49 protein-coding genes, 1 tRNA gene and 2 pseudogenes (1 of these 52 running past the window's edge) are annotated in these 57671 nt (G+C 49.0%); 36 read left to right on the forward strand and 16 right to left on the reverse strand.

Annotation, left to right across the window (positions count from 1 at the left end):
* Positions 1–103: 103 nt before the first annotated feature.
* A tRNA-Met gene (locus DFR47_RS18880) sits at positions 104–180 on the forward strand.
* Here the strand turns inward: DFR47_RS18880 and DFR47_RS18885 are convergent.
* The 4 genes from DFR47_RS18885 to DFR47_RS18900 all read right to left on the reverse strand — a co-directional run bounded on the left by DFR47_RS18885 (position 137) and on the right by DFR47_RS18900 (position 5493).
* Positions 137–1834, reverse strand: a complete 1698-nt coding sequence (locus tag DFR47_RS18885) for a recombinase family protein (protein ID WP_113946137.1) — start codon at positions 1832–1834, stop codon at positions 137–139. The two genes, DFR47_RS18880 and DFR47_RS18885, sit on opposite strands and share 44 nt — an antisense overlap.
* A 417-nt stretch (positions 1835–2251) precedes the next feature.
* On the reverse strand, positions 2252–3913 hold the full coding sequence (locus tag DFR47_RS18890) for a recombinase family protein (RefSeq protein ID WP_113946070.1): 1662 nt from the start codon (positions 3911–3913) through the stop codon (positions 2252–2254).
* 5 nt (positions 3914–3918) lie between these two features.
* On the reverse strand, positions 3919–4260 hold the full coding sequence (locus tag DFR47_RS18895; RefSeq protein ID WP_113946071.1) for a hypothetical protein: 342 nt from the start codon (positions 4258–4260) through the stop codon (positions 3919–3921).
* Between the two features lie 240 nt (positions 4261–4500).
* Positions 4501–5493 (reverse strand): hypothetical protein, encoded by a 993-nt coding sequence (locus DFR47_RS18900; protein WP_113946072.1) that lies wholly within the window; start codon positions 5491–5493, stop codon positions 4501–4503.
* 1200 nt (positions 5494–6693) lie between these two features.
* On the opposite strand from DFR47_RS18900, the gene DFR47_RS18905 reads away from it, so the two are divergent.
* From DFR47_RS18905 to DFR47_RS18935, 6 genes and pseudogenes are all read left to right on the forward strand, one after another.
* The gene (locus DFR47_RS18905; protein WP_147245632.1) at positions 6694–7086 is read left to right on the forward strand and encodes a hypothetical protein; all 393 of its coding nucleotides are present in this window, start codon (positions 6694–6696) and stop codon (positions 7084–7086) included.
* Positions 7073–7717 carry a hypothetical protein gene (locus DFR47_RS18910; RefSeq protein WP_113946074.1) on the forward strand — a complete coding sequence of 215 codons (645 nt, stop codon included), beginning with the start codon at positions 7073–7075 and terminating at the stop codon, positions 7715–7717. Before DFR47_RS18905 ends, DFR47_RS18910 begins: the two co-directional genes overlap by 14 nt.
* Positions 7718–8212: 495 nt before the next feature.
* Positions 8213–8422 (forward strand): annotated as a pseudogene (locus tag DFR47_RS22380) (integrase core domain-containing protein); the annotation flags it as partial.
* A 32-nt stretch (positions 8423–8454) separates the two neighbouring features.
* Positions 8455–8777 (forward strand): annotated as a pseudogene (locus DFR47_RS18925) (transposase); the annotation flags it as partial.
* A gap of 257 nt (positions 8778–9034) precedes the next feature.
* Complete coding sequence (locus DFR47_RS18930) at positions 9035–10309, forward strand: DUF4427 domain-containing protein (protein WP_113946075.1); 1275 nt, start codon at positions 9035–9037, stop codon at positions 10307–10309.
* Positions 10310–10426: 117 nt separating this feature from the next.
* On the forward strand, positions 10427–12724 hold the full coding sequence (locus tag DFR47_RS18935) for an nSTAND3 domain-containing NTPase (RefSeq protein WP_170137563.1): 2298 nt from the start codon (positions 10427–10429) through the stop codon (positions 12722–12724).
* A gap of 33 nt (positions 12725–12757) precedes the next feature.
* Here the strand turns inward: DFR47_RS18935 and DFR47_RS22385 are convergent, their stop codons facing one another.
* A complete protein-coding gene (locus DFR47_RS22385) occupies positions 12758–13045 on the reverse strand; it encodes an MvaI/BcnI family restriction endonuclease (protein WP_113946077.1) in 288 nt (95 codons plus the stop codon).
* On the opposite strand from DFR47_RS22385, the gene DFR47_RS18945 reads away from it, so the two are divergent.
* From DFR47_RS18945 to DFR47_RS18970, 6 genes are all read left to right on the forward strand, one after another.
* Positions 13044–13586, forward strand: coding sequence for a hypothetical protein (locus DFR47_RS18945; protein ID WP_113946078.1), 543 nt, complete (start codon positions 13044–13046; stop codon positions 13584–13586). The two genes, DFR47_RS22385 and DFR47_RS18945, sit on opposite strands and share 2 nt — an antisense overlap.
* A 595-nt stretch (positions 13587–14181) precedes the next feature.
* Positions 14182–15285 (forward strand): AAA family ATPase, encoded by a 1104-nt coding sequence (locus DFR47_RS18950; RefSeq protein WP_170137564.1) that lies wholly within the window; start codon positions 14182–14184, stop codon positions 15283–15285.
* The gene (locus DFR47_RS18955) at positions 15282–15968 is read left to right on the forward strand and encodes an HNH endonuclease family protein (protein ID WP_113946080.1); all 687 of its coding nucleotides are present in this window, start codon (positions 15282–15284) and stop codon (positions 15966–15968) included. The genes DFR47_RS18950 and DFR47_RS18955 overlap by 4 nt, the downstream gene beginning before the upstream one ends.
* 297 nt (positions 15969–16265) lie before the next feature.
* The gene (locus DFR47_RS18960) at positions 16266–16607 is read left to right on the forward strand and encodes a hypothetical protein (RefSeq protein ID WP_113946081.1); all 342 of its coding nucleotides are present in this window, start codon (positions 16266–16268) and stop codon (positions 16605–16607) included.
* A gap of 536 nt (positions 16608–17143) precedes the next feature.
* Positions 17144–19408 carry an AAA family ATPase gene (locus DFR47_RS18965; protein WP_113946082.1) on the forward strand — a complete coding sequence of 755 codons (2265 nt, stop codon included), beginning with the start codon at positions 17144–17146 and terminating at the stop codon, positions 19406–19408.
* Between the two features lie 266 nt (positions 19409–19674).
* Positions 19675–20547, forward strand: coding sequence for a hypothetical protein (locus DFR47_RS18970; protein ID WP_113946083.1), 873 nt, complete (start codon positions 19675–19677; stop codon positions 20545–20547).
* Between the two features lie 1142 nt (positions 20548–21689).
* Here the strand turns inward: DFR47_RS18970 and DFR47_RS18985 are convergent.
* Both DFR47_RS18985 and DFR47_RS18990 read right to left on the reverse strand, forming a co-directional pair.
* Positions 21690–22094: a RidA family protein gene (locus DFR47_RS18985; RefSeq protein WP_113946086.1), complete on the reverse strand. Its 405-nt coding sequence runs from the start codon at positions 22092–22094 to the stop codon at positions 21690–21692.
* Positions 22095–22223: 129 nt separating this feature from the next.
* Entirely contained in the window at positions 22224–23069 is an 846-nt protein-coding gene (locus tag DFR47_RS18990; RefSeq protein ID WP_113946087.1) for an alpha/beta fold hydrolase, read from the reverse strand.
* A gap of 96 nt (positions 23070–23165) precedes the next feature.
* On the opposite strand from DFR47_RS18990, the gene DFR47_RS18995 reads away from it, so the two are divergent.
* The 7 genes from DFR47_RS18995 to DFR47_RS19025 all read left to right on the forward strand — a co-directional run bounded on the left by DFR47_RS18995 (position 23166) and on the right by DFR47_RS19025 (position 30318).
* Positions 23166–24086 (forward strand): LysR family transcriptional regulator, encoded by a 921-nt coding sequence (locus tag DFR47_RS18995; protein ID WP_113946088.1) that lies wholly within the window; start codon positions 23166–23168, stop codon positions 24084–24086.
* A 143-nt stretch (positions 24087–24229) separates the two neighbouring features.
* On the forward strand, positions 24230–24532 hold the full coding sequence (locus tag DFR47_RS19000) for an ArsR/SmtB family transcription factor (RefSeq protein WP_113946089.1): 303 nt from the start codon (positions 24230–24232) through the stop codon (positions 24530–24532).
* Positions 24533–24593: 61 nt separating this feature from the next.
* Positions 24594–25583 (forward strand): zinc-dependent alcohol dehydrogenase family protein, encoded by a 990-nt coding sequence (locus DFR47_RS19005; RefSeq protein WP_113946090.1) that lies wholly within the window; start codon positions 24594–24596, stop codon positions 25581–25583.
* Between the two features lie 27 nt (positions 25584–25610).
* The gene (locus DFR47_RS19010; RefSeq protein WP_113946091.1) at positions 25611–25940 is read left to right on the forward strand and encodes an antibiotic biosynthesis monooxygenase family protein; all 330 of its coding nucleotides are present in this window, start codon (positions 25611–25613) and stop codon (positions 25938–25940) included.
* 127 nt (positions 25941–26067) lie between these two features.
* Positions 26068–27654 carry a Re/Si-specific NAD(P)(+) transhydrogenase subunit alpha gene (locus DFR47_RS19015; RefSeq protein WP_113946092.1) on the forward strand — a complete coding sequence of 529 codons (1587 nt, stop codon included), beginning with the start codon at positions 26068–26070 and terminating at the stop codon, positions 27652–27654.
* 19 nt (positions 27655–27673) lie between these two features.
* Complete coding sequence (locus DFR47_RS19020; RefSeq protein WP_113946093.1) at positions 27674–29107, forward strand: NAD(P)(+) transhydrogenase (Re/Si-specific) subunit beta; 1434 nt, start codon at positions 27674–27676, stop codon at positions 29105–29107.
* Positions 29108–29442: 335 nt separating this feature from the next.
* Positions 29443–30318, forward strand: coding sequence for a DMT family transporter (locus tag DFR47_RS19025; RefSeq protein WP_245416649.1), 876 nt, complete (start codon positions 29443–29445; stop codon positions 30316–30318).
* A 120-nt stretch (positions 30319–30438) separates the two neighbouring features.
* Here the strand turns inward: DFR47_RS19025 and DFR47_RS19030 are convergent, their stop codons facing one another.
* On the reverse strand, positions 30439–31323 hold the full coding sequence (locus tag DFR47_RS19030; RefSeq protein ID WP_113946095.1) for an SDR family oxidoreductase: 885 nt from the start codon (positions 31321–31323) through the stop codon (positions 30439–30441).
* A gap of 100 nt (positions 31324–31423) precedes the next feature.
* Here DFR47_RS19030 and DFR47_RS19035 point away from each other — a divergent pair, with 100 nt between their 5' ends.
* A complete protein-coding gene (locus tag DFR47_RS19035) occupies positions 31424–32254 on the forward strand; it encodes a helix-turn-helix transcriptional regulator (protein ID WP_113946096.1) in 831 nt (276 codons plus the stop codon).
* A gap of 723 nt (positions 32255–32977) precedes the next feature.
* Here the strand turns inward: DFR47_RS19035 and DFR47_RS19040 are convergent.
* Positions 32978–34456, reverse strand: coding sequence for an FAD-dependent monooxygenase (locus tag DFR47_RS19040; RefSeq protein WP_113946097.1), 1479 nt, complete (start codon positions 34454–34456; stop codon positions 32978–32980).
* 68 nt (positions 34457–34524) lie between these two features.
* Between DFR47_RS19040 and DFR47_RS19045 the strand changes: the two genes are divergently transcribed.
* Positions 34525–35094: a TetR/AcrR family transcriptional regulator C-terminal domain-containing protein gene (locus DFR47_RS19045; protein WP_113946098.1), complete on the forward strand. Its 570-nt coding sequence runs from the start codon at positions 34525–34527 to the stop codon at positions 35092–35094.
* A 35-nt stretch (positions 35095–35129) separates the two neighbouring features.
* On the forward strand, positions 35130–36296 hold the full coding sequence (locus DFR47_RS19050; protein ID WP_113946099.1) for an SGNH/GDSL hydrolase family protein: 1167 nt from the start codon (positions 35130–35132) through the stop codon (positions 36294–36296).
* Between the two features lie 134 nt (positions 36297–36430).
* Here DFR47_RS19050 and DFR47_RS19055 read toward each other — a convergent pair whose 3' ends face one another.
* Positions 36431–37576, reverse strand: a complete 1146-nt coding sequence (locus tag DFR47_RS19055) for a YbfB/YjiJ family MFS transporter (protein ID WP_113946100.1) — start codon at positions 37574–37576, stop codon at positions 36431–36433.
* Complete coding sequence (locus DFR47_RS19060) at positions 37566–38462, reverse strand: LysR family transcriptional regulator (RefSeq protein WP_113946101.1); 897 nt, start codon at positions 38460–38462, stop codon at positions 37566–37568. Before DFR47_RS19060 ends, DFR47_RS19055 begins: the two co-directional genes overlap by 11 nt.
* 211 nt (positions 38463–38673) lie before the next feature.
* On the opposite strand from DFR47_RS19060, the gene DFR47_RS19065 reads away from it, so the two are divergent.
* Entirely contained in the window at positions 38674–39738 is a 1065-nt protein-coding gene (locus tag DFR47_RS19065) for an NAD(P)H-dependent flavin oxidoreductase (protein ID WP_113946102.1), read from the forward strand.
* A 64-nt stretch (positions 39739–39802) separates the two neighbouring features.
* Here the strand turns inward: DFR47_RS19065 and DFR47_RS19070 are convergent, their stop codons facing one another.
* Entirely contained in the window at positions 39803–40450 is a 648-nt protein-coding gene (locus tag DFR47_RS19070) for a TetR/AcrR family transcriptional regulator (protein WP_113946138.1), read from the reverse strand.
* A gap of 227 nt (positions 40451–40677) precedes the next feature.
* Here DFR47_RS19070 and DFR47_RS19075 point away from each other — a divergent pair, with 227 nt between their 5' ends.
* From DFR47_RS19075 to DFR47_RS19120, 10 genes are all read left to right on the forward strand, one after another.
* Positions 40678–41541 carry an SDR family oxidoreductase gene (locus tag DFR47_RS19075; RefSeq protein WP_113946103.1) on the forward strand — a complete coding sequence of 288 codons (864 nt, stop codon included), beginning with the start codon at positions 40678–40680 and terminating at the stop codon, positions 41539–41541.
* Positions 41542–41584: 43 nt separating this feature from the next.
* A complete protein-coding gene (locus tag DFR47_RS19080) occupies positions 41585–42526 on the forward strand; it encodes an alpha/beta hydrolase family protein (protein ID WP_113946104.1) in 942 nt (313 codons plus the stop codon).
* Positions 42527–42624: 98 nt separating this feature from the next.
* Entirely contained in the window at positions 42625–43374 is a 750-nt protein-coding gene (locus DFR47_RS19085) for an SDR family oxidoreductase (RefSeq protein WP_113946105.1), read from the forward strand.
* Between the two features lie 109 nt (positions 43375–43483).
* Positions 43484–43948, forward strand: coding sequence for a LysR family transcriptional regulator (locus tag DFR47_RS19090; RefSeq protein ID WP_113946106.1), 465 nt, complete (start codon positions 43484–43486; stop codon positions 43946–43948).
* 157 nt (positions 43949–44105) lie between these two features.
* Positions 44106–44570 (forward strand): Rrf2 family transcriptional regulator, encoded by a 465-nt coding sequence (locus DFR47_RS19095; protein WP_113946107.1) that lies wholly within the window; start codon positions 44106–44108, stop codon positions 44568–44570.
* Positions 44560–45468 carry an NAD(P)/FAD-dependent oxidoreductase gene (locus DFR47_RS19100; protein WP_113946108.1) on the forward strand — a complete coding sequence of 303 codons (909 nt, stop codon included), beginning with the start codon at positions 44560–44562 and terminating at the stop codon, positions 45466–45468. Before DFR47_RS19095 ends, DFR47_RS19100 begins: the two co-directional genes overlap by 11 nt.
* A 228-nt stretch (positions 45469–45696) precedes the next feature.
* Positions 45697–47754 (forward strand): LysR family transcriptional regulator, encoded by a 2058-nt coding sequence (locus DFR47_RS19105; RefSeq protein WP_113946109.1) that lies wholly within the window; start codon positions 45697–45699, stop codon positions 47752–47754.
* A 142-nt stretch (positions 47755–47896) separates the two neighbouring features.
* Positions 47897–49666 carry an ABC transporter permease gene (locus tag DFR47_RS19110; RefSeq protein WP_113946110.1) on the forward strand — a complete coding sequence of 590 codons (1770 nt, stop codon included), beginning with the start codon at positions 47897–47899 and terminating at the stop codon, positions 49664–49666.
* Between the two features lie 4 nt (positions 49667–49670).
* Entirely contained in the window at positions 49671–50735 is a 1065-nt protein-coding gene (locus tag DFR47_RS19115) for an ABC transporter ATP-binding protein (RefSeq protein WP_113946111.1), read from the forward strand.
* A gap of 48 nt (positions 50736–50783) precedes the next feature.
* Complete coding sequence (locus tag DFR47_RS19120; protein WP_170137566.1) at positions 50784–51530, forward strand: NUDIX domain-containing protein; 747 nt, start codon at positions 50784–50786, stop codon at positions 51528–51530.
* Positions 51531–51551: 21 nt separating this feature from the next.
* On the opposite strand, the gene DFR47_RS22390 is transcribed toward DFR47_RS19120, so the two are convergent.
* The 3 genes from DFR47_RS22390 to DFR47_RS19135 form a co-directional block, all read right to left on the reverse strand.
* Entirely contained in the window at positions 51552–51803 is a 252-nt protein-coding gene (locus DFR47_RS22390) for an FAD-dependent oxidoreductase (protein WP_113946113.1), read from the reverse strand.
* Between the two features lie 149 nt (positions 51804–51952).
* Positions 51953–53112, reverse strand: a protein-coding gene (locus DFR47_RS19130; protein ID WP_113946114.1) for an IS3 family transposase whose coding sequence is annotated in 2 segments (ribosomal slippage) — positions 51953–52848 and positions 52848–53112 — 1161 coding nt in all. Because the reading frame shifts where the segments join, the coding sequence is not laid out codon by codon here.
* 275 nt (positions 53113–53387) lie between these two features.
* Complete coding sequence (locus DFR47_RS19135; RefSeq protein WP_113946115.1) at positions 53388–54530, reverse strand: FAD-dependent oxidoreductase; 1143 nt, start codon at positions 54528–54530, stop codon at positions 53388–53390.
* A gap of 531 nt (positions 54531–55061) precedes the next feature.
* Between DFR47_RS19135 and DFR47_RS19140 the strand changes: the two genes are divergently transcribed.
* Together DFR47_RS19140 and DFR47_RS19145 are read left to right on the forward strand one after the other, a co-directional pair.
* Complete coding sequence (locus DFR47_RS19140) at positions 55062–55814, forward strand: alpha/beta fold hydrolase (protein ID WP_170137567.1); 753 nt, start codon at positions 55062–55064, stop codon at positions 55812–55814.
* A 38-nt stretch (positions 55815–55852) separates the two neighbouring features.
* Complete coding sequence (locus DFR47_RS19145; protein WP_113946117.1) at positions 55853–56140, forward strand: muconolactone Delta-isomerase family protein; 288 nt, start codon at positions 55853–55855, stop codon at positions 56138–56140.
* 777 nt (positions 56141–56917) lie between these two features.
* Here the strand turns inward: DFR47_RS19145 and DFR47_RS19155 are convergent.
* Positions 56918–57671: the 3' portion of an NmrA/HSCARG family protein gene (locus DFR47_RS19155; protein ID WP_113946119.1), read on the reverse strand. The gene runs 134 nt beyond the window's last position; the window shows 754 of its 888 coding nt (coding positions 135–888); its start codon lies off the right edge, out of view — the gene reads right to left on this strand; its stop codon occupies positions 56918–56920.

A 57671-nucleotide genomic window follows, 5' to 3' on the forward strand; every position in this document is an offset into this window, starting at 1 on the left:
CCCGTTCGGCCTGAAATCGATAATCAATCGATTTCTATACGGCCTCACCTCATCAGGCTACGCCTGACTTCGCTCCCGGGCAGCAAGGCTCGACACTACTTGACGCGGGGTGGAGCAGCCCGGTAGCTCGTCAGGCTCATAACCTGAAGGCCGCAGGTTCAAATCCTGCCCCCGCAACCACCGATACTAACACACCCGTCGCACTAGCGGCGGGATTTTTTGTTTTTGCAGTGTTTCCAATAACTTGGCGCTCGATCCAGTTCAGAATTGTGCCCAGTTCGCTCGTCAAAGTCGCATGTACTTTGCCACGCTCAGTAGCGGGCATGAGTTCAATCCCCTCAATTAGTGTTCGTAATTGTTCTTTAGCCAATTGGTTTTGATCATCTCGCTGTAGCATGGCTATAGAGCGGCTGATATACTCATGATAGAGCGTGATAGCGTCAGGCCGGATCTTAGTTAGTGATGCATTCTGATCCGATAGGTGAGCACTGAGTGTTGCTTTTTGAGATTCTAACTCGGTCAGTTTCTCTTTCATAGATTGGTGATACATACCCTCGGTAATAGCATGGACGAGCTGAGCTATTTGACGCACTACATCTGTTAGTTCTTCTGCCCAGACTAGGTTTTTGGTTTGATAGTCCGCTTTCTGGTGTTGGATATCTCTTTCATATGCTTGCAAGGCTGCTTCAACATTCTCTGGAGCCATAAGTTTAAGCTGAAGTCCATTCAAGGCACGCAGTTCCAAGCTATTGCGGGAAACAGTTCTGCTGTTCAAGCATGTGGCTTTACTAATGTGATTAGAACATACAAAACGGTCAGCGCCACGCAGGGAGTAGGGGCCTTTGCATAATCCACAGTAAACCTTACCGGATAAGAGCGATCTTGGCCGTCTTGTGGGGTTTAGTTTGTTTTGGCTATGATAGTTTTGTATTGCAGTAGTCACGTTGCAATATTTTGCAGCGATTTCGGCTTGTTTTACACGCACAGAGCGCCACAGTTCATCATCTATGATACGCAAGTCAGGAACATGGGTGATTACCCATTCGGTTTCCGGGTTTGGGCGGGAGATGCGTTTGCCACTCACTGGATCTTTAATATACTGCTGTCGGTTCCAGACGAGACGACCGATATAGAGCTCATTATTTAATATTCCTGTGCCACGTTTAACATGACCACGGATTGTTGTGTCATTCCATTGTTGACCACCAGGACCAAGGACATTCTCTTCGTTTAACTGGCGGGCAATGTTGAGTGGGCTGGCGCCATTCGCAAAAGCTTGAAATATACGTCTGATTATAATGGCTTCATCTTCGATGATCTCACGATCACCGCGTGATAGTGTACCCTGCTGATTGATAATTTGTACGGCTTTATAACCATAACATAAACCACCGCCAGATTTACCTTGTTCAACACGACCTCGCAAACCACGATGTGTTTTTTGGGCTAGGTCCTTGAGCATTAATGCATTCATTGTGCCTTTTAGCCCAACATGGAGTTCAGAGATCTCTCCTTCAGCGAGCGTAAATATTTTTATGCCCAGAAATTGTAGTTGTTTATAGAGGGTGGCAACATCAGCTTGATCTCGGCTGATACGATCAAGAGCTTCAGCCATGACAAGGTTGAAATGGCCTGTCTGAGCATCTTTCATTAAGGCTTGTATTCCTGGTCGCTGAGCGATTGATGAGCCAGATATCGCAGCGTCGTGGTAGGTTTGCACAATTGACCAGTGTTCTTGTTTGGCCCGTGTTCTACAGATACGAAATTGATCCTCAATGGATGTTTCTCGCTGATTATCTGATGAATAGCGTGCATATAGAGCAACCCGTTGCATAGGTTTTCCTTTGTTTAAAATTAAAATTGATGTGTGGTGATATTGTTGTTGCAAACTGAATAATCAAAGTGCAGCGAGATAGCTTTGGTTGTCATATGGTGCTGCAATGAAAAAGCTACTGCAGTAAGCATCAGGCCTTATGCAGATGTTATAATTTGTAGAAGATGCATGGAGTTGATGAGCGCCTGGTATATTGTCGGCCCATCATAAGTGGCAGTCGATCAACAAGCGCCAATTGTCTGGTATTCATACGCTCGTTGTTGTGTGAATTTATGTGAAGATGATTTTGGGATAATATTTTAATAAAACCAAAGCCAAAGTTTTAGCTTTTTCACACCGAAAAGCCGACCATGTAATGATGGATCGGCTTTTGCGAAATAAAAATAATTATTTAAAAAATATAATGAGAAAAAATATCTATTTTGATGGCAGTTTAGTTTTATATTCTGCCACGTTTAAAAGACTGCAGATTGGTCCAAAAATTTGGATTTCTACATGGCCGCGAGCTTTTTGGGGATGAACTACAATCTTATCAATAAGTGACCTTAGGATCTCACCTGCAACATGGATTGTGTCCGGATGGTTGAAGCATTGTACAAGTTGTCCAAGTTTAGAGAAATACAGCTTCTCGAACTCATCTAAACTAATATTTTTTTCAATAATCTGATTGTCCAAATGCTGAGATAGTAGATTTTTCTCAATTTCGAGGTGATCAAGTTCTGTACTCACACTTGGCTGAAATAGACCGCCTTTAATAGCTGTCACAAGTGCCTTAATCTCATTACATATCCGTGCAAACTCTGTTTTTAAAGCGGTCTGGCTCGTTACGACATCAGTTTGGAGCTGCTCAACGCTCCTTGCAAAGGCTTCCTGTGCGGTTTCAATCATTTCATTATTCTCTAATAGAGATTTTAGACCGTCTAGAAAGAGCTTCTCCAAATTAGGACGTAAAATTGTTCGTTTATTGCTGCAACTGTCTTTACTGGTATAGTGATTAGAGCAACCAAAGCGGCCTGCTGATCGTATTGAGTAAAGACCCCCGCATTCTGCACAGTTAAGTTTTCCCGATAAGAGTGATACCGGGCGTCGTCGACCGTTAAGTAGGTTTTCCTTATGATATGATTGTATTGCTGCGGTTACATGCATATTCGCTTGCAATATGTTTTCTTGTCTTTTTTTAGCATCATTCCATGTTTCATCATTAATGATACGTAGTTCCGGAACCTCCTTTATGACCCAGCTATCATTCGGGTTCAATCTTGAGATACGCTTACCAGTATCAATATGTTTTTGGTACCGAAGTCGGTTCCAAATGAGCCGTCCCTTATATAGTTCATTATTAATGATGCCTGTGCCACGTGTCTTGTGCCCTCTGATTGTCGTTTCAGTCCAGAGCCTTCCTCTAGGCCCTCTGATCTGTGCTCTATTTAGCCTATTCGCAATGCTGCGTGGCGAGTGCCCCGATGCAAATTCTTTAAATATGCGTCGTATAATGACAGCCTCTGTGTGATTGATTTCACGCAACCCACGTTTGGGTGTTCCATCGTTGTTTCGTTTATATACAATGCGGTATCCGTAAGATAAACTGCCTGCGGAGCGGCCCTGTTCAATACAGCTTTGTAAGCCGCGTTTAGTTTTTGCTTTTAAATCTTTCAAGTATAACGCATTCATAGTGCCATTGAAGGCAATATGAAGCTCGGTAATATCACCCTCTGTTAGGGTAACGATTTTAATGTCGTAATACTGCATAATCTTGTAAAATATAGTTATGTCAGCTTGATCGCGGCTTAAACGATCTAAAGATTCTACAACAATTGTATCGAATTTTTTCTGTTTGGCGTCACTTATTAGTTTTTTGATGCCAGGGCGTGAGATCATGTCTGCGCCAGAAATAGCTGCGTCTTGATACTCGTTGGTAATTCTCCAATCAGGTTGTTGCTTTACATGATGTTTAATCATGCGAATTTGATCTTCAGTTGAGGATTTGTTTTGAAGCGTTGATGAATATCGTGAATAGATGGCTATGTACCGCATATGTTCTCCTGCACATTTGTGGAGTTGGTTTGTGAAATTTGTCATGATATTTAATCTCCTAATTTGATCGGTTTGGTATTTGAGTTGAAAGATTGGGGCTGGCTAATATCATGAGCTATTTGACACCCAATAAGTTCTGCAAGCTGTAGGCCTGCCTGACTGACATGCGAACTTGTAGCTGCATGATCTGAACTAGTATCCAGAATAATCTGTATTCGTTTATGCGTATGTTTGTTGTTTTGAAGTAATGCTCTCGTATAAACACTCATCTGCTTTCGATTAGTAGACTTTTGGATGTTGTTATTTGGGTTGTGGTTTATGGCTCTGTTTTTTTCTAAAAACTCTCTTTGATGGGTTTTAAGAAAATCTTTTTCTAAAGATGGTTTCTTCATTTTTTCTTTCCGTTTGTTATTAATAAACATACGAAAAGCGAAAAGGAGAAAGATGTAAATAGTAAAAATTTTGGTGGTTGTTGACAATTTGAAGTAAATATGATATCGACATTTATAGTCTAGTTATTCGTTGTTAATTTAATGTCGGAATTTTTTTAAAATTTTAATTGTTACAAATTATCACGAAAATGTGATCGAAATTATAAATGGCGACAGTGTTTAAGCTGCCGCCAATGTGGATCAAATGAGACCAAGTTGATCCAAAATGATGTTTTCAATAACGGCGATGAGTCGTTTGCAGTCCTCTTCAACTTCATTGCGAATGCAATAGAGCTCAGTTGCTTGAGTTATATCTGTATTTTCACCTGCACCATAATCAGTATAGCGATCAATGACGTCTTGATTGATGTTTCTACGCGCAAAATGTGCGAGCGCATCTTCAGTTTTGCGCCACTCTAGCCAACTGCAAGAAGCCAGTCGCTTTTGAAAAGCACGACTGAACTGCTGTCTGGTCATGCCCTCGGGCAGAGTGACTGTTAAACCACGACTTGAGGCTTTGACCGGGCTCATTTTATGGTGATTTACAGGTAAATAAATTTGAAGTGCTGAATAGTCATCAAACCCTTCATCTTGTACAGGCCAGTCACCATTGATCTTATAGTATGATCCATACTGGTCTTTGCTCTGTTGTTTAATCCGCTCTGCAATGCGACCTTCGCCACAATCCCCAATCTTAAAGATTGGAATGCTGAGTTGTTTCTTCAGATCCTTCAAGCCAGGACAACCGGCAATATAAATATCTCGCTTAATACCTGGCTGGTACTTTTTTCGGAAAGTCTCAGATTTTAGAATATCTGATGTGTCCATGAGAAGATCATTGCCGCCGACGACTGGCCACTGGGTTTGATATTTCGAGACAGTTTTCTGTGGGCTTGCGGGCGGTAGAAGGAGTTGTGGCATGCATGCTTCGCTTTGCGCTTCCTCGGTGTCTTGGGTTTCTTTGTGTGATGTTTGAGATGAAGTGCTTGCATAGTATTCTTCCTGCATAGCTACGGATTGATTAGGGATCGATAGACTAAGATTAAGTGGAGCATTTCCTGTGAAGGTCAGCCCATCAGGAAGGGGCATTAATAAATCTGCATCACCGAGCTGAATGCGCATATGCGGTGCCGCGTTTTTATCTGCGTTAGCAAAGGAAATTGCGAGTTCTGTATTGGAGAATGTATTTGTCATGCGTATTGCTACTTTCTGTTTTGATGTTGTGTTTGTTGGATGGTGACAAAGCGCGCGTCTGCATGCTGGAAATGATAAAAATCCAGTAATAAGGTGTGTGGTGCGCGATCTGTCGTTTTGGAGATGGTAGGCGAACTGCATCCAGCCTGTTCGAGGCGGTACAAAATATTGCTTGACCTGGGTCTGCTGATAAGAGGATTAAACGTAGTTTTTACATGGCGAGCTTAGGGAAGTTTTTGAATTCTAAGCTGAAGGTTCAATGCAAAACTGCTGCTTATTGCAGATTGGAAATAGGACTGGCTGCTCGATGTGTGGTCAATTTAGACTGTTTTTGATCATAAAATTAATTACTTATTCTGGTTTATCTTCTCCTTTCTTTTTTTGGGAAATTTAATAATAACCCTTCTAGTATTGTATTGGATTTATAAAATGTGTGGTGTCATCCGGCAGAAATGTAACGAACGAACACAGATAAATAAGATAAATACAAACACTTGGATGTGTCATTAAAGCTTAAAACCTGAACATATCTTGTCTTAAACTCGTATGTTCTAATTATTTTTAGGGAAATAAAAAATAAAAATCTAACTGTAGTAATCTCAATAAGTCTGCATGCTAATATGCTCTGTTTCACGCCAATGCATAAAATTTTGACAGGTAATTATTACAGCAGTACTCAAAAAATGCTTTTGGATAAAACGGTCATAGTTAGAAACATCCATAGGGTTGAAATATCAAATTGCTTTGTGAGCGACCGCTTTGCGCCTCATGTCGGACGTTCGACTGACACTTATGATTTCCAGAAAGCGGACATTGCTTTTGGCACTGCGAGCGCTCGCCAATTACTTCGACATAAATGTTTGTATCTCTATTGCGACGCCAAACATCGCCGATTGCCGCATTTCACTGGAGGGATAGCAATGTATTGTGAACGCATTAATGGCTACTTTCTGTCTGAATGGCCCTCATTCGCAAGCCAAATTCAAGCTATCAAATCTTGCCTTTCGCTGATGGTCGAGCCCATAGTATTCTAACCAAGTGAGAACTGCGTAATCGACAATTTGGAGATGGCAAAAAATTGGCGATCAGCTCACTTGGGCAAAGAATTTTCTATTAATAAACATTATCTCATTAACTTGCCTTGTGAATTTCAATTTCGGGGATACTGACAGACTCAAAGTGAAGTTAGGGGACTGATTAGTGATGGAAGAAGACTTAAAATGGCTAAAGGCACTCTTGATCGAACATGGTGGAGCTGAACTCGTTATCGCGATCGAATGGGCAGCGCGTGAAGAAATGCCGCCACTTGACGCACGTGGTGAGCTGAAACTCTTATTCGACGAGCTTGACACGGTATTAGTACAAGGGTGCAGGACCGTCGCCTTCACAATGCAAATGCTCAAAGCGAAAACGCTCAGTATGCACGAAGATCTGGCAGCTTTTGATGTCGATAGCGGCACCTCCACTCAATCTTTGCGAAAAGATGCCGGAGGCATTGTCTTCTCGCAAGATGGATTGGGCGAGTGGAATCGGCTTGCTAATGAAGCTGATGTAATCCTAAAAAAGATGAGGAGGCACTATGACTTCGCTTGATGCTGCGCTTAAAAATAAGCTGAACGCTATCCTTGGTGCATCCGCGCAATTCTGGCCGGGCAAGAAGCCTAAACTAGACGATTATTATGAAGCCTATCTCTGGGCAGAGACACTCTTTGTTGCGGATGAACAGAAATGGCAAATTAAGTACATCAACGCTGGCCCCTCAAACGACGCGTTCACCTTCCGCATGGGGCCCGGCCTGATCACCAGCGGTGGTTATACCTATGCCGAGATCAGCAAAGGCAGCCGTGGTGGTGAACTGCATATTGGCGTTCGCGTTCATGGTAGATCGGGTACGCTGCACGAGTTCGATGTTCTCGGGCTCGATCAAAGCTATCGTACCCGCAGCGGGGCCGGCCAACCGAGGCAGAGTGAGGTTAAGCTCCATATCGAAGCAAAGTTTCATAAGAGCGATCTCTCTCTTGGCATCGGCCGCGCGATTGTCGGACTAGGCGCGGATTGCCCGGATATTGAACCGTTTCTCGTTGCAAAGAACAGAGCGTCAGGCACGGTTCGCCCCTTGATCAAATATTTTGGAGGCCACTTCGTAGAGCAGGTGTTTCCCGGCGAATCCGGTGTTGATCCCTATTTCCGCAATTGTGTGCGTGCGGCACTTCAGCGTTGGTAACCTGCTCTATCAAGTACGTCAATGGGAATACTTTCCGCTTGAACCTGGTCGGAAACGGTCATTGATGCAGTCTCGATTTACGGTAGCTATTTTCCATCTGCGCCATAAAAAACGAACCGACAGCTTGTGGAACACCAGCTTCAACCGACGCTGCCGCACCACCAGTTACTGTTTCCGGGGGGCCACCCTTACGACACTCGGCGGGTGCGAACAGCCTCCAGCGCCCAGACCAATCGATAGATGAATGCGTCCTCCACGACGCGCATATTCTGCGCTCCGATCGCGGTAACTTCCTCGCCGGCCGCCCAATTGCGCAGAATTGCTGTCCATTTCGCCGGGAGCGCATTCGCCTTGCTCGGAATGGATGGTCGCATGAACAGCAGGCGCTCACCAGGGCCACTTAGTGAATCAACGAGCGCGTCGATATTGCCTGATAGCGCGGCCTTGTCGGCTCGGTCGCCCGATACAACGTCGGCACGAGTAGCACGGCGGCGTTTAGGTTGCGCACGATCAGCACTATTAAACTGGCGTAGCGATTACAATAATCATCGACCGCATTCCGGTCTCGATTGGATGACACTTGCCGAGTTCGCTCTGACTATCAATCCGAGACGTGACGCGGGGCTGCGTAGTCGAAATAGCTCCGTACCGCAAACCGCCACCATCAACCTAACAATAGAAACAAAAAATGACGTGCCCCATTAAATTAGGCCATTCAGAACTGGAGTTTTCCATTTATGATCCCTTGTCGGGGAGAAGGAGAGTTCGATGAAGGCATCCAAATTTCAGAGGCACAGATCGCGTTTGTTTTGAAGCAAGCAGAAGGTGGCACGCCGATTGGAGAGGTCTGCCGTAAAGCGGGTATTTCAGATGCCACGTTTTATAATTGGTGAAAGAAATATGCTGATTTGGTGCCATCTGAGATGAAGCGGTTACGACAACTCGAGGAGGAGAATGCCAAGCTGAAGCGGATTGTTGCCGACTTATCCTTAGACAAGGCTATGCTTCAGGATGTTTTATCAAAAAAGCTCTGAAGCCTGCGCGCAAGCGTGCGCTTGTCGACACGATTAAGGCTAAAAAGTCGGGTCGCATCCCGACGGCTCATTCTGCCAATCATTACAGCATGGCGTACGCGTGTATAAAGCCCCACTTGCTTCATCCTCGCGCTCTGCAAAGCGCAGCGGGCTAAACCACTGACGGCATAAAAAACGATCGCCTTCGGTCAAACAATAAGGCCGATTGTGTTTCGGCAGTTTCGGAGCCCGAGGACCTGGACCATGCGTGAGGCTATGGCAATTTAATACATGCCAGAATCCGATGTTCGCTGTTCCCTTTACTGATGCCGAAGTCTATATTCAAAGCATGCAAAACAACGACCGCTACGACCTATCCGATCGTCTCATCCATTTCTTCCGCCCACTTGATCTGGAAACGACAAATGCACCTGTCTGGCCGGAATGCACTGGATATGCTTCCGTGACCGAGACATCCTTGCTGCGGCCACAGTTTCTGTTGCGACACGCAATTAGAATGGGCAGGCTGTATGCGACTTGGTCTATCCGAAACAATAGGCGCACCGTGCACGGAATGCGCCCCGCTGTATGCTTCACTGAAATGCCTATTCCCGCTTTCATTCAAGCAGCGCTCACACGAGCCGCCGTAGGTGAAGCCATTAGTCCTTACGCGATTGTCTTTCCCAAGGAAGCTGTGTTCTCTGCGGGTGCTCGTCCGGTGATCTACGGCCTGAGTAGCAGTGCGTCGGCAAGTGGCGGCACAAACGATACGCCCCGGTTGTTCGACAAAGTTGCACTGCCTCTTGCCGAACAGTATCGCTACGTGGCCTACAATCCAACCACCGGAAAGCTGGACTGGTCTCATGAAAGGGAATGGCGGTGGCCCCTTGACGTCGAACCTTTGACAGATCTCGACGGAGTGCCTCCCGATCACTCGGACAGCATTCCGGGCCTGGAGCTTGATTCTCCTTCTATGGCTGGACTGGGTGTTGTTGTGGCGACAGCGGCTGAGGCCAAGCAGATCGTGTATGATGTCTTGACCAAAGTGGACCGGGGAGCCATCGGGCAGCGGCATTACCAGTTCGTGCTGGCGCATGAGACGATTACCAACTGGACCGGCCTGCGAGATCGTGACCAGCTTAACAGCGAGATTCAGAACAATCTTATCGACCTGCAAACCTATTTCTCTCCGACGGATGCTGATTCAGCTTCGCTGGTTGCCCAGTTTGACTCTATTGTCTCGAAGGTAGCTTCCAAGCGGGAATCGCCAAAATCAGGAGAACCCGGCGGGTGTTGGTTGTGGCTTCTGGAGAACACGCATCCCATGGTTCGCGCGCTGATTGCGAAAGGCAGAATTACGCTTAACAAAGACGGAAAATACTTGGTGCCGATCAACGCGACATATGGCCATAACCTTCAGCAGCGCGAGCAGTTCGCAATAGATATTGGGGTTGAGCTAAAGAAGCATAACGGCATGCGGGCAACTTATTTTTCCGTTCTAGGGAAATTCGATCCGGACGAGGTCCCTTTCTACAATGGTGATCAGCTTGACGACCATCTCTTCTATAACTGGAACTAAAGTGTCGCTATTTCCATATCCATAAAATATTGAGGACGTTGCGCCGCCTGTTATATGGCATTATGGATCAGATTTACAGGCACTGTTACTGAGCAGGCAGATTCAGCGCGGACATTCATGAGCGATTACGATTTCCATCAGCTTTCACCTTATGATTTTGAAATTATAACAAGAGACCTCCTTCAGGCGCGTGACGGCTTTGTACTTGAAAGTTTCAAGACGGGAAGGGACGGCGGGATTGACTTCCGACATGCTTCCGCTGCCAGAGGGAAAATCATTGTCCAGTGCAAACATTATCAGGCCACCGGCATAGATGGTCTACTTACTTCGCTTCGCAAAGAAGTGCCAAAGGTCTTCGCGCTTAACCCCGATCGCTACATTGTAGTCACATCACTCGGATTGACGCCCGGGAATAAGAAGGACATCGAAAATCTTTTCGGGACGTTCATAAAGTCAACGCACGACATTGTAGGGCGTGATGACCTCAACAACTATCTCGGGCTCTACAAACATATCGAGACAGCCCACTATAAACTCTGGCTTGCAAGCACTAATGTGCTTCAGGCGGTTCTGCACAATGCGGAGAAAACGCGGAGCGACTTCGAAGTTCAGCGCATCCACAAAAATCTGAAAAAGTATGTGCAGAGCGGCGCTTACAAGACTGCGCGCGATATTCTCGACGAGCACAATGTCCTCATCATCTCCGGACAGCCAGGCGTCGGTAAAACAACCCTTGCTGAAATGCTCATGTATGAGCGACTGGAACAAGGTGCTCAGCCGATCGTTGTGAACTCGGATATCGATGAGGCCAGGAAACAGTTCAATATCGAAGTCCCGCAGGTTTTTTACTACGACGACTTCCTCGGCGCATCTTTCCTCGGTCAGCAGAGTGCTTTCGTGGGTAAGAACCACGATCGTGATCTTATCAGGTTTATTGAGATGGTCTCGGCTTCAAAAACATCACGCCTCATCCTGACGACACGAGAACATATACTCCAGCAGGCCATGGTTATGTCAGAACGCGTATCAGGTGCAGGGCTTATTGACCGCCGCTGCGTGCTCGACATCCGCGATTACAGTCTGCCGCAGAAGGCAAGAATTCTCTACAATCACATCTATTTCAGCGACCTGCCACGTGAGTACCGTGATCAGCTTCTTGCGGATGGCTTTTACAGAAAGATCATCAACCACGGCAAATTCAACCCGCGTCTTGTCGAATGGCTATCATCCTATAGCCGCGTCAAAAGCGTCGCGCCGGATAAGTATCAGGCATTTGTATTATCCCTCTTAGATAATCCGGCCCAGATCTGGCTTCACGCCTACAATGAACAGCTCTCTGACGCGTCGCGTTCGATGCTGCTGGCGCTACATTCCATGGGCGGCACGGGCACAAACGACGCAGTCCTTAGAAGTTTTCATAGCCTGAACGAGCGCAGATCACAAAAATACAACTATAGCCGCCGAGCTGATGATCAGCTACGTTCGATGAGGGAATTGACCGACGCGTTTGTCGGATCAACGGGCACTTCCATGCATTACATAAATCCTTCAGTCGGAGACTTGATGAACCATGTCATCCGCGAACAGCCGGAAAATGGCATCGACATCGTAGCGTCGGCTATCCGCTTCAGAGAGTTGAAGACCGTCATCGATCTTGCGCAGGGTACTGAAGGGAAAAGTCTGTGCGACTCTCTTATCGTCAATCTTGACCGGCTGATTGACAACATTGCCGCTGTTGCAGTGGGAGACGTCTATGGAGGATCGCCAGATAATCTCATACGCGTAGATATCGATCATGATGATCGACTTTCCTGCCTTGCCAGATTTGCAGATCAGTCCAGAAACGCGAGACTTCTGCCAATCATTGATCAGCTCATCGATAATGTGGTCGGCCGCGTTTCCCGTGGGTATAACAGCATAGAGGAGGCTGCGGATCTTGTGGACCTTTTCAACGATCTTCGCTGGGATGAGCTTAAAGATCGCGGCGGTATTTCTGACCAGCTGCGTGAGGCGATGTACTCAGCAGCAGAGGATGGTGCATCAGCTTCAGGTCTCAGGCGCTTGGTAGAACACGTGACCGATGGAAATCTTACGCTCAATGATAGCCAGAACGCACGTCTGAAGGCTGCTCGTGATAGATTTTTCAAGGACAACTTCTCGACAGAGATATCGGAATGTACAAGTTCGACCGCGTACAGCGAGCTTGAAGATGCCGTTCGCACAATAGGGTCTTATTTCGACGAAGACGTTTCGTGGGAGGTTCAAAAACTGAATGAAGCGTCCGCCGAATTTGAAGCTAATGAAGAGAGATGGGCCGATTCTATGGAAGATGACTGGAAAGAAAGACACTATGCCGAACGCAATGCTAATGAGCAAATTTCAGAAATGTTCGCTTCGCTTTCTTCTGACGAGTAGGGGGGCAATGTCCACTCAAGCAATGAATGTCAGTCAGAGGTGCACCGTTTCGCTACGATGGTACATTTGAGTAATGTCAGCATGCTTGATGCGAAACTGGCTGCTACACTGGATGTTATGAGCTGCAGTCAAGGCATTTTCCATCTTTACGGACGGATCGTAGTAGACGACGCCGGTCACGAAACCTCGCAGGAGAAGCAAAAAGTCTGTCTGCTCGCATAGATGAACACGGTGCCCATAACAATATTCCGGCGGCGGTGTCCGAAACAGGGATGGAGCATAAGCTGCCTGGGCATGCTTCCGGTTCCAGTCTGCTATCATGCCTTTTAAAGATCAACTGGCCGCAATGTCATCATCGCTGTTGATAAGTGCAATGCTGCCGTCGATGTTGGTAATGGTCCCGCTGTCGCAAAAAGGCACGGTTCATGACAGTGTGGACAGGTCAATCACCGCAATGGCGAAAGCTTCTGAGAAAACGGGGAGCACAATCCGTTTGCGGAAAACGACAACCACGGCGACAGGGACTGAGACTATTGATGTTGAGGTCACGTCGCATCAAGCTAAGCAAGCACGTACACGCGCGAAAAACAGGCCAAAACCAGCCCAAATTGTATCACCACCCGCCCTGAAAGTCTTTGCCCACCATGATGAGCTGGTCAGCAGGATGCGAGCGCTTCCTCAGGCGAGTGGGGATCTCGAAGCCGGCATCCGGGTGATGGTACAGGCAACCGTCGTTAATGGCGGTAGATACCTGCTTGAACAGGTGGCTAGAACCTTGCAGAGTGAGGGGCGAGGGGATATCGCGACCATTATCAGGCAGGAGCTTAAAGGCGGACAGACGTTTGTTCAAGTCGATAAATGAGGCTAGCAATTCACTTGCTTCAACATCATGCTAAACACTCAGGTCAACCACAGTGTCCATCCTGTTGCACTTTGTTGAAGATATGTTTACTAAGCGGCTAAGCGCGTAATGTAGGTCATTAAACTGACCGTCTGGCAAACCTAAAACCGAACTCTAGGCGGTAGTCGAACTGAGCGCCGTGAATAGACTGCCTGCTTCGGAGCAGTGGGCGTGGGTATTTACCGTTCAATTACGGCCGACCCATCCGAATGTACACCCCAAGCCGATGTTCGAAATTCTCATGCTAGGTCATCTTACTTCGCCGCGGGAGAACAATGTAGGTCTGGAAGAGCGCTGTTTGCCCCACTAATAATTGCTAGTATGACGACCCCTTTTCACGATTTAAACGCATTAGCTCCGATGGATCGTTCGTTTGGCTGGAGCATGTGCAAAGTGACGGAAGGTGCTATTGCGGGCTGGCCTTTGCCAGATTGCTTTACGTAGCTATAGTAGAATAATGTTCCAGCGGCTTCTGATTATACCGAATCACAAAATGTATGTCAGATCTGCTCGAAAATTTTTTTCGCATTATTTTCCGATATGTGGAGTGTTCCTAATGCACACCTCGAAATTCACAGATCCCCCGCATTCAGGTGCTTGGAATGTGCTAACGGGGCCGAATGGTAGTGGAAAAAGCCGATATTTGGGTCAGTTGGCCGAAGATATCCTTAACCAGTTGTATGTCTCCCAAAATGACAAGTATTCAAAACTTGTATGCCTTTCGGGAACTGTGTTCGAGCGTTTCCCCAGAGCTGCATATGAGATTGGTGCCAGTGAAGAGTTGATATATCTTGGTCATAAAACCAACAATAACATGTTCTCCGCGATCTCGCCGTTTCGACGTCTCGTCCCGGAAATACTACGATCGCACGACCGCCTACAGGAACGTTGTAAGGCTGCTTGCGATCTACTAGAAGGGCTTGGGTTAGAAGGAAGGATGAGGGTTCGGTTTAGGCAAGGAAGAAATGCGAAGGATACACGGAAAACGTCAAGCCTTAATGATGTCGATATTAAATTCGTTCAACACACTTCTACAGATGTCGTGTCGTGGGCGGGTATTGTTGACGATTTGGCAGGCGGCGTGACACATGTCTCCGACATACAATTTTTCAAAGGTGCGGACAAGTTGTCTCTTGCCAATTTGAGTTCGGGTGAGCGCGGGTATATCCTTGCGGGTCTAGCTTTTTGCTTCTGTACGGTCAACAACTCCGTCGTTCTGTTTGACGAGCCCGAGAACTCGTTGCATCCGGAGTGGCAAGGTCGAATTATCAATGATCTGGATCAGGTTTTGAGGAGCATAGGAATCGCAACTACTGTTGTAGTGGCTACCCACTCTCCGTTGATCGCGGCGAGTGTGCCGAACAAGAGTGGCTACATATGCGACCTAGAAACCGACCAAGCGTGGAGGAGGTTGGCTATATTCGGTATGAATGCCGACAACGTCCTTTCCGAACAGTTTGGTCTTCGATCCGCGCGGTCGGCACAGGCGGTAGATGTCATCCAAAGGTGCTTAACCTTGATCGCGAACACACAAGAGGACGGCGAAGAGTTCTTGTCCGCTGGCAACGAGTTCATCAAATTGGACCTGCAACTGACAGAGAATGATCCGCTTTTCAAGACAGCCCAGACCATCAAAACCATCATCGAGGCAGAAAATTGACTCTGGGGCCCGGGAAGCTTTGTCCGACTCACCGAAATATCCTACGTCGGAAAAGTCATAGAATTCTGCGGAAAAAATATAACATTGGCAAAATCGAGTGGGCCGACAAAATTCTGTCAACGCTAAAAAACGAGATCCGAACCGCGCTTCGTAAACAACAAGGAGGGCGTTGTTACTTCTGTCGTCGAACGGTCCTTGTTGAGCGAAAAAATGCCTACGAGTCGATCGAGCACTATCTGGACAAATCGAAGCCGCATTATAGGAAATGGGCGTTCTCGCCAGTCAATTTGACGATTTCCTGTCACGCTTGCAATTTCCAAAAATCCACGGCAGATTTAGGAGACAATGCCATCAGAGCGAGCGTTGCGCTGCGCTCCAACGCTGGGTCGTTCAAGTGGTTACATCCTTACTTCGATGACTATCATGAGAACATCGAAGTACTTCCGGGGTGGGTTTACAAAGCGATAGGCGGCGCGCCGAAAGAGGCAGCAGCGAAGGCACTTATCGTGGATTGCCAACTGGATAAAGTTGAAACCATCGAGGCCCATCGCCATGCAGCGAGTAATTATAGAGTGCGCCTAATTGAACTTGCGACGAGAGCGATAAACGCAGGAAACAAAGAGAGGGCGAAAAAATTGCTTTCATATGCCAAGCAGATTGAGGAAGATAGTTGGAAGGTTTGACGGACAACTCGGCTTTACCCTCGGAATGTTTTGGAAACCCTGAAATGGAAAGTAGAAACGAATGGCTGGCAGTGTTCATCCAACAGTCAGGTTTGTTGAGGCGATGATTGATGCCTGCTCGTGGAGATTACTAATGAGAAGGAACAGGAGTTAACCACATTACGTTCCGATTAGCATCCTGATCGGATACAGTAGATAAGCTTGCTGGTTGCCTACTTCTCCATTCCGTGGAATGCAGGGACACAAAAGTGGAGCATTGTGTCTCCATAGCTATATTTGAGGCACGGGAATTGTGCGATGGCGGGCGCTTCCTTAATGCTGACCAATCAATTTATCAACTGGAACAGGATACGAGATAGTCTGCTCCCTGTATTTTGTGGGCCAAAAGCCGTCCGTCCGCTCACGGCCCCTAAATGGTCATTGATGAAAGTATTGGCAAGTTGTCTCATTCCTGCCACGCGCCAGCGTGCTGCCTTCTGGCAGCGCAGGAATTCAACGGAAAAACCTCATAAAAACAGGATTTTTAATGGTTTTTTGCCTCTCAAAATAGCAAATGTGATGCCTGGCATCGCATTTGCGGTATTGAGCCCTCAGAATTTTCAATTCGCATCTCAATTTCAGATATTTTTTCGGAATTGAGGACTGTTAAAAAAAATTGCATGATTGATTTCATGTTTATTTTAAATAAAAAATCAAATTTATATTAATTTTAATCTTGCGATTTACATTTTTTATAATATTGTGTTTTTGTTTATCTAGGTAGCATATATTATGTTGTGGTTATTTTAATATTTTATGTAATTATTCAGTATAGTTATTAAATATGGGGATGTTTTTTTGTTGTGATATGTCATGTCTAATGATTCATTAAAATTTGTATAGATGATATTATGCGAATTTCCTTGTTTCTTCAAGAAGAAATGGATGGTTGTATGAATGATACTAAATGAAAAAATTGGCTAACTATACTGTTTTATGAAGTTGAGTCGACTTAAATTGGCCATATCTACTCACAAAATATATACTTGTAGATTGCTTTTAGCGAAGGTTATTTCTAGCTGAAAATAAGCATTCTTATTTTATACAAAATCATGTTAGAGTGTAGACTAGTTGACGGAAATGCAATTGTAATCCTTGCTTCGAGCTTCGGCAGTTTGATGGACTAGTGAGGTTGAATGTTTAGCTTCGATGTTGAGCCTAACGAATATACCCTTGCTAAAAAACCGTATGAGACACTGTCTCGATCTGAGAATGCTGTTCGACTAGATAATATGTATCGAAGCCTTGTACGTAATATTCTCAATAAGGCAGCTGCGCATTTTAAAGCTAAGTTAAATTATTTCAGAAAACAGGCAGAGCTGTCGTTGGCTGAAAAGCAAATAGTTGAGTGGGATCTACAACATCGTAATCAACAACGCTTATCCATACGTCAGCACGATAAAATTTACCCCTGGGGCTTTAAAATAACATCACGGCGTTATGGGAATATGATTGCCTCGAGACGTGCCAGACTCGTTCGCGAAGTTGAAAGTTCACAACGAGATCTGGAACTGGCTCAACAAAAACTCCTAATGCGCGCTGATTTCATACGCTGTGGGAGAGCATGGCTTCAGCTTAATCCACCCAAAGTAAGCACTGATCGTATTGCTGAGAGAGAACATTCTTATGAAAAAGTACGGACTGAAGATGGAGTTGAGCGTATCATAATCAGAGGAGTTGAATTCACTTCTGATGATGGGAATGATAAACGTGACGTTATATCTCTGGATGGGCAGGAGGTTATTGTCTCATGCGACGCGGAAGCAAAATCTATACGACAGAGCTTTGGTGTGAGATTGCGTTCTAATGCCCGCGCCTCGGCTTTATTAGGGGATGGGGCTAAGTCGGAAGATGCTTTGCGATTGATTGGAAAAGTGGCCGATTATGGCTACTTGGATGCGATGGTAGGGCATCATTTTTTTACGGCAGGCCATCGTCCGGCAGAAACGTATAGTGCACTTGAATTCAACCTACGCACTTTTCTTAAATATAGAAAAGAGATTACTGACAATTATATGATGCAGGATAACAGTGCGCAGTCCGTTTTTCGTACCAAAGTGAATGGGCGTAGGCTTGATGCCTCTTATGTTGTGCAAGAGCGTGTTTTCAGGGAAAGTCTTGGTAAGGCATTGAAGCCTTTTCCATATCTGTACAAAAGGCCTGTTGAGCCTTTGTTGAAACGGTATGCAGAGGCGGTTGATAGCGATGACGAAGCTAGGCCTCAACCAGTGAAACTCTGTGATCCGGTTCTATGGGTAAAAGAGGCGGATGAGTTTGCGAAAGCTCTTGAGTTTTTGGGAGTAGGGCGTTCATTTATTTTAACTGGGGCTGCCGGAACAGGAAAGACACATATGGTTCCTGGTTTTGTTTCTGCGTGTCTTGCTAATAATAAAACTGTAAAGGTCTTTGCCGGTGGTGGAGCTCTTGATGTTATTGAAGAGCGGTGTCGCGCATTTATGGAGAAAACGCGCGTAATTGAGGTGCCTTTGTTTTGGATACGTGAAAAAGATTATCTTATTTTCACTTCATTCAACCAGAAAAATGCATATCTCGCCGCCAAAACCCCAAACGAAAAATCAATCCTCTTAAGGCAGGCGCAGATACTTCGCCCCGAAAATGATGATGCTGATGTCGTGATTATTGATGAAGCGACGCTTGTATCATATGACGCTTCATTGTTTGAGACTGCGTCCCAAATTGTGGTGATTGGGGATGTGTTTCAAATAGCAAAGACCGGGTCTGTTTTTGTGATTGCTGAAGCCTCTGGATTGCCCACATTGCGTTTAAGAAGGAATTTTCGCGCTAAGAATTGCGATATCATGGCTTGGTCAAATATCTTTTCTTATGAGAATGCGCTGGTCGTTAAAAGTCGAGGGAGGCGGCTCAGTGAAATACGTTATGTTCCTATGGCGGTTAAGGTCAATGGTACGGTTCAAGCTGAAGTAAGCGCGATTGTCAGATCTGCTGCGAATGCTCTCCAGCAAGGTAAGTCTGTTGGCATTGTTGTTTTTGGGAAAAAACAGCTCAGTTCATTACTTATAGCACTTAAAAACGCAGGTCTGGATAATGCTATTAAGTTTGTTGGTTTGCCCAGTGATGTGCAGGGGCAGGAAGCTGACGTAGTTTATGTCTCCATGGGCGCTGCTTTAACCAAGACAGGACGTATACCTGCGAATATTGATGGACTAAGTGATAATGATGGGATCATGCACATGAATGTTGCATTGTCACGCGCGGTTGAGCAAACGGTCGTTTACTCAGGATTGTTATCCGATGATATTGACTTACGTATTGCCACTTTTGGGCAAGCAATTATTCGCTCTGTATTGGATTGTTTCGCGAAACTGCCGACGCAAAATCAAATGGATACAGAAGTTAAATACAATCGCTCGTTGGCGTGAATTCAATACCGTTTTTGGTAACGTGAATTAACAATGTAAGCATTGTTGACGGATCATTTTCTTATATTTTTCTTTTCTCACCCGCAACTAAATATACATTTAAATAAAAAATGCATGTGAAATTTAACATTTAAGATGTTGAGTTTTGTAATGTTTTTACAATGCATATATTTGGTTGCAGGGGTTGTTGACTTAAATAATTGTTTTCATTTGATTTTTCCATGTCATCCTTAATTAGCAATAGTGCTCAATCAAGGAATTAAAAAATGCGCAGTATTATAATTGCCAACAAAACAGGTGGCGTAGGAAAAACAACGATATCGGAGTTGTTTAATATATATCTGGATAAGCATGACCATCAATTCTCTTTATTTTCTATAGAGGGGCAAGGCTCTAATATAGGATATATGTCTTCTTTGAAGCGTGCAGTACCGCATACAAAAGATGTATTCGTTCAATCACCGCATCAATATGGTGTTGCTAATCAGAAAGAGTTTTTGGAAATTTGGTCGGATGTCTTAGAGCCTGTTTTCAAAGGGAGTTGCATCGTCGATTTTGGAGCGAATGCCCTTGCCGGCTATCAACATGTCTGTGCTTTGTTTGAAAATGGTCGTACTATTTGGAGAGATCAGGAGGCGGAAAATGGTTTCTTAAAACCGGTAATTGTTATTCCAGTTACAGCTAATCATAATTCTCATTATGATACAGTTGATTTACTACAGTGGCTATTTACCGAAGACGGTATGAATAACTTCCATCATGTCGTGTTGGTAAGTAATGATTTGCATGGGCCAGTTAATTTTGAGGAAGATTTACAGGAGTTAATATCTGCAAATAGTTCAAAAATAAGCCTGATTGATCTAGAGAGAAATCAATCTGAATTTGGAATGCGTTCTCTTTCAGAGGGGATGGTCAAGATGCGGAAGTTTTTGAATGCCTCGCGAGAAGTTGGGAATGAAATGATGCGAAGTTCGATGAATCTGTACGACTTAGCTGCAATACGCAGTATGGATAGATGGTTAGAGAGCTTTGAATATGAATTAGAAAAAATACAGCTCTTGAATCTTTTGAAACACGAAATGCCGGTTTCAGCGTCAGAAGACAATGGTACTGAGAGTGTCATTATACGCTTTGAGTAACGGATGGCGTGAATGATTTATGCTTTATGTCACCCTTAAATTACGTAATGTGATTTAAGGGTGAATTCTGTTTATAATGTTTAGCTCTGGCGTTGAGTTTCGGCAATGTCATTAATGCGATACGATCTTCGCAAAATAGTGTATGGTGTTAAATGTGGTCGTGCACTGCAAAGCCGGTGTGCTTCTGTTCGTTTTGCCTGATAGGAAAGCTACGGTTGAGGAAGCGAACATTGATCAAAAAAATCCAACGTATATCCTTGGTGGCGGCAGGACTTTATGAAAAGTCATGAGCGTCAGATACTAAAAAATTTGGCTTTTTGCGTAACAATGAAACTTTCCTTCACTGATACGCAACAGGTCAAACTATTTTTGTTACGTCTGTGTGCTTTTGAAGATATCAGCCTCAATAGCTATTATATCTGGCAATATAAGGCTCTAGTGGTCATTAGCTTGATGGCATGCTCGTACATGATGGCATAAGTATGCTCATATGATGCGAAAGAACAGTCTGAAAGCAAGGCAAAAGGCTCGTCAAACACATGACCAGCAGCAACCATTACGTACCTCATGCAGCCACGTTCTAGGTCAAGAATTTTCTTACGAAACGCTAGATTAGAAAATGAGATTTGATATAAGGCTGACTTTATTCGACCATTGCTGCTGAGTTTTATTTATACCGCATCATGGGATGGGAAGCAGTGATCGTATAAAGCAAGATCCGGCGATCAGACCATTGAAATTCGATGGCCTAATCTGGCCTTATTCAGTGCTCCAATAAGGAAGACTCATATGCTGCTGACGGCAATCGTGATCTCCTCAAAAACTACGGTAACTTAGCATCCATGAGTGGAATAAGAAAGATGCTATAATAAGGCCACGATTTGGCGCTCTATTTTCTATCCTGTAAAGAAGCTGTAAAGCATATTGGTGAATATGTTGATGGCTTCTATAATCCGCTGCATAGACATTCTGCTGTTGGCTATAAAACACTAATTCAATTCGGAACCGAAAACGCAACCTTAACTATAACACGAAAACTGTCTGCTAATTCAGGCAAGTTTAGAGCGGTGTGACGGCAATTTGGTCGCAATGGGGGGATCTCGATTTTTCAACATATTGGATCTTTCTTTGCGTGCTAGGTCTCATCTTCTCGTCTGAAATGGAATGCGGGCGATCACCTTGATCTCGAAATCGAAACCGGCAAGCCAGTTCACCCCGATTGCTGTCCAGTTTGGATAGGGCGGCTCGGGGAAGACTTCGCTCTTCACTGCCATGATGGTTGCAAATTGGTTCTCAGGATCGGTATGGAAACTCGTCACATCGACGATGTCGTTGAGTGTGCAACCGCCGGCTGCCAAGGTGGCTATGAGATTGGCGAAAGCTAGTCGGACCTGTTCGACAAAGTCCGGTTCGGGCGAGCCGTCCTTGCGACTTCCGACCTGACCGGAAACAAACAGAAGATCTCCGGAGGCAATGGCGGCTGAGTAACCGTGCGCCTCGTAGAGTGCGTGACGGTTTGCGGGAAAAATGGGGATGGGTTTCGTCATATTGATTTCTCTCCTGCTACGGCTTGCTCGAACGCCGAAAGGCAAATCGAGTGAGCCACGGTTTTAGTCCGTATCGCAGACACCATTGTTATTTTTGCAACGCCGATGCCGCGAGAGATACATATTTCTTCAGAGGAACGTGAGCATTCGTTCTGCAATTTCCGCGGCATGAGTCTCCAGTGCGAAATGTCCCGCGTCGAGCAGATGGATTTCTGCGTCTGGAAGATCGCGTCGATATGCTTCGGCTCCGGCTGGGATGAACGCCGGATCATGGCGTCCCCACACTGCCAACAGAGGCGGGCGATGCTCGCGGAAGTAAGCTTGGAAAGTAGGATACAGCGCAACATTGCTGCGATAATCGAGGATCAGATCCAGTTGAATCTCTTCTGCACCTTGCCTCGCCATATAGGCGATGTCGAGTTCATAACCGTCGGGTGAGAGCAAGTCCGGGTTGGCTCCGGTACCATATTGCCAGTTTCGGATCGTGTCCGGTGCCAAGGAGGGACGGCAAGCTTCTCGGTTCGCAGCATTAGGTTCGCGCCAATATGTCTCCCATGGCCCCCACTGGTCGCTGAAGCCATCGATATAAGCGTTGCCATTCTGCGAGACGATTGCCATGACGCGCTCGGGATGACGTATCGCCAAACGTAACCCGACTGGCGCACCGTAATCGAAGATGTAGAGTGCATACCGATCAAGGGACAGAGCCTCAGTGAAGCCCTCAATCACATCGGCAAGGCGGTCGAACGTATAGTCGAACAGGCCCCTTGCCGGTGCCTTGGTCTGCCCAAAGCCAGGCAGGTCTGGTGCTATCAGTCGGAAGCGATCGGCAAGAAGCGGAATTAGGTCACGGAACATGTGACTGGCGGTCGGAAATCCATGCAACAGCAGGATTACCGGACCGTCTTCTGGTCCAGCTTCCCGGTAGAAAACTTCAACATTGCCTACTTTTTTGAAACCGTAGCGTATTGTCATGATGCGCACCTTTCTTTTGTTTTTAGATATGTAGTGCATTTCATATTGGAGAATAATAAGTAAAATCTGGAAGAATCGATTGCAGAATTGGAAACAATGATGGACCGTCTGGAAGCTATGTCGATCTTCGTAACTGTGGTAGATTCCGGTTCGCTTGCTGGTGCCGCCCGAAGGCTTGGCCTCTCTCCTGCAACGGTCACGCGGGCTGTCACACAACTCGAAGATACAGCCGGTGAGCGGCTTATAGAGCGTACGACACGTCGCTTTGCCGTTACGGAAACCGGCGAGCGTCATGTTTCGACATACCGGCTAATGCTTGAAGAGCTTGCGCATCTTGAGGCCGGGGCACAGGACCTGGACATCAGTGGTAGTGTGGTAATTACAGCCCCGGAACTTTTCGGCCGTATGAAAGTGATGCCTGTGATTGAAAAGTTTCTGACGGCATATCCGCGCGTTCAGGTCCGTGTGCTTCTTCTCAATCGACTGGTCGATCTTGTCGGCGAAGGTGTAGATATCGCCGTTCGCCTTGCTGATCTGCCGGATTCGTCAATGAGTGCATTGCGGGTAGGTGAGGTTCGTCGATTGACCTGCGCCGCGCCGTCTTATCTGGCTGAGCATCCGACGCCGACCCGTCCCGCCGACTTGGCTAACCACAGATGCATCGGTTTAAATGAAGCCGGGGCCCAGGAGTTGTGGCCGTACCTGGAAAATACTGTAACAAATCGGGTTCGATCGGTTCGCGTATCTTGTCGTATAGCACTCAATAGCGCAGGTGCAGCGATTGACGCGGCAGAACGCGGAATGGGTATTGTGCGTCCTCTCTCTTATCAGGTCGAGCGTCAACTCGCGGAGGGAGCTCTGGTTGATATTCTCGCTCAGTACGAACCTGATCCGATTCCGGTTCATCTTGTTTTCCAACCGAGGCGGTTCGATGGAGGTGCATTACGCGCCTTTATCGATTTTGCCGTGCCTCTTCTGCGAAAATCAGTTATCAGCAAATTCTCGCCGCCATTATGAAGCCTTGAGGACATCAAGGTGCGAATTCCGCCTGAGCTAGATGCCATATGCGACAATCGTGCCGCTACCTAAGGGATCGGTATAATCGCACAGATGTCATTTTTTAGTATTGACATATCGCTTATTCCCGATATGTATTGGGTATGGATTTACTCGAAATATTCAAAGCCCTCTCAAACCGTACACGTCTTGAAATCGTGCAGGGTCTGAAGGACCCAGTGAAGAATTTTCCCCCGCAGGATGAGGGGGATGTCAATGTCGTGGGCGTCTGCGTCAGTAGTATACAAGAAGGTGTCGGACTGTCGCAGTCGACAGTATCCGATTATCTTGCAACGCTGCAGCGGGCTGGCTTGGTCGAAGTCAGGCGCATCGGTCAATGGACTTACTATAAACGGAACGAAGCGACGATCAGCGCTCTGACCGAGATCATAGGGAAAGACCTGTGATCATTTACTATATAATATCGAAAAATCCCGATATCTCTTTTTATCGAAGTGAGGAAATACAATGAAAGCGATGATACTTAACTCTTTTGGTAGCCCGGAATCGTTCGAGCTTTGCGACGTGCCAAAGCCTGTTCCGCAGGCAGGAGAAGTCCTAGTGCGCGTGCACGCTACATCGATCAATCCGTTGGACTATCAGGTTCGACGCGGTGACTATCGCGACTATGTCCCACTCCCGGCGATTACTGGTCATGACGTATCCGGTGTTGTCGAAGAAGTCGGGCCAGGCGTGACGATGTTCTCTCCAGGAGACGAAGTCTGGTACACCCCGCAAATCTTTGACGGACCGGGCAGCTATGCCGAATACCACGTTGCGAAGGAAACTATTATCGGAAGGAAACCCTCATCGCTCAGCCATCTCGAAGCGGCAAGTCTGAGCCTGGTTGGCGGGACGGTGTGGGAGGCCCTCGTTGAGCGCGCAACTCTGAGAGTGGGGGAAAGCATCTTGATTCATGGCGGCGCCGGAGGGGTCGGTCATGTGGCAATCCAGGTCGCGAAAGCCATCGGTGCGAAGGTATTCACGACTGTACGCGAAGATAACTTCGAATTTGCACGAAGTGTTGGGGCGGATGTCGTTATCGACTACAAAAAAGAAGATTATATCAGCGCCATTATGCGGGAAACGGATGGCTGCGGCGTTGACGTCGTGTTTGACACCATTGGTGGCGACACATTGTCCCGCAGCCCGGATGTGCTCGCGCAACTTGGTCGCGTTGTCACGATCGTGGACATCGCACAGCCACAGAACCTTATTGAAGCGTGGGGCAAGAACGCAAGTTATCACTTCGTTTTCACGCGACAGAACCGCGGTAAGCTGGATGAACTGACCACACTGGTTGAGCGTGGCCAACTGCGTCCACACGTAGGCGCTGTTTATGCGCTAGCCGACCTGTCTCAAGCCCATACTCGCCTTGAAACCCCGAACAACGGCATTCGGGGAAAAATCGTGATTGCAGTTGACCCGTCCGCTGACACTACGCGTGCAAGTTCGTAAACGCTCAACTCCATTAAAGGTGCAATCATGATTTATGAGATCGCGCTGCTGCCCGTTCATAGGGAGCAAATTGAGGCGTTCAGAAAAGCATTCGACAAAGTCCTTCCGTTGCTTAGCCGCGCCCAGGGTTACCGCGGGCACCTACTGGCGCAAGGGATCGAAACGCCAGAAGTGTTTAATCTTATCGTGCGATGGCGTTCACTTGAGGATCACACACCAGGCTTCGAAGCAAGCGAAGACCATGAAAATTTCATGAGAGGCCTACAGGAATATTTTTCGGAAGAGCCGAAAGTCTATCATATCGAAGGCGGAGCTTTTACCGCAAGCGAACATGATGATCTGAACACTGCCACTTAGTATGGGCAACGCCGATAGATCAGGGAATTTGCGGCTCTGAAACGATGGGTGGTTGTCAGGTTGTTTTTTACAGCCACCCATTTCCGGAACGTAATCCCGTTGTCAGTCGGTGAAAGAAAGGCTTCATATGCAAATTGGAACTCTCAAAGAGAATTATCCGGGCGAGTCGCGTGTCGCAATGACACCGGAAAGTGCGATTCAACTGATGAAACTGGGACATGCTTGTGCCATCGAGGCAGGTGCTGGGCTTTCGGCCGGAATTTCGGACGATGCCTACCTGGCGGTTGGGGTGAAAGTGCTTGAGGGAGCTACCGCGCTTGCCGCAACTTCCGACGTCATCGTCAAAGTGCGACAACCGACGAAAGCGGAAGTTGACCTTCTATCATCAGACAAGACGCTGATCTCGTTCTTCTATCCCGGCCAGAATGCGGAACTGTTGGAGCTTGCCAAGGAAAAGGGTGCCAACGTCATCGCCATGGACATGGTACCGCGTATTAGCCGCGCTCAGAAGATGGATGTGTTGTCGTCGATGGCCAATATCGCTGGCTACCGCGCGGTGATCGAGGCCGGCAATAATTTCGGTCGCTTTTTCACCGGCCAGGTGACGGCCGCTGGAAAGGTGCCGCCGGCCAAGGTGTTGGTGATCGGTGCGGGCGTTGCCGGTCTTGCGGCGATCGGTGTCGCCACCTCGCTCGGCGCTCAGACCTATGCCTTTGATGTGCGTCCCGAGGTTGCCGAGCAGATCGAGAGCATGGGGGCGGAGTTCGTCTATCTCGATTTCGCCGATGGTGAGGGGGGCGGTCACCAGGATGGCGCTGCCACCGGCGGCTATGCGGCACCTTCTTCGCCGGAATTCCGCGAGAAGCAGCTTGCCAAGTTCCGCGAGCTTGCGCCGCAGATCGACATCGTCATCACCACAGCGCTGATCCCCGGCCGTGATGCGCCAAAACTCTGGCTTGCCGACATGGTGGCAGCGATGAAGCCGGGATCGGTGATTGTCGACCTTGCGGCCGAGCGTGGCGGCAACTGCGATCTGACGGTTGCCGATCAGCGGATCGTCTCCGACAATGGCGTCATCATCATCGGCTATACCGATTTCCCGAGCCGCATGGCTGCGCAGGCATCGACACTCTATGCCACTAATATCCGCCATATGCTGACCGACTTGACGCCGGGCAAGGATGGCAAGCTCGTCCACAACATGGAGGATGACGTTATCCGCGGTGCGACCGTCACCTTCGAGGGGGCGATCACCTATCCGCCGCCACCGCCGAAGATCGCTGCGATCGCGGCGCAGAAACCAAAGGAGAAGGTGAAGGAACCGACACCGGAGGAAAGACGCGCCACCGAGGCTGCAGCCTTCAAGGCTCAGACGAAGAGCCAGTTGACGCTGCTCGCCATCGGTACAGCGCTGCTGCTTTTGGTAGGCGCCTTTGCGCCGCCGGCCTTCATGAGCCACTTCGTCGTCTTCGTGCTCGCCTGCTTCGTCGGCTTCCAGGTTATCTGGAACGTCTCGCATTCGCTGCACACTCCGCTGATGGCGGTTACCAACGCGGTTTCCGGCATCGTCATTCTCGGTGCGCTGCTGCAGATCGGGTCTGGAAACTGGCTGGTGGTGCTGCTTGCTGCACTCTCGGTGCTGATCGCCACGATCAATATCGTCGGCGGCTTCCTCGTCACACGGCGCATGCTCGCCATGTTCCAGAAATCCTGATCGGACAAGGGTAATCATTATGATGATCGGTATCGTATCGGCCGCCTATATCGCGGCAGCCGTTCTCTTCATCCTCTCGCTCGGCGGGCTTTCGGGCCAGGAAAGCGCCAAGCGCGCCGCCTGGTACGGCATGACCGGCATGGGCCTTGCCATCGTCGCCACGCTCTTGGGACCTGACGTTGGTAACTGGCTTGTAATTGTGCTGATGATCGCGGGCGGCGCCGTGCTCGGCCATTTTGTCGCCTCGCGCGTCCAGATGACCGGGATGCCGCAGCTTGTTGCGGCACTCCATTCCTTTGTCGGTCTCGCCGCAGTCTTCATCGGCTTCAACGCCCATATCGAGGCGGTGAATGTCGCTGGTCTCGACGCGATGGCCCGCTCTGTATTGACGGGCTTCGCCGCTATCCTTGCCCACAAAGAACCTGTGGAACTGTCGATTATGAAGGTCGAGGTATTCCTCGGCGTCTTCATCGGCGCAGTCACTTTCACCGGCTCCGTCATTGCCTTCGGCAAGCTTGCCGGCAAGGTCGACGGCAAGGCAAAGAAGCTGCCGGGCGGTCATCTGCTCAACGCCGGTGCTGCGCTACTCTCGTTCGCAATGCTGGTGCTCTACGTCAATGGTGCGGGCACCTGGACGCTACTCGTTATGACGCTTGCCGCCTTTTTCATCGGCTATCACCTGATCATGGGCATTGGCGGTGCCGACATGCCGGTAGTGGTGTCGATGCTGAACTCCTATTCCGGTTGGGCCGCCGCCGCTATCGGCTTCACGCTTGGAAATGACCTGTTGATCGTCACCGGTGCGCTGGTCGGCTCGTCCGGCGCGATCCTCTCCTACATCATGTGCAAGGCGATGAACCGCTCCTTCCTGTCGGTCATCCTCGGCGGCTTCGGTGTAACTACCGGTCCGGCAATGGAAATCATCGGCGAGCAGATCGCCATCGATGCCGATGGCGTGGCCGCGGCCCTCAACGACGCCGACAGCGTCATCATCGTGCCAGGCTACGGCATGGCGGTGGCGCAGGCGCAGCAGTCAGTCTCCAAGCTTACCCGCAAGCTGCGGGCAGCCGGCAAGAACGTGCGCTTTGCTATTCATCCGGTCGCCGGCCGGTTACCGGGTCATATGAACGTGCTGCTTGCAGAGGTGAAGGTTCCTTACGATATCGTTCTGGAGATGGACGAGATCAACGACGATTTCCCCGAGACCGACGTGGCCATCATCATTGGCTCGAACGATATCGTCAATCCGGCCGCGCAGGAAGATCCGAATTCGCCCATTGCCGGTATGCCGGTACTCGAAGTGTGGAAGGCCAAGCAGGTGATCGTCTCCAAGCGCGGTCAGGGCACAGGTTACTCCGGCATCGAAAACCCGCTGTTTTACAAGGACAACACCCGCATGTTCTACGGCGACGCCAAGAAGAGCATCGATCAGTTGCTGCCCATTCTGGCTTAATTTAAGGGACGATAAATGGCCAAGAGGCTGGATGTGTTCTCGATCGGTCGCGGGGATATTACCCAACACAGTACGTAAACTGATGGACGTTTGATGACAAACACGTCTTTCGCAAATGTATAGGGGCCCTACCGAGATCGTGGTAGACCAGCCTGCCTCGGCCGGAAGAGCATCGTCATTCCGTCCTTCGGTAACGAGCATATGGGGCTTCATCCGCGTGACGCCGCTGACATGGAGCTCTGTGAATAGGAAGTCGCAATTCCTAAGAAAGCTCGTAATGATCCAACGCTGGAAATCGATATTGAGCCATCACTCCAACCTTGAAAGTGCACTACATGGATAACCGTCTGTCGATCGTCAAGGCAGCAACATGGATGATGGCATCTGTATTGCTGATACTGCTAATGTCTATTTCGGGCCGAGCTGTTACCCGGACGCTTGATGTCTTCCAGCTAATGGAAATGCGTTCCGTCATCGCTATGTTTATGCTGTTGCCGTTTGTTTATCGAGAAGGCGGGATCCGGGCAATGCGAACCAGTATCCTGCCTACGCACATCGGCCGCAACGTTGTCCACTACGTGGGACAATATGCCTGGTTAATGGGACTGACACTAATCCCATTGGCTCAGGTTATTTCGATTGAGTTCACCGCGCCGATTTGGGCCGCTTTTCTGGCAGCCATATTCCTGAATGAGCGACTGACATGGCAAAAGGGAGCAGTAATCCTTTTTGGCTTGGCGGGCGTCGCGTTAATTGTGCGTCCGGGCGTAGCTCCCCTAAATCTTGGCCATTTGATAACGCTCGGAGCAGCCTTTGCGTTCGCAATCTCGTTCATATCTACCAAAGCTCTGACGCGTTCCGACAGTGCTACAAAGATCATTTTCTGGATGCTTGTGATCCAATCGATTATTGGGATCGTCCCGGCGCTGAATGTGTGGATTTGGCCGTCAGCTTTAATGTGGCCATGGTTATTTCTGTTCGCATTTGCCGGTTCATTTGCCCACTTTTGTATGGCGAAGGCCTTGGCCCATGCAGATGCTACAGTTGTGATGCCCATGGACTATCTGCGGGTGCCGTTATCAGCTTTAGTGGGGTATCTGTTGTATGCCGAGGTGATAGATAGCTTCACTGCGGTGGGCGCAGGTTTGATCCTGGTTGGTAATTTGTTCAATCTGCGACCACCGAATGCTGAGAGACTTGAATCTAGTTGAAGGTTGAAACCTGCTAGAATGTTTCGCCTAAGGGCTTCATATCTTCGCTGTGAAGTGGTGCTATTTTCATTGCCCCGTCTCGCTTCCCCAGTATCACCGGATGCTGATCACTGCGACAGATCACAATCTCAACTGTTCAATATCAGTGAGAAGACTTGGACCAACTGAATTCCAGCCAAGGCGCATTCTCGTTTTGTCACTTGCAGCAATCATAGATTTTCCAACAAAGCCGCTTAACCAGCCGAAGTGCGCGCTAGCCTCTTCAGCGGAGATCGATATGACAGGAAGCCGAAGACGTCGAGAGATTGTTTCTGATATAGCACGGAGGGAAATCCCTTCTTCAGCGGTGGCATGATACCTCGCTCCGGTGTTTTGCTTTTCAATTGCAAGCCGAAACAAGCGCACCGCGTCTGAAACATGGGTTGCAGACCAACGATTAGTACCATCCTCGATGTATGCTACACGACCTGCCCTCGCAGCATGTTCTATTAAGAAGGTTACTAAACCTTGTCTGTAGGTGTCATGAATTTGCGATAATCTCACGGTCGATATATTCACGCCGCGCTCCACCAATGCGCTGATTGCGACTTCACATATTACACGCGGATTTGGATGCAATAGATTCAAGCTGTCCTCGTCAGCCAACCCTTCCGGTGTGTTTTCTCCCATCAAGGTACTCGAAGTTACTACCAGAGGTCGAGACGAGCCAACGAGTTCTGTTCCCAAGGCCTCAATCACTTTTTGATCTTTGTGACAATTGGCCACGTAGTTCGAAAAGTTATGGTCAAATCCGGTATGGATTACACCATCGCATACGGCTGCACCCGAGCGCAGACTGTTCAGGTCCTCTAGATCACCCCTGTGAGGCTCGATACCAGCCTTGGTCAGATCATGTGCACCTTTTTCAGATCGCGTGAGACCTAGAACTTGGTGCCCCCCTTCGAGTAACTCCTGTGCAAGTTTGAAGCCAATAAACCCGGTAGCTCCAGTAAGAAAAATTCGCATCAATGTCTCCTCATGTTGAATAACATCGATTTTTGCGCTTAATACTAATCATGTAAAAGTAGTGACATTATCCCATTATAATGAGTAACAGGTTTGTTAAGTGACGACATTCAAGCACTCTCTTGGAACATATCTGAAAGATCGTCGATCCAAGCTGGATCCAGCGGCACTCGGCTTCAGTGGGGCTCGACGACGCACACCTGGGTTACGTCGGGAGGAAGTGGCGCTACGCGCGAATATCAGTCCCACTTGGTATACTTGGCTGGAACAGGGGCGTGGCGGTGCTCCATCACCAGACGTCCTCGACCGTATCGCTAAAGGATTGATGTTAACTGAACCGGAGCGTGAGCATATCTACATGTTAGCGCTCGGCCATCCACCCGAGGTGAGGTATTGTGTGCCGGAAGGTGTAACACCTAGATTACAACGCCTTTTGGACGCTTTTGAGACAAGTCCTGCAATCATCAAAACCGCGCTTTGGGACGTCGTTGCTTGGAACAGGGCAGCGACCGCAGTCCTGACAGATTACAGCAAGTTGTCTCCGAGCAGCCGAAATATTCTCCGTATCGTTTTCTGCACTCCAGAAATACGAGATATGCAGATGGACTGGAACAGTATTGCTCGATCTGTTGTCGGAGCTTTTCGTGCAGATGCCATACGAGCCGGCGCATCTCGCGAAATCAGTGAGCTCGTTGATGAATTGTGCACCAATAGTGCCGAGTTCGCAGCGCTTTGGCAAAACAATGACGTCGAAATTTATGGCGAAGGGATAAAGCGGCTCCAGCATCCGACCGTAGGTCTTATTGAACTTGAGTACTCCGGTTTCGCCGTAGATGGCCGTGCGGATCTAAGTCTTATTGTTTACAATCCAGCTTCGGAAGCTGATAAAAACCGCATTAAAACGCTCATGAAGGGTCGAGGCTTCACATAAAAACAGATCAAAGTGAGTTAAAGTCGGTTGCTGTGCACTCTCTCAACTGGAGCATGGCAGATGTGTGTCTTTAATTGAACTGCATCGATTTTTCTGGGTTCTTCAAAATCAGAGCATCTATCAGCACCAGATAATACGCCAGACAGCATTGAGCGATTGCTTCCAGCCCTTGTCTGAAAACGTAAGAAGATACGAGAAAAAATGAGAACGGCGTTACAAGGCCTGTTGATTGTGGGAGGCTAGCCAGCGAAGGTTGCGCCTGGATCAAACTCGTTTGCTTCGTATCGTTTAAACGAAGTTTCGCCAACGAACAGCGAATAGGTGGTCTCGGATGGTAGTCATTACAGCGCCCGAAATAACGATGAATATGGCAAAAAGCCATATGAGTTTGGAGGTGTTGGCGATGACGCAGTACTGGTTGTGACACCCGCTGCAGAGTGTGGATGAGCCTGGTCTGGACCACTCAGCGCCACGCCTCATCCTTGAACGGTTCCAGACACTAAGAACCATGCAGGTTATTATAGAAAAAGGAGCGACCAGAGTTGCCTACACGACTAGCAGATACACTAACCCCTCAACGTGCTAGCCGATGAGTGAAATGATCTCTAAATTAGAGCGGAGACCGCCTGAGCCAGAGCGCAGAATAGATCAGTGTGTTCTGCGCTCGTTGAGTAGTGATAGGCATCGACAATCTGGCGATGGATGGCTTCATCCTAAGGTGCTTTAGTAGGCAACGAAGCCGTCTGGGCGTACAGAAAGTGCATCTTCGTCTGGCAACCCAGTTAATGAATTCCATGTTACAGCATCGTCAATGAACCGAAAATCGGTCTCGGCTTTATAGGTGAACTTTCCGTCTGGGCGAGCCGCTAGTGGACCCGTTATGGATACGTGCGAGGTGCCAAATAGGTCGAGTGTCGAACGGCGCAGGCCCTCATGCTCGATCCATGCGTGAGGAAAGCGGGTACCCGGTTGGGCTCGCAGGCTGTCGACGGTGTCGTTCGCTCCATAGCGATAACGCGTCTGTAGCTCACCATAATCGGTCAGTTGGTCGAAAAGGTCGGTATTGTCATCACTTCGGATTTGGAATCTTGCATTAAAATCCGTCCGCAACCATGCCTGTTCACCATTCCGGATGGCAACAGGTCGACGTTCGGCCTCATAAGTGTCAAGCAACGTCGAATTATCCTCGCCTTTCAAAACATGCGCAATTTTCCAGGCCAGATTATGGGCATCTGCAATGCCTGCATTGGCATTAAATCCGCCCCAAGGGGGCATGACATGAGCCGCATCACCCATGAGGAAAATACACCCGTCACGATATTTATCAGCCACCCGAACCCGCGTGTTCCATGGGGAGTTCGCGTGTATCTTAATGGGGACATCAGCACCGATTGCAGACTTTATAAGATGGGTCAGGTGTTGATCAGACCACTGTTCGGGTTTCGCTGTGGCGGGGTCATATGAGAGATGGAATGACCAGTGGGTTGTATTGTTCATTGCCAGAAAGATGCCACTCACATCATCGTTTGAGATTTCACATTGGCTAAAAGTACGCCCAGCAACCTGCTGGGTCAGATCCGCCTCAAAGAAAATGTTGAGATAGTGGCGATTAGGTTCGATACCATGCCGATTTATTCCGAGGCTCCTGCGGGTTTCGCTGCGGCTACCATCAGCGGCAAACATATAGGAAGCGCGGATCGTTCGCTCGACGCCTGCTGAATCGCGCGCAGTTGCGGTGACATGTTCACCATGTTGCTCGAACTGTAGTAGCTCCCAGCCAAAACGCACATCGCCGCCACGTGCCTCTAAGGCTTGTCGTAGCACGGGCTCTACAATCGTCTGTGGGCAGGCAGTTAATTCGCAAGGTGAAGGATCGGCAAGTGCATGAAGCTTGGTGATGTCGGCAAGTTGTAGAGATGCGGAGGTCAGCATTGACCCGCCGTGACGGGCTCCCCCGAACTTTCCTTGCTTCCAAGCAGTGCGGGCAATTGCCTCAATTTCGTCCTGTAGGCCAACTTGCCGAAATAGCTCTAAGGTTCGCGCCGAAAAGCCGCGGGCTCGAGGAAGAGGAGAAACATCCTGATTGCGTTCAAGCAATATGAAGGGAATCCGATGGTGCTGGAGAAAAAGGCCTGCTGATAGGCCAACAATTCCTCCTCCAAGAATTAAGACCGGAACGTCCTCAATAATATTATCTATCATGGTGTTTACCTTTAGAATGTGCCATACCTTATCAATGATATAGATTATCAATGATAAGGATGCAAGATATGGTGAGATGGAATCGCGAAACCGTGATCGCAGAGGCTCTTGCTCTGCTTGATGAGGTTGGCATTGATGCTGTGAGCACTAGACGGCTGGCGAAACAGCTCGGCATTGAACAGCCTGCGCTATATTGGCATTTTCGCAGCAAGGCCGCATTGCTCGCGGCTATGGCGGAGGCTGCAATGGAACCGCATGCTCGCGCTCCTTTGCCTACTCCCGCGGATGATTGGCAAATCTGGTTTGCCGATAATGTGAGGAGCTTTCGACATACGCTCTTGCTTCGGCGGGATGGTGCGCGGCTACATGCCGGCACCTATCCAAAACCTAGTGATCTAGATAGGATCGCGCACAAGATCGCATTTTTGACAGCCGCTGGAATATCATTAGAGGATGCCAAGATGGCAATGCTCGCAGCGGGGCGTTTTACTGTTGGAAGTGTGCTGGAAGAGCAAGCAGACCTTGGCACGAGCGATATCGCTGATCATGATCAGATTGGAGGAGCGGTCAATCATGAAGCTGCGTTCGAAGCAGGTTTGAGGCTGATCGTGCGCGGTCTGACAATGTCAATACAGTAAACTGACTGTAATCGAGACTTTAGGAAAATTAACCAATGCTTACTAACAATCTCATTATATCCACGCCAATCGACACATCTCTTATGCGGGGTTTTGTCGAATTGGAGAAAACAACGGTTGGATTGCTGCCACATCGACTTCCGGTCAATGCCCGGACACAATTTTCAGACCCTCAATTGGCCCTGATTGAAACTGAAACTTCGGGCGTACGCCTTGAGTTCAAAACATCTGCAACCACTATCGAAATTGATGTTTTGCCGACCCGTCGAGAGATAGTTGGTATTCGACCACGACCCAACGGCGTTTATGATCTGTGTATTAATGGGCGTCTCGAACGCCAGCAATCGGCCAAAAGCGCAACAATCCTGCTTACCGACATGTCCGCAGGTACGACAGTTCGCAAAGATGGGCCGCTTCAAACACTACGCTTCGATGGCTTGCCCAGCGGTAAAAAGCTGATTGAAATCTGGTTGCCACATAACGAAATTACCGAACTTTGCGCCTTGCGTGCAAATGCTCCGATTGAGCCTTTGCCCAATACAGAAAAATCTGTGTGGGTCCACCACGGTAGTTCGATCAGCCACGGCTCAAATGCTAAATCGCCAACAGAAATCTGGCCAATAATTGCGGCACGAGCAACTGGTATGGATCTGATGAATATGGGTTTCAGCGGGAATGCACTGCTTGACCCATTCACTGCCCGTGCGATCCGGGACAGGCGGGCTGACTTCATCAGTGTCAAGATCGGTATAAATCTGGTCAATATGGATCTGATGCGGCTGCGTGCATTCGGACCGGCAGTTCATGGCTTTTTAGATACCATTCGGGATGGCCATCCTGATACACCATTACTTATGATTTCTCCGATCTACTGCCCGATCCATGAAACAACGCCGGGGCCGGGAATGTTCGACTTAAAAGCACTGGCAGAAGGCCAAACAAAGTTCCTCGCCTCCGGCAACTCTGAGGAGGTTCAAACGGGTAAACTGACGCTGACGGTCATTCGTCAACATCTACAGCGAATTGTCGAAGAGCGCTCTTCACATGACCCCAATATTCACTACCTCGACGGGCTTATGTTATATGGCGAGCAAGATCATGCACGCTTGCCACTGGAGGATCGACTGCACCCAGACGCTGAAGTTCACCGATTGATTGGCCAGCGATTTGCTCCGCTGCTTCAAAGCAGGTGCCGATTGTAGCGAGCGCCTCCCTGCGGGAGCAACCGAAATAGACAGTTCATAGGTCGTGCAGCGGCTATCCCGTACTCAAAAAGTAAACTCTCTTGGCAAGGACACTGGTTTTGCAGCAATGAGAGAGTTTGCCCCCTTATCCCTTAATGTGTGCTCGGCTTAAAGCAGAGTGCTCCTGCTCCGAGTAGCGCTAGCGCTGCAATAAGCAGTGAAGCATCGAATGATGCTGTTCTTGCGTATAGCGCACTGGCAATCAGCGGGCCGACGATTTGCCCAACACCGTAAGAAGCGGTCATGACCGCTAGCATGTTGAAGCGCACTTTTGCTGAAAGCTGGCGGGCGGCTGGCATGGCGATCGTCACTGTGCCCATAAAAGTGCCACCCACAAGCAAGGCGCTGGTGATGTAGGAGGCAGGTGTATGGATAATAGGCAAAGCAACACCGATGGCCTGGATCCAAAGATTGATCTTCAGACTGCGGTGGAGACCCCATTTTGCATGCAGGAAATGCCAAAGGAAACAGGATGGCGCAGCGCCGAGTCCGAATATTGCCCAGATATGGACAGGATTTAGTGAAGCAAGCGCACTCCCTACAAGTAGCGGCAGATAAGTTGCAGTCACAATGTAGCCAAGACCGGCAAGTCCATAGATGATGTTGAGCCGAGTGGCTCCTAACAATACCTGTGGCGCTTCTGCCAAGCCCCGATGCGACGCCTGCTGACGAGGGACGAAACGCCCAGTTCGTGCCTGTATTACAATGGCTGAGATTGTAAATACGAGCGCCGCAACGGCAAGGGCAAGCCAAACTTGGTAACTCGTCAATTCCGCATTATATCCGACAGCGATCAATTCGGCGGAAAGAAAGATCCCAAGGCCGACACCGGCATATAGTGCGGGCGCACCCGCATAATGCCTACGATCGTTGATAAGCCAGTGCGAGGCCGCAACCATGGAGATAGCACTGAATAGGCCAGCCAAACCACGAACGGACACGATAAGCCATTCTGGCATGGGAGCCGCGAGTACTCCAAGCGTAATTACTGTCATGAAGGTGGCTATAGAGCACAATCGATGGCTTGGTATACCGGAAAGCAACGCAGCCAGCAGCGCACCAATCAAATATCCAGCATAGTTGGCCGATGCCGCATATGAACCACCCTCAACCGAAATCTGATGGTCAGCAACCATGAGGGGATAAAGACCGGTAAAGGCGAAGCGCCCAAAGCCCATTCCGACAACAAGCACAAGGGCGGCGCCAAAAGTCGCCGTCATCTCATGTCTATCGTTCATGGTCCGGGTCCTCTATGTTGGAGAACGCAGACAGCGTCTTGTGAAACTCTGAGAAGGCTGGCGTATTAAAGCCAGATCGGCAGGCAAGGTAGGTGTCCACCTTCATCAATGGCTGTTCCTTAACTGGGCCGAGGTGACGCATAAGGTCGACGACGCTGCGTGGCATGATGCTGATACAGGAACCTGCGGCGGTGCAGGCAAACATCGCATGGTAGGAGTGCACTTCCTGCACCGCAAAATCCGCTCTTCTCGTGCCGTAGCTGGTCAGCCATTCTTCAGCCAGCATGCGGTAGGTGCAGCCTAGCGCAAAGGCAGCCAGAGCCTTCGTCTTGATATCCTCCGCTTGATGGACCGAAGGGTGGTCAGGGGGCAGCAGCAGCATCAATTCCTCTCGAAACAATGGAAACTTATCGAGTTCTGCCTCATCGAGCCACCATTCGCCTGTCGGTACCGCGATGAGGGCACAGTCGATTCGATGCGATAGTAGGGCATCGATCAGCTGGCGGGTCGGCGCGGTCGAAAGATCGAGGGTCACCTGCGGCCATTGCTTGTTGTAGCCGGCGAGAGGTAGCGGGAGGCGGCTGGCGACTGTGCTCTCCATCGAGCCGACGCGCAATGTCCCGGCCGGTCCCGCAGGGTTGATGACCTGCTGCGCCTCTTCGGCGAGGTTCAGGATACGCTCTGCATAGCCAAGATAGGTCCGTCCCTCGCTGGTGAGTGCCATACGCTTTCTGTCGCGCTGGAACAACGGCACGCCGATCTCGGCCTCGAGCTGCTGGATGCGGGTGGTGACGTTCGAAGGCACGCGGCCGAGCAATTCGGCGGCGCGGGTGATGCTCTGTTCGCGAGCCACGGCACGGAACATCGCCAGTGCGACAATATCCATTGAAAACTCTCCATTGCAAAATTTCCTTGCATCTTTTATTCTCCTTTAAAGAATGAAAGTCAATTCCCATTCTTTAAATACGAATCTGACTGGCGAGGGTACCGGACTGACCCGACTAACTCGTCACTTTAGGTTGGATCGCCACAGTACTACTGACCAGAATTGTTCCCCGTGAGGGGGACATTGGCCGATAACAAGATTGGATAAACCTATGCTCGACCGACTTGGCATGACGTTGCCGATTATTCAGGCGCCGATGGCTGGTATCTCGACCCCAGCTCTCGCAGCTGCAGTCTCGAATGCCGGTGGTCTTGGATCTATTGGCGTTGGTGCAACCAATCCCGCTGGTGCGCGGATGATGATTGAGGAACTCCGCGCCAGGACGCAACGCGTGTTCAATGTCAATGTTTTTGTACATGCCAAGCCGAAGGCGGACCCGGCTCGGGAAGCCGACTGGCTAGCATGGTTGGCTCCGCTGTTTGCAGAGTTTGGTGCGGAACCTCCAAGGGCACTGCGCACCATATACAAGAGCTTCATGGAAGATCCCGACATGTTGGCGTTGCTGCTCGAGATGAAACCGGCTGTCGTCAGCCTGCACTTTGGATTGCCGTCATCCGATGCCATCCAGGCGCTTAAGGCCGCAGGGATCACACTTCTGGCAACTGCGACCAACCTCGACGAAGCGCGCGTGATAGAAGCAGCCGGCATTGATGCCATCATAGCGCAAGGTATCGAAGCGGGCGGACACCGCGGCATCTTCGACCCGACAGTGACTGATGATGGTTTGGGAACAATGGCGCTCACACGGTTGCTCGTTCGTCAGACCGCGCTGCCTGTTATTACGGCCGGTGGCATCATGGATGGAGCGGGCATTGCCGCTGCACTGGATCTTGGCGCCGTCGCGGCCCAACTTGGCACGGCCTTCATTGCCTGCCCCGAGTCGGCCGCCGATGAAGCCTATCGCGAGGCGCTAAAGGGACCCGGCGCGCATCACACTTGCTTGACCACGTTGATCTCCGGCCGTCCGGCACGAGCGCTTGCCAATCGGTTCACTGCGCTGATGGCGATGATACTGGATCGCCTGCCGCCTGATTATCCTATTGCCTATGATGCCGGAAAGGCGCTCAATGCTGCTGCCCGTGCCAAGGGCGAGTACGGATTTGGTGCACAATGGGCGGGACAAGGTGCGCCGTTGTCGCGTTCAATGCCGGTCGTCGAGCTTATGGCCACATTGGCTCGTGAACTTGAGCTTTCCCATAGGTCACCGGTTAAGTGAACTAGAGCATAATTCCTTAAACTTGGATCAATTTAAGATAAAATTATGCTCTAATCTTAAAGTGTTAGAGCGACCTTTGTGTGCCAGGTCTGGCACACGGCGCTCTAGCATCAGTTTTGTACCGTAATCCGTCGAGCAACAACATGACCATTCGCTTGGTATGTGCGGCTCCGTCCTCCCCGGATGTAACGGAAAGATTACCGATCGCGCGGAGCAGGTCATAAGCTCCCACGTCATTGCGTATCTCACCGGCATCAGCGGCGGCGGCGAGCAACATCGTCAACGCCGGTTCAAATCTACTCCGGAAATAGTTTGGCAGGCTGGCGAACGCGGGATCGCCGGAGTGAAGAGCGGCTGCAAGTCCTTGTTTTGTGGCGAGGAAGCGGGTGTAGTGCAGCAGCCATTCCATCAGTGCTGGGACCGGCTCTTGGCTTTCGGCAAGCGCGTCGGCTGCAATTGCGCACGCATCCACCTCACGCCTAAACACAGCCGCGATTAAGTCGGATCGTTTAGGGAAACGGCGATAAAGAGTGGCAATGCCAACACCTGCCTTGGTCGCGATCTCCCGCACTGGCGCATCCACGCCGGTTGTAGCAAAAACTGACTTCGCCGCTTCAAGCAATGCGTCTTCACTTCTCTGCGCATCCGCACGTCTGCGCCGTGGAGTTTGGCCGACAATGTCTGCCTGGCTCTCATCAGTGAGAAGGGTCATGTCACGCTGAGTTGTCAATTTTTTCCAAAGCCTCTTGAAGAGGAACATTGTTCCGTATATGTATCTATCCTGAAATGGAACGCTGTTCCATATGGTGTCGGATCGACGTTCCGTTTCTCGTATATAGACTAGCCAGAGCAGGCTGTCATCCGTTGAGTAAGGTCTCATGCGTTATTCCCATGGACTTCACATGCATCGAAACTGGTACCACTGCGAGAGGAAAGAACATGGCAATCGCAATCACAGGCGCTACTGGAAAGCTTGGTCGCCTCGTCGTACAGAAACTCAAGGCCAGGATCGAGCCATCTTCTATTGTCGCGATCGCCAGAGATTTGACGAAATGCCAGGAGTTGGGTGTTACAGCCCGGCAGGGCGACTACGACCAACCGGAGCAACTATTCGAGGCGCTGGTCGGAATCGAGGCCGTGCTACTGATTTCATCATCGGTGGATACAGGTAGAGTCAGGCACCATCGCAACGTTATCAACGCCGCAATGAAAGCCGGTGTGCAGCGGATTGTCTACACCAGCACGCTTCATGCTGACTGGTCACCTATTGGCAGCGCCTCAGACCACCTCGCCACGGAACGCGCCCTGCGTGGCTCAGGCCGTGCGATCACTATATTGCGCAATGGCTGGTACACGGAGAACTACGCCAGTTCCTTCCGATCGGCGATCGCTTCCGGCATCCTCTACGGATGTGCGGGCGATGGCAAATTTTCTTCCGCAAGCCGCGCCGATTACGCTGATGCTGCGGTAGAAGCGCTCATCGGGGTTGGCCACGACGACCGAACCTATGAGCTCGCGGGTGACAGCAGTTACACATTGGCTGACGCTGCCGCCAAACTATCGCTGCAGACCGGAAAGCGCATTGTTTATCGGAATCTTCCCGACACAGACTATGTGGCAGCGCTGATTAAAGCGGGCATACCGGAAGCCACGGCTATAAAGATAGCAAGCTTCGATGTCGCGGCCTCCAACGGCGCTTTGTTTCATGATGGTGGGCAGCTCTCCGCCTTGATCGGTCACTCGACCGAAACGCTCGCAAAGACAATCTCATTCATCACTCTAAGCAACATTCGCGGTTCTTAAGCGAGCCGACTGTCGAGTACGTAAACTTTTGAAGGAGGGTCGCATGGCCAATCATCGCGCAGGAAAGATAAGTGTGCCTATCGTAGATCTGCCCGCTGTCGTTTCCGTCGCTCCCATCATTATTCCCGCGCCAGGACGGGGCCTGGACCTACATATCCGGGTGTCCGCGCCCATCGTGGGTGATGCGCTGCCAATCATTGTCTTTTCGCATGGCAACGGTCAGTCGCTCCATGCCTATGGCCCCCTTGCCAGCTATTGGGCTGCGCAGGGGTTCGTCGTAATCCAGCCGACGCATTTGGATTCTCGAATGATCGACCTCGCGTTAGATGACCCCCGCCGGCCACGATTATGGCACTTCCGAGAGGAGGATCTAGTACGGATACTCGATGAGTTGGATAGCATCGAAGAAATGGTGCCGCTTATTCGGGGACGGCTCGACCGCGAGCGTATCGCGGTAGCGGGCCATTCATGGGGCGCACAGACCGCCGGTACTTTACTCGGCGCGACACACCCTCATCCTGAAGATGGCTCGGTGGTGAACAGAAAGGACGCGCGTATTAAGGCCGGTGTGCTGCTGTCAGTTCCAGGCAGCGGGGGTGGGCTCAGCGCTAACGCTGCCCGCAATTTTCCGTTCATGTATCCCGACTTCTCGACCATGAGCACGCCGACACTGATCGTCGCTGGCGATAATAACAAGGTCAGCATGACCATACGCGGGCCTGTTTGGTGGCGAGAAGCCTATGATCTTAGCTCCGCACCAAAGGCATTGTTCACTGTGTTTGGCGGCGAGCACTCGCTTGGCGGCATCTCCGGTTACGAGGCGCGCGAGACGACGGATGAACGGCCCGAGCGGGTCGCTGCGATCCAAAGGCTGACGACGGCATATCTGTACAGTGCTCTCTACGCAGGTAATTCGGCTTGGCGGGAAGCTCGCGCAGAACTGGCAGCCGCTCAGAATCCGGAGGGCTCTATCGAGACGAAGTAGGGATACGGTCGTGACCGCTCTTCCTTCCCCATTTATCCATTATCATTGCCTCTATGGATTGCAGCTTTCATTGCATTTTACACAACAAAGGAGTTCGTATGTCTACAATTCTTATCACCGGTTGCTCGTCTGGCTTTGGCCTCGAGACCGCGCGTTATTTCCTCGAACGCGACTGGACCGTGATCGCTACGATGCGCACACCCAGAGAAGATGTGCTGCCTATTTCCGAACGCCTGCGGATACTTCCACTTGACGTAACTGATATCAACAGCATTGCACGTGCTGTTGATGCGGCCGGGCCGATCGATGCGCTTGTCAATAATGCTGGTGCTGGCTTGATGGGCGCGTTGGAAGGCCAGTCGATAGATGCGATCCGCCAACTTTTCGAATTGAACACGTTTGGCACTATGGCGATGACCCAGGCAGTATTGCCCAGTTTTCGGAAACAGGGTGGGGGGGTGATCGTCAACCTGTCATCTGCGGTGACACTCAAGCCGCTGCCGATGTTATCCGCCTACACGGCAAGCAAGGCGGCCGTAGAGGCGTTCACCGAGAATCTCGCATTAGAAGTAGAGCCTTTTGGCGTACGCTTGCACTTGGTAATTCCTGGTCGTGCGCCGCAGACGTCTTTCAGTGCAAGTGCCCGTGCCCGCTCGATAAACGGTATTCCCGAAGCTTATACCGGTTGGGCCAAGCAGATATTTGCGGAAATGCAAGATTCATCGTCAGAAATCACACAGGCGATCGATGTGGCAGAGGCGGTATGGCGTGCTGTGACTGATCCATCCGCACCATTGCGTATTCCGGCAGGAGCGGACGCCTTGGTGCTTGCGGAGGCGGTCAACTGACTTGCCTGCAAGCCACATTTCCTCTCGTCCTCAGATTAGCGAGAGCGAATAGCTGGTACGAGGGGAGCAACGAAATTGAGGTTATACGGCGGAGGAGAATTCAGCACTCATGGTTGATCGTCAAAGGCGATTATTGACATCGCTGGGCTCCCGCATTTCCCTCACTTCGTTGATTCAAGCGCTCGCCGTTGCAGAGTATCTCAGTTTCTACCGAGCTGCCGATGCACTCGGCGTTAGTCAGTCCAGTGTCAGTGCAGGGATAAAGGCACTGGAGGAAAACCTTGGCATTCTGCTATTCGAGCGGAACACACGAGGCGTCCGCCTTACAGAAGCCGGACGCTTTTTCGTCGATCAGGTAGCGAAAGGCGTTAATCAACTTGAGCACGCTGTTCAGACCGCTGGTATGGCAGCAGCGGGTGAGCATGGCCGACTGCGCATAGGCATCCATGCCCTCATTCCAGGCAGTTTCCTTGATGAGTTGATTGGTCAATATCGCGAAGATCACCCCAGAATCGCCGTAGAGATTATCGAAGGAACGGCTCGTGAAACAATTATGCAACTTCGTGCTGACTAACTGGATGTGGCATTTATCGCTCACTGTCTAGACGCTGTACATACGCGGAGATCAAGTCATAAGGTATTTATGACAAACTTCTTTAAGCTAATAATTCTGTAAAATTTTAATGTGCGAGGCGTTGACATGAAACAAGACTCGAAACATATAAAGTTACATGAAAAAAGATAGCAGATTATCGGGCATTCTTCATGTCCTCTTACATATGGCAGAAATTGGCGAACCCATTACCTCAGAAGTAATGGCGCAAATGATGCGGACAAATCCTGTTGTTATCCGTCGTATTATGGCCGGACTTAGGGATGCTGGATTTGTTCGTTCTGAAAAGGGGCATGGGGGAGGTTGGATAATCGAAGCCGACTTTGAGTGCATCACGCTTCGCGATGTATATGCTGCACTTGGAAGTCCTGGTCTGTTTGCTATTGGCAACCGTAATGACGCACCTAGCTGTCTGGTTGAGCAAACGGTCAATGCAGTTCTCGAAACAGCTTTTCATGATGCAGAAGAATTGCTGCTTTTACACTTCGGTACTGTAACGCTTGCGCAGCTAAGTCGTAATTTTCACGCTCGGTTGCTGGCAAATGGGATATCACTCGATATGGAGACCTCTGATGCAGTTTGATGCTATTATAATTGGTGGCAGTTTTGCTGGTTTGTCGGCAGCTATTCATATCGCTCGCGGGTGCCGGAGAGTATGCGTTATTGATAGCGGCAGGCCAAGAAATCGCTTTTCCAGTGCTTCACATGGCTTTTTTGGTCAGGATGGGAGCGAACCATTCGCGATGATTGCGTCAGCACGTGCACAGCTTAAAACCTATCCAACGGTAAAGATGCTGGCCGCAGAGGCTAAGGACGCTTGTGTTATAGATGGTGGTGTTGCGATTACGGTTGGGAGTGGAGAAGTTCTGACAGCCGCAAAGCTTATTCTTGCTTTTGGCGTTTCTGATATTCTACCAGATTTACCGGGATTAAAAGAGCGTTGGGGTGCGAGCGTGTTGCACTGCCCATATTGTCATGGCTATGAATATAGTGGCAAGCGATTGGGCGTGCTCTATACAAGTCCTATGTCAACACATCAGGCATTACTTATTCCTGATTGGGGCTCGACGACCTTGTTTCTTAACGGTAATGAGATGCCAAGCGCCGACATTTTAGCTAAACTGGCTATACGCGGGGTGACGATCGAGCCTGAGCCAATTTCTGAGTTGCGCGGTGAAGGTATTAGTCTTTCATCTGTAAAACTTCATAATGGGCGTAGTGTTCCAATCGAAGCACTTTATATGGCACCTCAAACGCGCCTGAATAGTTCTATCGCTGAAGGTCTTGGTTGTGAAATAGAAGATGGACCATTTGGGCCGATAATCAAAACCGACATGATGAAAAGAACAAATGTTCCGGGCGTTTATGCAGCAGGAGATGTGGCACGGGTGCCTCATAATGTTTCCTTTGCTGTCGCAGATGGTGTCATGGCTGGAATGTCTGTCCATCAATCACTGATTTTCGGGCCGCTAGATACCTGATTAAAATCATATTTATGATCAGGTGCTTTAATTCTGGTACTCTCAGATGACGTTATTGTCACTGAGGGTACTGATGGGCATCTCTTTAAATGTTGATATTATAAATTTTCATTCCGAATTCCGAAGATAATATTCTGAGGGCGGCAGATTCAAGAATTTACTAATGACATAAGCTTGTCATCAAACAGACGTATTCTACTTTAACCATGATAATTTGCTGGTTGAGAAATGCTTGATCTTAATGATTTACGTCTTTTTGCTCTGATCGTTGAAAACAAAGGCATAGGACGTGCTAGCCGCACGCTTAATCAGGCGAAATCTACAATCAGCCGTCGTCTTGCAGCTTTAGAATACCAGCTAAAGGCTAGTCTGATTGATCGTGATCGTGATGATTTTACTCTCACTCAAAAGGGCGAAGAGGTTTATCAGCTTTCACGTACCATCTTAGAGGCGGGGCTGCTTGTTGAGGCAACGCTGGCGAATGAGCAAACAAAACTGAATGGCAATATAAACCTTAGCCTTTCATCGCTCTTCGTTCCTGTTTTTACGCATATAGCTGCTGAACTTACCCAGACACATCCAGGCATCAGATTAAATATTGCAGTCAATGACGACACGAATATTCAAGCTCAAGACGGATATGATCTTTATTGGCGAGCACATGGGCAGCAACTTGCAGATTCAGCATTAAAACAACAAAAACTCGCCCGTCATCCGTTACAAGTTGTTGCATCCCCCCTTTATGTGAAGCGTAAAGGTTTACCATATTCGCCTGAAGCACTGGTGCACTTTGATATGTTGGGCTTTGAGCATACTCAAAGAACAAACCAGCTGTCTTTCTCATCAGGTAATTCTTTTACAACTACGGTCGATTATCTTCCGAAATTACGCTCTGCTAATATTGATTTGTTGTTACATAATGTGCTGGCATCCGTAGGATGTGCAGTTTTGCCTGCATATAGCTGCGCTCCCTATTTAGCCAATGGTTTGTTGGTGGATATATTACCGGACTGGCAGGCAGAAAGCCTCACTATCAGCCTGTTGAAACGGCCTCTCGCCTATCAAACGCCAATGGTTACAACGGTCTCTGGCTTAATTGAGCGATCTGTCAGGCAACATTTCGCCCTCGTTGCAAAAACGGAACAGGGGGTTGCCACATTGCTCCGGCCTGTCGCAGCAAAACTGTCATATACAGCGCCTAGCATTCGTCTAAGCCCGCATGATGCTTTGCAGTTCATGCCAGAAACGAATGTTACAAGCGGAGAAAACCTGATGAATCCGATATTCAAAGCTGTTGGCGCAGCCGTAATTGGAGCATCCACACTTTTATCGATGCCTGCTTATGCCGATGACACACCGGGGCCGGTTGTTGTTTACACAAATGATTTTGAAGATGTATTACGTGACCGTTTCAAAACAGACACCGGCCGCGATGCAGAAATTGTACAAATGAGCGGCGGTGAATTACTTGCCCGTATCGCTGCTGAAGCATCCAATCCGCAATGGGACATCATCATTTTCAATGGTTCAAACGCGTTACAGGCGCTTGATGATAAAGGCCAGTTGAAACGAATGGTTGAACCGCGCAATTTGGCTAACCTTAACGAGATTGGTCAAAAACAACTGCCTCAAACCAAGGCCTGGTTTCCAATTGGTCTCGCAGCATCTTGCGTTCTTGCTTATCGTAAAGATATGACGGAAACGCCACCTGCAAGTTTTGAAGATCTCGCAAATGAAAAATATGCTGGTAAAGTCGGCATGGCCGATCCGGCGGTCGCAGCTCCCGCATATCCATGCGTTGCCCAGCTTTTCTACGCGATGGGGGATGAAAAGGCACGTGCGATGTTTGGTGGATATTTCAATAACGGACTGCGTGTATTTCGAACCAACGGACCCGTCGGGCGCGCTTTAGAAGCCGGTGATATCAGTGTCGCTTTATTGACATCACAGGTTGCTTACACACTTAAAAACAAAGGCGCACCTATAGAAATCCTGTGGCCGGATAATGGTGCACCAGGTTCGGTTCGCGGGGTAGGCATACAGGCAAAAACAAAACGCCCTGAAGCTGCCCAAACCTTTGTCGAGTGGATGCTCGAACCTACGACCCAAAAATATTTACAAGACAGTTCCGGTGCAGACGGATTGTTTGAAGCGACTGTAACAGGTGCTGGCCGACGTGCAGACGGTCCGCCTGAGGGTTCCATTTACTCGGTCGCACCGGCAGCTTTTGCTGCTAAGCAGGAAGAGGCTATCAAAAGCTGGTTCGCGGATCAGGCGGTGCGTTAATTGAAGGGCATGACCGGAAAAGCTTTTTGTCTGTTCTGGTCATGCTCTCTTTTAATAACGCTCAATGAGGAAGCCTTCGTTGATGGTGAGAACCACACGCATCCTGCCGGCTAATTTTATTTGAAATTGATGCTTAATAGTTATGACAATTCAAATTCCCAATTCCACATCAAAGCAGCGTTCGTCGCGCGCCTTAAAGATGATATTTGCACGTCATGAAACCGAAATCTATGTTGGTATCATCGTTGTCATTACGCTGTTTGTACTCATTCTGGCGCCGCTTCTGGCCGTTTTTTTGCAAGCCTTTGCTCCACATCAACAAAACGCAGCGAATGGCAGTACATGGTTCAGTGATCTGTTTGGAATTTTTGAGCGCCCCCTCTGGAGACAATCACTTTTCAACTCACTTCAACTGAGCCTTTTCGCAGCTGTGATTGGCGGTTTTATTGGCACTTCGCTAGCAATACTGCGTTATCGTATTCATTTCGCTTTATCACAATTGATGGATGCTTCAGCTTGGCTTGTACTCATTTTGCCTTCTTTCGTGATAGCACAGGGCTGGATTTTGTTTTCCAGCCGTGCCGGTATTGCAAATCAGTGGCTCGGGCTCAGTTTCATACCTGATATGGTTTTCAATCCGGTTGGCTTGGCGGTGGTCATGAGCCTCAAAGCTTTTCCGTTGGCATATCTTGCAGTTAGCTCTGGATTGCGCTGGCGTATGGAAGATCTGACCAATGCAGCACGTTTGTCGGGTGCATCTGCTGGCCGTGTTTTATGGAGTGTTGACCTACCGCTCTTATTACCGGCAATCCTTTCCGGCTGTGTACTCATTTTTATTGACGTCATCGGCGATTTTGGTCTGCCAGCCGCACTGGCAACCACTTATCGTTTTCCGACATTAACCTATGCTATTTATGTCGCAATCAACCAATCGCCGATACGTTTTGATCTGGCTGGTATTCTGGCCTTTTATGTCACCGCGATTTTGTTGTTTGCTGTGTGGTTGTATTTTCTGATCCTAAGACGCAGTCGTTTTGATTTTTTGACCGCACGTGCCAAATCAGCATTGCCCAAAAAAAGTGATAAAGCGTTTTGGGCTAATCTTTATAGCGGCATCATACTTATATTAGCCGTCGGCATTCCACTTGGAGCAAGCTTGCTCATATCAGTTTCAGAAACTATGCCCGGTGCCCAAACAGATTTTGCACTTACGCTGCAACATTATCGCACCATTCTATCTGACGGTAATCGCTTCATTGACGCATTCATCAACTCTGCAATCATTGCTGCATGGGCTGCCTGTGGCAGCGCAGTCGTGGCATTTTTTGCAGCTTATGTATTGACCTTTTCAAATTTCAAATTGAACCGGCTGATCGATCTCACATGCACTCTCAGTCTGGCAGTGCCGGGCGTCGTCCTAGGGATTGGTTATATCTTCATCTGGAATTCACCACTTTTCGAGAGTTTAGGGCTTCATCTTTACGGTAGTCCCGTTTTACTGGGACTTGCCGGTGCAGCTGGTGCCATACCCGTGACTATTCGTATTTTGCTGGGCGCCTTTGCTCAATTGCCGCAAAATATGCTCTCCGCAGCCGCGCTTAACGGTGCGTCTTTCTCACGACGTGTGATAACAATTGCCTTGCCTGTGGTTGCAACAGCTTTGATTTCTGCAACGCTTGCCGGATTTGGCTCGGCACTATTTGACCTTGCGATTAATACAATTTTGCGCCCGCCGAGGCTCAGTGTGTTGCCGGTTTATGTTAATCGGGCATTTGAGATGGGCGATTTTGGTTCTTCAACAGCAGCTACTTTTATGGCCGGCGGTATTGCTGTCGTCATTATCCGCTTTGTCGACAAGGTCGCAAATTTGATTTTGAAACAATGCTATCCGCAGCCATCAGGAAAAGACTGAAAATATGCTTGTGTTTGACAATATAAGCCGCAATTTCGGCACAATACCCGTTTTGAAGAACTTGTCCTTAACGATTAAGGAAGGCGAAGTCGCTTGTTTAGTCGGGCCATCCGGATGCGGAAAATCAACTTTACTGCGACTTGTCGCGGGGCTTGATAAGCCAGATCAAGGAAAAATCTATATCGGCAATGATGTCGTTTCCGATGAAAAAACTCTTCTGCCGGTACACAAACGCAACGTAAACATGGTGTTCCAAGATTTTGCTTTGTGGCCACATATGCGGGTGTCTGAGATTGTTGGTTATGGATTAAAACATCTTGATCAACATGAGCGGCGTGAAAGAGTAGAGAAACTACTTAATCTTTTGCGAATTGATACACTGGCCATGCGCTTGCCATCAGAGTTGTCGGGTGGTCAGCAGCAACGTGTAGCCATAGCCAGAGCACTGGCGACACGTCCTAAAATCTTGTTACTAGACGAGCCTTTATCTAACCTCGACGTTCAGCTTCGTATGGAAATGCGTCTTGAATTTGCAGAGCTTTTCAAGGAGTTTGGCGGAACAGTGCTATATGTTACCCATGATCCTTTGGAGGCCTGTACATTTGCTGATCGCTTGATTGTTATGCGTAAAGGAACAATTGAACAGCAAGGTACACCGGAGGATCTTTTTGCCTCTCCATCATCAGAATGGGTGGCCATGCTGGCGGGCTATGATATCCGCTTGAAAGGTCGTTACTGTATTTCAGGTCAACAACTATTCATTGGTGACCAAGCAGTTGAAATAAAGAACCGTAACGGCAGTCCTTCGGCAAAACAAAATTCTACTGCCGCTATGGTGATGCTGCATCCTGCATCTATTCGGTTTAGAAATGGTTCTTTCGGTGAGGAAGGACAAAATATCCTTTCTGGTATCGTTACTAACTGTCTTTATGAAGGTCGCCAATGGCGCTTAACGATCCGCATTGATACCGATCATTTTTCCATTTTAGCACCACAAAAAGTTACAATCGGAGAAGTCGTTGCCTTTTCTTTTCAGGCTGATGACGCCATCGCTTTTTTTGATGCTTAGAACCGCACTCTTAGTTTGATATTCTTGTATCTGTCAATTGGAATGACCATGCTACCTGATAATTATATAACTGTTTTTATTGATAGAATGTCTGACTTCATTGGTGTTGTTTCACCTCAAGTTGCTCATATTCTGATATCAGAAAACCTCGTTGAAAACACTGAAAAGGGCTTAATACTTCCACAAAGGGGTCAAGCTTTAGAAGAGCGCCTGAGGCACATTACACAGGCTTTATACCAGTACGGACATATCGGTGAATATCGCGGTGAGGCTATGGCTGTTATGGCGCATTTTGAGGGTGAAATCTTAGCAAAGATTGATCGAAGTGCTTTGAGGGCAATGGGTTTTTTGGGAGTTAAAGTCCACATAAACGGTATAATAACAAATTGCGAAGAGCCCAAAATTTGGCTGGCTAGACGCGCAGAAAACCGCCGTTCTGCACCTCTTCACTTGGACACAATGGTTGCCGGAGGTCAACCTTACGGTAAAACACTATTGGAAACAGCCATAATGGAAGCGTGGGAGGAGGCGAGCCTAACAAGTGATCAATTACAGGGACTATCCGAGCCGGATACAATTATGGCTGAATATATCAGTCCAGAAGGTTATCATCGTGAAAAATTGGTGATCTACAATCTTGAATTGCCAGACAGTTTTAAGCCTGCCTGTTGCGATGGGGAGATCATTGAAACATTTTGCGTAAGCAAAACACAATTACAACATCTGCTTACTGGGTATGATCGCTTTAAATATAATACAGAATTGGTTTGTCGAAGATTGCTGACAAAGATTTAATTCATCTACATAGGAAATCTTTTATATGAACCTCATTGGTGATAGCGTCAAAGATACTTCATTTGAAATACCTTTAATAGTCTGTTCTGCAAGAGTACAGGCAGTCGTGGGACTAAGTGTGAAGCCTTGATGCCCATGGTCAAAATTACACCATAAGCCTTTATGCTTTGAAAGAGCTCCAACGACGGGTAGCATATCCGGAATACAAGGTCTCCAACCCGACCATGGTTCTGCCTCAACTGGTTCTTCAATTTGCATCACCGAACGTGTCATTGCTTCCGCATAGTCTAATTGGCGATATTATATTTTTCCATTTGGATACTGCGCGATTTCCGCGCCAGTCGTCATCCGCAACCCTTTATCCATCGGACAAAAAACTGATGAGGCATGGTCTGCCCCCATCGGGTGATCCGGGTTTAATGTTAGTGCATACTCGAGTTGACCGCCACTGCCGGAGTTGAAGTTGGGCCATTTTGGCGATGCCACACGGTGGCTTCGGGGGCCGGTGGTTTGTAGTTCAATGACGAATGAGGCCGCACAGTGTTGTAGTGCCGTCGCCAGCCTTCGATGATGATCTTTGCCTCCTTGAGTGTATAGAAGATTTCTCCGTCGAGCAGTTCGTCGCGGAGTTTGGAATTGAAGCTTTCGCAATAGCCGTTCTCCCATGGGCTGCCTGGCATTATGTAAGCCGTCTTGGCACCTACAAGCGCAATCCACTCCCTCAATGACTTGGCGATGAATTCCGGGCCATTGTCGGAACGAATATGCCCAGGAATACCCCGCAGGATGAACAGGTCAGTCAGGACATCGATGACATCCACAGCCTTTAGTTTTCGCTCAACCCTGATGGCGATACATTCTCGCGTGAACTCGTCGATCACGTTGAGCATGCGGATTTTCCTGCCATTGTGCGTCCTATCCTCAACAAAATCGTAGGACCAGACATGGTTGGGGTATTCCGGCCTAAGTCGGATACATGAACTGTCGTTCAACCAGAGCCGACCGCGCTTGGGTTGCTTTTGTGGAACCTTCAGCCCCTCCCGTCGCCATATCCGCTCGACCCGTTTGACGTTCACGAGCCAACCAGCTTGATGCAGCATCGCATTGATGCGACGATAGCCATATCGGCCATACTGGAGTGCGAGCGCCGTGATGTCGGCGGTCAATGCCGCTTCATCATCTGGGGGCTTTGCGATTTTGCGTTGCGTGGAACGATGCTGACCGAGAATCCGGCATGCCCGTCGTTCGGACACGCCCAACTCTGCGGTGACATAATCCACACAAGCACGGCGGCGAGCGGGGCTTAAAAGTTTCCCCTAGCGGCCTCCGCCAAAATCATCTTGTCCAAGGTAAGATCAGAAACTGCACGCCGCAGACGAGCGTTCTCAGTCTCCAACTCCTTCAAGCGCTTCACCTGATCGCCCTTCAGGCCACCATATTCGGCACGCCAACGATAATATGTAACTTCCGTAACGCCTATCGAACGGATCGCCTCCGCCATCGATTTACCTTGCGCATTCAGAACGTCAACCTGACGTAATTTCGTGACGATCTCTTCTGCCTTGTGTCTTTTCGCTGCCATTTCAATGTCCTTCTGTGGCTCATAAGCCATACTTCAAAAAGGATCACTTTGCAGGGGGCAGACCAACTCGAAAACTACTACGAATGCGATCCATGCAACGAGATGTTCGGCAATGGGAGCCGTGGGACGTTGCTTATCTTCTTCACTTCTATCAATTTTCGTGCCCTCATGCTTGTTTTTTCGTCCGCCTAGCTTTTCAAATCAGCAATTTGCGATTGAATTCATCAAAGTTCTAGATCTCTTTAATTTTAACATCCATGGTGAGCGCTTAGTAGTTATGGTTCAGGCGAGAACAAGCCGCTGAAGAGATCTACCACACTATGTGGAGCGGTTTCACCAAAGAATAATTTCAGGTTCTCTGCTGACATTCTGGCCACATCAAGACTTCGCTCGAACAGCGCGCGCTCATATGTCAATATGGCCCGCTCTAGATCGTTGGGATTGGCGATAATTGCTCCCGCAAGATCGGCTCCGTCATACATAGCCAAGTTGGCGCCTTCGCCTGCGAACGGTGACATCAGGTGTGCCGCATCGCCTATTAGCGTGATGCCAGCCTTTCGCGACCATTCGTGTCCCACCGGCAATGCAAAGATTGGGCGGATGGCCGGATTTTCTAGTGTGCTCGTTGTTATGAAGTTAACGAGCTGTTCTGACCAGCCCTTAAATTGTGCTGAAACGACTTCTCGACCATTTTGCGCATGACTGAAGTCGATAGACTTAATCCAACTCTCAGGTTTATTCAGCGCAACGTAACCTGCAATACTGCCATCCGCATTACGATGTGCGATAATGCCTTTGCCTGGCGCAATTGCAATTAGTGTACCTGTGCCGATCACAGCAGCAAGTCCTTCGGCCTCTCTTCCGTCAGCGGGATATGCTATTTCGATAAAACAGGTGCCAGAATACTCAGGCTTAGCACTAGTCATCAGTGAACGTACCTTGGACCAAGCGCCATCCGCACCGACCAAAAGATCGGCTCTGAAAGCTCTGCCGTTCGCAAACTTTACTTCATATTGGTTAGTTCCAAACGCATCAATGGACGTTGCTTTGTGGTCCCAATGGATCACGTGCTCTGGCAGCGAGTTGATTAGCATGTCACGAAGTTCGCCTCTGTCGACTTCGGGCCGCTGAGATAACGGGCTTCCTCGGATATCCAGCAGGACTGTGCCGTCTTTGTCCATAATCCGCTTGGCATCCTCGGCAGGACGAACAAGCTTCAGGAACTCCTCATAGAGTCCCGCTTGTTTGAGGGCAAGCTGACCGTTATGCTCATGAATATCAAGCAAACCACCCTGCGGCCTTGCTCGTGGCGAGGTGTCAGCTTCGAAGATAATGGTATTGATACCGCTCAAATGCAGAACGCGTGATAGTGTTAGGCCTCCAAGACCGGCCCCGATAATTCCAATAGTTTTAGCCAATTGCTTTGCGCTCCATGTGTCACTTCAGCGTTTAGAACGCTGAAGAAGGGTTAAGGAGACGCTGGCCGACCATGCTGCTGCATGATGGACGTGTATGCGGCGCCGCAGAGCAAATGCCTAACGTGGCGCCGATTTTCGCGACGTACTTATCAAAAAGGATATTCTTGCATTCGTCAATGCCCTGAGGGAAACAGTTTCACCTCACAATTAGCCGAGGACGTCCTCAATCGCCTGAATTGCTCAGTTGCGATGCTTGTTAAATCAGGTCATTTTCTACAAAAGAAATCTGACTTATTCCGTGACTACTGAAACCAGACGTTTTTGTTCAGCCAGAACCTCACTGGTACGCTCTAAAAAATGGGCAATGGCCATAAATTCAGCGTCGTTATAGACGGCCAGAAGCTCACTCATCTTCTGATGCTGACCACATATAAGCGGTTTGCCTCGTCCAGCTTACTCGGATCCGCATGCACTTCGATCCGTCTTCGGTCGTTCACACACCGATTCCTGATTACAAAACCTGCCTTGCTCATGATAACTGGGCTCGGTGGCATTGGAGCCGCTTGGGGCAAGCAAATTGAGCGTTTCGCTGCTGATTACTTTGTCATAGTTCCCGATCATCGAGGAACTGGCCGCAGCACTCACACACAAGACGGGCATAGCACCGAGCAACTGGCCGAAGACATGCATGCATTACTGCTGCATCTCGGTGCGGTGCCTGCACACGTCGTAGGAGCATCCACCGGGGGAGCGATCGCACAACACCTTGCGCTATCTCATCCCGACTCCGTCAAAACTTTGACCTTGTCGTCAACATGGGCTCGGTTTGATCCCTTTACTCGCGCTGAATTCGCGGCAAGACGTATAATGGCAGCGGAATGGGAGAGGGCTGATCTCTACCCCGCATATGCACTGTTTCTCTTTTCGCCCCGTTTTTGGCGAGAAAACACGGAACGTGTGCAGATGTGGATCGACCGCGCTGTAAACAATCCTGAACAGCCGGGCGACAGAGAAATTGCAATCCAGCGCATCAATATGCTCATCGCACACGATACGCTGGAGCATCTTCCGAGGATCAGCCAGCCGTCTCTGGTGATCTGTGGAGAGCTAAACCTGTGCACACCGCTGCCTTTATCGGAAGAACTCGCGCGCGGTATTCCGAATGCAGAGCTCGTTATTCTGAAGGAAGCGGGAGAACTTATCGACATCGAAAAACCCGACGAGTTTTACGAAACAGTAAGTTCATTTGTCGCTCGTTTCGAACAAAATTCACCCACGAAATAACAGTTATTTCTGATCCTACGACCCCAAAGGAGTTTACTATGCAATTTATGGTTCTTGGCCGCCCCACTGACAAATTTCAGAAAACCGAACCCAAAGAAATCGCTCTTGCTCTGAAAGCAGAATTCGCACAATCGCAGGAATATTATGCCGCCGCACAACTGCGAAACATATGGCTGATCAGCGAGCATCGCGGAGCAATGTGCTTATTCGAGGCGAACTCTCTTGAAGCACTTAAAGAGCTGATCGCCGGTTATCCTCTTGAACGGGACGGATACGTCAAACATGAAATCTTTCCGTTAGAACCGTATACAGGTTTTTACAGTTAGCAGTGAGCTGATGGTGTTTTAATGGCACTCACATTTGATCAAATGTGAGTGCCATTATCGCCTGATTTACTGAAGAAAGGGCGAGAGGTCGGCCACCGATCTCCCGTACATCCGAGGCCGACCCGGCGGTGAAGCCGCTTTGGTCGGCCTTTTTGCAGCACCAGACATTTGCACGGATTGTGCGCGTGCCACGCGGATCCGCTCAAATGCCCGTCCCTTCGGGCGGATGATCTGTTTTACACGTATTACAAGCATACGAATTTCTGCTACCGACCGGGGAACTTTAATTCACACACTCCATATGCGCTCTGCAATCCTGGCAGTACGGAAAACAGTTATGTTGTCAATCAGTTGCCCTTCAAGGACAGTGTGTCGTTAACGCTTGATGCTCCTGTCTTTGATGAACAATTGACCATTGGTAGCCGTTTGATCGTATCTGTGCGCGAGGCGTCAGCGGAGTGCTTTTTAACACGATGAACTCCGGGGGAGGCACGATCGAACTGGTTAAGTGGAAACCATGGACGCTAGTTGATGTGTTCGTGAGCTATAAATTCAACGAGCAGTTCCAGATTGACGCGGCGATCGATAACGTCACCGATGAATACTACATGGATACGCTGATACTGGGAACAATGCCATCGCCCGGGCACAGCTTCCGCCTGGCGAATACTCTTGTTAGCAGATAGCAAAATTTACGCTTCTCATTATGGATTTTATGGCTAATCAAAATGTCCAGTTATCTCGATATAGATTTTCTTCTTAAAGCTGGCGATGATGTTATCGCACTGATGGCGACAAAGCTTTATTGAGTGCGTTGCGCCCGAAGGTTGCGAGCCAGGACGCAAAAGTCAGCAGTTCGGGGTTGATCTCACGCAATATGTCAAGGTCGAGCGGCTCGGAAAGTGGCCCGTCTGCTAGACTTTTTGCCATATGTGCGAGATCTGCGTTTGTTGCGAATACGTTGTCGGAAAACCGTTCATAGGTTATTGGATAACCGGCTGCTTTGCTGATTGCGGCCTCAAGCTCACGCCCAGTCAGACGGTCACTGGCGATCTTAAGTGTGGCGCCGCCAAAGCGGGATTTGTCGGCAAATATGGCAACTAAAAACTTACCTATGTCTTGTGTGGCAGTTAGTTGAATAGAATGATCCGGCTGGATAAGAGAAATCAAACGGCCTTTCTCCAGACCGAATCCGGGGCGCACAAGCATTTCCATAAAAATCATTGGACGGATGATGGTGGTAACCATGTCGAGCTGCCGAACATGGGTTTCGATACGAGGCTTGGCATCGAAACGTGGAATGCCTGTATATTGATTTCCCACGCTAGCGCCTGACGAATAAACAAAATGTTTGATGCCTGTTTCAGCAGCTATGTCTGCAATCGATATACCATAACGAACTTCGTCTTCGGCAGTCAGATTACCTGGGAGCACGCTAAAGACGCCATATGCATCTTTCATTGCTGATCGAATAGCATCGGTCTTTTCAAGAGCCCCTTGCACAAGCTCGACCCCATCAGCTTCCAATTGC

This window comes from Pseudochrobactrum asaccharolyticum (assembly GCF_003314995.1).
In the GTDB taxonomy this organism is placed as follows: Bacteria; Pseudomonadota; Alphaproteobacteria; order Rhizobiales; family Rhizobiaceae; genus Pseudochrobactrum; species Pseudochrobactrum asaccharolyticum.

Excerpts from the sequence above, each read along its gene's own strand:
- DFR47_RS18895 (WP_113946071.1), bottom strand. The coding sequence starts at position 4,260 with ATGAAGAAACCATCTTTAGAAAAAGATTTTCTTAAAACCCATCAAAGA.
- DFR47_RS19055 (WP_113946100.1), bottom strand. The coding sequence starts at position 37,576 with ATGAACGATAGACATGAGATGACGGCGACTTTTGGCGCCGCCCTTGTG.
- DFR47_RS19145 (WP_113946117.1), top strand. The coding sequence starts at position 55,853 with ATGCAATTTATGGTTCTTGGCCGCCCCACTGACAAATTTCAGAAAACC.
- DFR47_RS18910 (WP_113946074.1), top strand. The coding sequence starts at position 7,073 with ATGACTTCGCTTGATGCTGCGCTTAAAAATAAGCTGAACGCTATCCTT.
- DFR47_RS19120 (WP_170137566.1), top strand. The coding sequence starts at position 50,784 with ATGCTACCTGATAATTATATAACTGTTTTTATTGATAGAATGTCTGAC.
- DFR47_RS19000 (WP_113946089.1), top strand. The coding sequence starts at position 24,230 with ATGGATTTACTCGAAATATTCAAAGCCCTCTCAAACCGTACACGTCTT.
- DFR47_RS18950 (WP_170137564.1), top strand. The coding sequence starts at position 14,182 with ATGCACACCTCGAAATTCACAGATCCCCCGCATTCAGGTGCTTGGAAT.
- DFR47_RS19095 (WP_113946107.1), top strand. The coding sequence starts at position 44,106 with ATGAAAAAAGATAGCAGATTATCGGGCATTCTTCATGTCCTCTTACAT.
- DFR47_RS19030 (WP_113946095.1), bottom strand. The coding sequence starts at position 31,323 with ATGCGAATTTTTCTTACTGGAGCTACCGGGTTTATTGGCTTCAAACTT.
- DFR47_RS19020 (WP_113946093.1), top strand. The coding sequence starts at position 27,674 with ATGATGATCGGTATCGTATCGGCCGCCTATATCGCGGCAGCCGTTCTC.
- DFR47_RS19085 (WP_113946105.1), top strand. The coding sequence starts at position 42,625 with ATGTCTACAATTCTTATCACCGGTTGCTCGTCTGGCTTTGGCCTCGAG.
- DFR47_RS19005 (WP_113946090.1), top strand. The coding sequence starts at position 24,594 with ATGAAAGCGATGATACTTAACTCTTTTGGTAGCCCGGAATCGTTCGAG.
- DFR47_RS19070 (WP_113946138.1), bottom strand. The coding sequence starts at position 40,450 with ATGACCCTTCTCACTGATGAGAGCCAGGCAGACATTGTCGGCCAAACT.
- DFR47_RS19010 (WP_113946091.1), top strand. The coding sequence starts at position 25,611 with ATGATTTATGAGATCGCGCTGCTGCCCGTTCATAGGGAGCAAATTGAG.
- DFR47_RS19100 (WP_113946108.1), top strand. The coding sequence starts at position 44,560 with ATGCAGTTTGATGCTATTATAATTGGTGGCAGTTTTGCTGGTTTGTCG.
- DFR47_RS19105 (WP_113946109.1), top strand. The coding sequence starts at position 45,697 with ATGCTTGATCTTAATGATTTACGTCTTTTTGCTCTGATCGTTGAAAAC.
- DFR47_RS18965 (WP_113946082.1), top strand. The coding sequence starts at position 17,144 with ATGTTTAGCTTCGATGTTGAGCCTAACGAATATACCCTTGCTAAAAAA.
- DFR47_RS19050 (WP_113946099.1), top strand. The coding sequence starts at position 35,130 with ATGCTTACTAACAATCTCATTATATCCACGCCAATCGACACATCTCTT.
- DFR47_RS18990 (WP_113946087.1), bottom strand. The coding sequence starts at position 23,069 with ATGACAATACGCTACGGTTTCAAAAAAGTAGGCAATGTTGAAGTTTTC.
- DFR47_RS19060 (WP_113946101.1), bottom strand. The coding sequence starts at position 38,462 with ATGGATATTGTCGCACTGGCGATGTTCCGTGCCGTGGCTCGCGAACAG.
- DFR47_RS18945 (WP_113946078.1), top strand. The coding sequence starts at position 13,044 with ATGCCTTTTAAAGATCAACTGGCCGCAATGTCATCATCGCTGTTGATA.
- DFR47_RS22390 (WP_113946113.1), bottom strand. The coding sequence starts at position 51,803 with ATGACACGTTCGGTGATGCAAATTGAAGAACCAGTTGAGGCAGAACCA.
- DFR47_RS19090 (WP_113946106.1), top strand. The coding sequence starts at position 43,484 with ATGGTTGATCGTCAAAGGCGATTATTGACATCGCTGGGCTCCCGCATT.
- DFR47_RS18885 (WP_113946137.1), bottom strand. The coding sequence starts at position 1,834 with ATGCAACGGGTTGCTCTATATGCACGCTATTCATCAGATAATCAGCGA.
- DFR47_RS18890 (WP_113946070.1), bottom strand. The coding sequence starts at position 3,913 with ATGACAAATTTCACAAACCAACTCCACAAATGTGCAGGAGAACATATG.
- DFR47_RS19115 (WP_113946111.1), top strand. The coding sequence starts at position 49,671 with ATGCTTGTGTTTGACAATATAAGCCGCAATTTCGGCACAATACCCGTT.
- DFR47_RS19075 (WP_113946103.1), top strand. The coding sequence starts at position 40,678 with ATGGCAATCGCAATCACAGGCGCTACTGGAAAGCTTGGTCGCCTCGTC.
- DFR47_RS19080 (WP_113946104.1), top strand. The coding sequence starts at position 41,585 with ATGGCCAATCATCGCGCAGGAAAGATAAGTGTGCCTATCGTAGATCTG.
- DFR47_RS19015 (WP_113946092.1), top strand. The coding sequence starts at position 26,068 with ATGCAAATTGGAACTCTCAAAGAGAATTATCCGGGCGAGTCGCGTGTC.
- DFR47_RS19140 (WP_170137567.1), top strand. The coding sequence starts at position 55,062 with ATGATAACTGGGCTCGGTGGCATTGGAGCCGCTTGGGGCAAGCAAATT.
- DFR47_RS18900 (WP_113946072.1), bottom strand. The coding sequence starts at position 5,493 with ATGACAAATACATTCTCCAATACAGAACTCGCAATTTCCTTTGCTAAC.
- DFR47_RS18960 (WP_113946081.1), top strand. The coding sequence starts at position 16,266 with ATGGCGGGCGCTTCCTTAATGCTGACCAATCAATTTATCAACTGGAAC.
- DFR47_RS19040 (WP_113946097.1), bottom strand. The coding sequence starts at position 34,456 with ATGATAGATAATATTATTGAGGACGTTCCGGTCTTAATTCTTGGAGGA.
- DFR47_RS19025 (WP_245416649.1), top strand. The coding sequence starts at position 29,443 with ATGGATAACCGTCTGTCGATCGTCAAGGCAGCAACATGGATGATGGCA.
- DFR47_RS18985 (WP_113946086.1), bottom strand. The coding sequence starts at position 22,094 with ATGACGAAACCCATCCCCATTTTTCCCGCAAACCGTCACGCACTCTAC.
- DFR47_RS18930 (WP_113946075.1), top strand. The coding sequence starts at position 9,035 with ATGTTCGCTGTTCCCTTTACTGATGCCGAAGTCTATATTCAAAGCATG.
- DFR47_RS18935 (WP_170137563.1), top strand. The coding sequence starts at position 10,427 with ATGAGCGATTACGATTTCCATCAGCTTTCACCTTATGATTTTGAAATT.
- DFR47_RS19110 (WP_113946110.1), top strand. The coding sequence starts at position 47,897 with ATGACAATTCAAATTCCCAATTCCACATCAAAGCAGCGTTCGTCGCGC.
- DFR47_RS19045 (WP_113946098.1), top strand. The coding sequence starts at position 34,525 with ATGGTGAGATGGAATCGCGAAACCGTGATCGCAGAGGCTCTTGCTCTG.
- DFR47_RS22385 (WP_113946077.1), bottom strand. The coding sequence starts at position 13,045 with ATGATAGCAGACTGGAACCGGAAGCATGCCCAGGCAGCTTATGCTCCA.
- DFR47_RS19065 (WP_113946102.1), top strand. The coding sequence starts at position 38,674 with ATGCTCGACCGACTTGGCATGACGTTGCCGATTATTCAGGCGCCGATG.
- DFR47_RS18995 (WP_113946088.1), top strand. The coding sequence starts at position 23,166 with ATGATGGACCGTCTGGAAGCTATGTCGATCTTCGTAACTGTGGTAGAT.
- DFR47_RS18970 (WP_113946083.1), top strand. The coding sequence starts at position 19,675 with ATGCGCAGTATTATAATTGCCAACAAAACAGGTGGCGTAGGAAAAACA.